47 protein-coding genes and 1 pseudogene (2 of these 48 only partly in view) are annotated in these 57,671 nt (G+C 44.4%); 30 read left to right on the top strand and 18 right to left on the bottom strand.

Going from position 1 to position 57,671, the window contains the following annotated elements; translation table 11 throughout:
* The 4 genes in view from IOD06_RS02270 to gspK are tightly spaced (at most 42 nt apart) and all read left to right on the top strand, a layout consistent with a single transcriptional unit that may run on beyond the window.
* Positions 1 to 585 carry the 3' portion of a prepilin-type N-terminal cleavage/methylation domain-containing protein gene (locus tag IOD06_RS02270; RefSeq protein ID WP_194618891.1) on the top strand. It extends 237 nt beyond the left edge of the window, so the window shows 585 of its 822 coding nt (coding positions 238-822); the start codon falls outside the window, past its left edge; it ends in the stop codon at positions 583 to 585.
* Positions 586 to 588: 3 nt separating this feature from the next.
* Positions 589 to 1,080 carry a type II secretion system minor pseudopilin GspI gene (gspI, locus tag IOD06_RS02265; protein WP_194618889.1) on the top strand — a complete coding sequence of 164 codons (492 nt, stop codon included), beginning with the start codon at positions 589 to 591 and terminating at the stop codon, positions 1,078 to 1,080.
* Positions 1,077 to 1,928, top strand: coding sequence for a type II secretion system minor pseudopilin GspJ (gene gspJ / locus IOD06_RS02260; protein ID WP_194618887.1), 852 nt, complete (start codon positions 1,077 to 1,079; stop codon positions 1,926 to 1,928). Before gspI ends, gspJ begins: the two co-directional genes overlap by 4 nt.
* Positions 1,929 to 1,970: 42 nt before the next feature.
* Positions 1,971 to 3,050 (top strand): type II secretion system minor pseudopilin GspK, encoded by a 1,080-nt coding sequence (gene gspK, locus IOD06_RS02255; RefSeq protein WP_227669846.1) that lies wholly within the window; start codon positions 1,971 to 1,973, stop codon positions 3,048 to 3,050.
* Positions 3,051 to 3,077: 27 nt separating this feature from the next.
* Here gspK and IOD06_RS02250 read toward each other — a convergent pair whose 3' ends face one another.
* The 3 genes from IOD06_RS02250 to ychF all read right to left on the bottom strand — a co-directional run bounded on the left by IOD06_RS02250 (position 3,078) and on the right by ychF (position 6,627).
* Positions 3,078 to 3,761 (bottom strand): TetR family transcriptional regulator, encoded by a 684-nt coding sequence (locus IOD06_RS02250; protein ID WP_026037055.1) that lies wholly within the window; start codon positions 3,759 to 3,761, stop codon positions 3,078 to 3,080.
* A gap of 191 nt (positions 3,762 to 3,952) precedes the next feature.
* Positions 3,953 to 5,374, bottom strand: a complete 1,422-nt coding sequence (locus IOD06_RS02245; protein ID WP_194618885.1) for a deoxyguanosinetriphosphate triphosphohydrolase — start codon at positions 5,372 to 5,374, stop codon at positions 3,953 to 3,955.
* Between the two features lie 161 nt (positions 5,375 to 5,535).
* Positions 5,536 to 6,627: a redox-regulated ATPase YchF gene (ychF, locus tag IOD06_RS02240; protein WP_189581133.1), complete on the bottom strand. Its 1,092-nt coding sequence runs from the start codon at positions 6,625 to 6,627 to the stop codon at positions 5,536 to 5,538.
* A gap of 399 nt (positions 6,628 to 7,026) precedes the next feature.
* Here ychF and IOD06_RS02235 point away from each other — a divergent pair, with 399 nt between their 5' ends.
* Positions 7,027 to 9,207 (top strand): ATP-dependent helicase, encoded by a 2,181-nt coding sequence (locus tag IOD06_RS02235; protein ID WP_194618883.1) that lies wholly within the window; start codon positions 7,027 to 7,029, stop codon positions 9,205 to 9,207.
* A 252-nt stretch (positions 9,208 to 9,459) separates the two neighbouring features.
* On the opposite strand, the gene IOD06_RS02230 is transcribed toward IOD06_RS02235, so the two are convergent.
* A complete protein-coding gene (locus IOD06_RS02230; protein ID WP_194618882.1) occupies positions 9,460 to 10,344 on the bottom strand; it encodes a LysR family transcriptional regulator in 885 nt (294 codons plus the stop codon).
* Between the two features lie 144 nt (positions 10,345 to 10,488).
* Here IOD06_RS02230 and IOD06_RS02225 point away from each other — a divergent pair, with 144 nt between their 5' ends.
* From IOD06_RS02225 to IOD06_RS02210, 4 genes and pseudogenes are all read left to right on the top strand, one after another.
* Positions 10,489 to 11,097: a LysE family translocator gene (locus IOD06_RS02225; protein WP_194618881.1), complete on the top strand. Its 609-nt coding sequence runs from the start codon at positions 10,489 to 10,491 to the stop codon at positions 11,095 to 11,097.
* An 83-nt stretch (positions 11,098 to 11,180) separates the two neighbouring features.
* Positions 11,181 to 11,780 (top strand): annotated as a pseudogene (thrH, locus tag IOD06_RS02220) (bifunctional phosphoserine phosphatase/homoserine phosphotransferase ThrH); the annotation flags it as partial.
* A 522-nt stretch (positions 11,781 to 12,302) separates the two neighbouring features.
* On the top strand, positions 12,303 to 13,553 hold the full coding sequence (locus IOD06_RS02215; protein WP_194618880.1) for an FAD-binding oxidoreductase: 1,251 nt from the start codon (positions 12,303 to 12,305) through the stop codon (positions 13,551 to 13,553).
* Positions 13,554 to 13,609: 56 nt separating this feature from the next.
* On the top strand, positions 13,610 to 13,948 hold the full coding sequence (locus tag IOD06_RS02210; protein WP_040642715.1) for a RidA family protein: 339 nt from the start codon (positions 13,610 to 13,612) through the stop codon (positions 13,946 to 13,948).
* A 424-nt stretch (positions 13,949 to 14,372) separates the two neighbouring features.
* Here IOD06_RS02210 and IOD06_RS02205 read toward each other — a convergent pair whose 3' ends face one another.
* The 8 genes from IOD06_RS02205 to dnaQ all read right to left on the bottom strand — a co-directional run bounded on the left by IOD06_RS02205 (position 14,373) and on the right by dnaQ (position 23,097).
* Positions 14,373 to 14,744, bottom strand: coding sequence for a DUF3144 domain-containing protein (locus IOD06_RS02205; protein ID WP_227669845.1), 372 nt, complete (start codon positions 14,742 to 14,744; stop codon positions 14,373 to 14,375).
* An 84-nt stretch (positions 14,745 to 14,828) separates the two neighbouring features.
* Entirely contained in the window at positions 14,829 to 15,995 is a 1,167-nt protein-coding gene (metK, locus tag IOD06_RS02200) for a methionine adenosyltransferase (RefSeq protein ID WP_010196152.1), read from the bottom strand.
* 167 nt (positions 15,996 to 16,162) lie between these two features.
* Complete coding sequence (locus IOD06_RS02195; protein ID WP_194618879.1) at positions 16,163 to 16,759, bottom strand: DJ-1/PfpI family protein; 597 nt, start codon at positions 16,757 to 16,759, stop codon at positions 16,163 to 16,165.
* 90 nt (positions 16,760 to 16,849) lie between these two features.
* Positions 16,850 to 17,545: an endonuclease III gene (gene nth, locus IOD06_RS02190; protein WP_194618878.1), complete on the bottom strand. Its 696-nt coding sequence runs from the start codon at positions 17,543 to 17,545 to the stop codon at positions 16,850 to 16,852.
* An 84-nt stretch (positions 17,546 to 17,629) separates the two neighbouring features.
* Entirely contained in the window at positions 17,630 to 18,463 is an 834-nt protein-coding gene (locus IOD06_RS02185; RefSeq protein ID WP_194618877.1) for an RnfABCDGE type electron transport complex subunit B, read from the bottom strand.
* Between the two features lie 99 nt (positions 18,464 to 18,562).
* Positions 18,563 to 19,558: an NAD(+) diphosphatase gene (gene nudC / locus IOD06_RS02180; RefSeq protein ID WP_194618876.1), complete on the bottom strand. Its 996-nt coding sequence runs from the start codon at positions 19,556 to 19,558 to the stop codon at positions 18,563 to 18,565.
* Between the two features lie 106 nt (positions 19,559 to 19,664).
* On the bottom strand, positions 19,665 to 21,347 hold the full coding sequence (locus IOD06_RS02175) for a hypothetical protein (protein ID WP_194618875.1): 1,683 nt from the start codon (positions 21,345 to 21,347) through the stop codon (positions 19,665 to 19,667).
* A gap of 148 nt (positions 21,348 to 21,495) precedes the next feature.
* Positions 21,496 to 23,097, bottom strand: coding sequence for a DNA polymerase III subunit epsilon (gene dnaQ / locus IOD06_RS02170; protein ID WP_194618874.1), 1,602 nt, complete (start codon positions 23,095 to 23,097; stop codon positions 21,496 to 21,498).
* 394 nt (positions 23,098 to 23,491) lie between these two features.
* Between dnaQ and IOD06_RS02165 the strand changes: the two genes are divergently transcribed.
* Together IOD06_RS02165 and IOD06_RS02160 are read left to right on the top strand one after the other, a co-directional pair.
* On the top strand, positions 23,492 to 24,046 hold the full coding sequence (locus IOD06_RS02165; protein WP_227669844.1) for a hypothetical protein: 555 nt from the start codon (positions 23,492 to 23,494) through the stop codon (positions 24,044 to 24,046).
* Between the two features lie 81 nt (positions 24,047 to 24,127).
* On the top strand, positions 24,128 to 24,433 hold the full coding sequence (locus IOD06_RS02160) for a hypothetical protein (protein ID WP_194618872.1): 306 nt from the start codon (positions 24,128 to 24,130) through the stop codon (positions 24,431 to 24,433).
* 325 nt (positions 24,434 to 24,758) lie between these two features.
* Here the strand turns inward: IOD06_RS02160 and IOD06_RS02155 are convergent, their stop codons facing one another.
* Positions 24,759 to 25,235, bottom strand: coding sequence for a YkvA family protein (locus IOD06_RS02155; protein ID WP_194618870.1), 477 nt, complete (start codon positions 25,233 to 25,235; stop codon positions 24,759 to 24,761).
* Between the two features lie 273 nt (positions 25,236 to 25,508).
* On the opposite strand from IOD06_RS02155, the gene IOD06_RS02150 reads away from it, so the two are divergent.
* Positions 25,509 to 26,750 (top strand): LD-carboxypeptidase, encoded by a 1,242-nt coding sequence (locus tag IOD06_RS02150; RefSeq protein ID WP_194618868.1) that lies wholly within the window; start codon positions 25,509 to 25,511, stop codon positions 26,748 to 26,750.
* 130 nt (positions 26,751 to 26,880) lie between these two features.
* On the opposite strand, the gene IOD06_RS02145 is transcribed toward IOD06_RS02150, so the two are convergent.
* Entirely contained in the window at positions 26,881 to 27,927 is a 1,047-nt protein-coding gene (locus IOD06_RS02145) for a GlxA family transcriptional regulator (RefSeq protein WP_194618866.1), read from the bottom strand.
* A gap of 203 nt (positions 27,928 to 28,130) precedes the next feature.
* On the opposite strand from IOD06_RS02145, the gene IOD06_RS02140 reads away from it, so the two are divergent.
* From IOD06_RS02140 to IOD06_RS02125, 4 genes are all read left to right on the top strand, one after another.
* Positions 28,131 to 29,951: an acyl-CoA dehydrogenase gene (locus IOD06_RS02140; protein ID WP_194618864.1), complete on the top strand. Its 1,821-nt coding sequence runs from the start codon at positions 28,131 to 28,133 to the stop codon at positions 29,949 to 29,951.
* 221 nt (positions 29,952 to 30,172) lie between these two features.
* Positions 30,173 to 31,180 (top strand): NADP-dependent oxidoreductase, encoded by a 1,008-nt coding sequence (locus IOD06_RS02135; protein ID WP_010198539.1) that lies wholly within the window; start codon positions 30,173 to 30,175, stop codon positions 31,178 to 31,180.
* A gap of 3 nt (positions 31,181 to 31,183) precedes the next feature.
* Positions 31,184 to 31,978, top strand: coding sequence for an SDR family NAD(P)-dependent oxidoreductase (locus IOD06_RS02130; protein WP_010198540.1), 795 nt, complete (start codon positions 31,184 to 31,186; stop codon positions 31,976 to 31,978).
* Between the two features lie 169 nt (positions 31,979 to 32,147).
* Positions 32,148 to 32,912 carry an SDR family oxidoreductase gene (locus IOD06_RS02125; RefSeq protein WP_320157423.1) on the top strand — a complete coding sequence of 255 codons (765 nt, stop codon included), beginning with the start codon at positions 32,148 to 32,150 and terminating at the stop codon, positions 32,910 to 32,912.
* Between the two features lie 104 nt (positions 32,913 to 33,016).
* Here IOD06_RS02125 and IOD06_RS02120 read toward each other — a convergent pair whose 3' ends face one another.
* Positions 33,017 to 34,276 carry an alkane 1-monooxygenase gene (locus IOD06_RS02120; RefSeq protein ID WP_194618862.1) on the bottom strand — a complete coding sequence of 420 codons (1,260 nt, stop codon included), beginning with the start codon at positions 34,274 to 34,276 and terminating at the stop codon, positions 33,017 to 33,019.
* A 522-nt stretch (positions 34,277 to 34,798) separates the two neighbouring features.
* On the opposite strand from IOD06_RS02120, the gene IOD06_RS02115 reads away from it, so the two are divergent.
* The gene (locus tag IOD06_RS02115) at positions 34,799 to 35,965 is read left to right on the top strand and encodes an AraC family transcriptional regulator (protein WP_194618861.1); all 1,167 of its coding nucleotides are present in this window, start codon (positions 34,799 to 34,801) and stop codon (positions 35,963 to 35,965) included.
* Positions 35,966 to 36,338: 373 nt separating this feature from the next.
* Positions 36,339 to 36,548 carry a hypothetical protein gene (locus tag IOD06_RS13545; RefSeq protein WP_227669843.1) on the top strand — a complete coding sequence of 70 codons (210 nt, stop codon included), beginning with the start codon at positions 36,339 to 36,341 and terminating at the stop codon, positions 36,546 to 36,548.
* A gap of 33 nt (positions 36,549 to 36,581) precedes the next feature.
* On the opposite strand, the gene uvrA is transcribed toward IOD06_RS13545, so the two are convergent.
* Positions 36,582 to 39,143 (bottom strand): excinuclease ABC subunit UvrA, encoded by a 2,562-nt coding sequence (gene uvrA, locus IOD06_RS02105; protein ID WP_194618860.1) that lies wholly within the window; start codon positions 39,141 to 39,143, stop codon positions 36,582 to 36,584.
* A 378-nt stretch (positions 39,144 to 39,521) separates the two neighbouring features.
* Here uvrA and arfB point away from each other — a divergent pair, with 378 nt between their 5' ends.
* On the top strand, positions 39,522 to 39,935 hold the full coding sequence (arfB, locus tag IOD06_RS02100) for an alternative ribosome rescue aminoacyl-tRNA hydrolase ArfB (RefSeq protein WP_133105368.1): 414 nt from the start codon (positions 39,522 to 39,524) through the stop codon (positions 39,933 to 39,935).
* Between the two features lie 107 nt (positions 39,936 to 40,042).
* Here arfB and IOD06_RS02095 read toward each other — a convergent pair whose 3' ends face one another.
* Positions 40,043 to 41,242, bottom strand: a complete 1,200-nt coding sequence (locus IOD06_RS02095; protein ID WP_194618859.1) for a sugar transporter — start codon at positions 41,240 to 41,242, stop codon at positions 40,043 to 40,045.
* Between the two features lie 455 nt (positions 41,243 to 41,697).
* On the opposite strand from IOD06_RS02095, the gene IOD06_RS02090 reads away from it, so the two are divergent.
* From IOD06_RS02090 to IOD06_RS02060, 7 genes are all read left to right on the top strand, one after another.
* Positions 41,698 to 42,672, top strand: a complete 975-nt coding sequence (locus IOD06_RS02090) for a LysR substrate-binding domain-containing protein (protein ID WP_194618858.1) — start codon at positions 41,698 to 41,700, stop codon at positions 42,670 to 42,672.
* Positions 42,673 to 42,882: 210 nt separating this feature from the next.
* Positions 42,883 to 44,148, top strand: a complete 1,266-nt coding sequence (locus IOD06_RS02085) for an aspartate aminotransferase family protein (RefSeq protein ID WP_194618856.1) — start codon at positions 42,883 to 42,885, stop codon at positions 44,146 to 44,148.
* Positions 44,149 to 44,433: 285 nt separating this feature from the next.
* Positions 44,434 to 45,846 (top strand): VOC family protein, encoded by a 1,413-nt coding sequence (locus IOD06_RS02080; RefSeq protein ID WP_194618855.1) that lies wholly within the window; start codon positions 44,434 to 44,436, stop codon positions 45,844 to 45,846.
* 142 nt (positions 45,847 to 45,988) lie between these two features.
* Positions 45,989 to 47,479: an aldehyde dehydrogenase family protein gene (locus IOD06_RS02075; protein ID WP_194618854.1), complete on the top strand. Its 1,491-nt coding sequence runs from the start codon at positions 45,989 to 45,991 to the stop codon at positions 47,477 to 47,479.
* Positions 47,480 to 47,681: 202 nt separating this feature from the next.
* The gene (gene nhaC, locus IOD06_RS02070) at positions 47,682 to 49,145 is read left to right on the top strand and encodes a Na+/H+ antiporter NhaC (RefSeq protein ID WP_194618853.1); all 1,464 of its coding nucleotides are present in this window, start codon (positions 47,682 to 47,684) and stop codon (positions 49,143 to 49,145) included.
* Positions 49,146 to 49,161: 16 nt separating this feature from the next.
* Positions 49,162 to 50,448, top strand: a complete 1,287-nt coding sequence (locus tag IOD06_RS02065; protein WP_194618852.1) for an FAD-binding oxidoreductase — start codon at positions 49,162 to 49,164, stop codon at positions 50,446 to 50,448.
* Between the two features lie 320 nt (positions 50,449 to 50,768).
* Positions 50,769 to 51,416 (top strand): hypothetical protein, encoded by a 648-nt coding sequence (locus IOD06_RS02060; protein ID WP_194618851.1) that lies wholly within the window; start codon positions 50,769 to 50,771, stop codon positions 51,414 to 51,416.
* A 111-nt stretch (positions 51,417 to 51,527) separates the two neighbouring features.
* Here the strand turns inward: IOD06_RS02060 and IOD06_RS02055 are convergent, their stop codons facing one another.
* Positions 51,528 to 52,166: a TetR/AcrR family transcriptional regulator gene (locus IOD06_RS02055; RefSeq protein ID WP_010198592.1), complete on the bottom strand. Its 639-nt coding sequence runs from the start codon at positions 52,164 to 52,166 to the stop codon at positions 51,528 to 51,530.
* 282 nt (positions 52,167 to 52,448) lie between these two features.
* On the opposite strand from IOD06_RS02055, the gene IOD06_RS02050 reads away from it, so the two are divergent.
* The 4 genes from IOD06_RS02050 to IOD06_RS02035 all read left to right on the top strand — a co-directional run.
* Positions 52,449 to 53,600, top strand: coding sequence for an acyl-CoA dehydrogenase family protein (locus IOD06_RS02050; RefSeq protein WP_010198593.1), 1,152 nt, complete (start codon positions 52,449 to 52,451; stop codon positions 53,598 to 53,600).
* A gap of 110 nt (positions 53,601 to 53,710) precedes the next feature.
* A complete protein-coding gene (locus tag IOD06_RS02045; protein ID WP_194618850.1) occupies positions 53,711 to 54,919 on the top strand; it encodes an acetyl-CoA C-acetyltransferase in 1,209 nt (402 codons plus the stop codon).
* 109 nt (positions 54,920 to 55,028) lie between these two features.
* Positions 55,029 to 57,200 (top strand): 3-hydroxyacyl-CoA dehydrogenase NAD-binding domain-containing protein, encoded by a 2,172-nt coding sequence (locus IOD06_RS02040; protein ID WP_194618849.1) that lies wholly within the window; start codon positions 55,029 to 55,031, stop codon positions 57,198 to 57,200.
* A protein-coding gene (locus IOD06_RS02035) for a CaiB/BaiF CoA-transferase family protein (protein WP_194618848.1) crosses the window boundary here: on the top strand, positions 57,193 to 57,671 show its 5' end (the start). It continues 595 nt past the right edge of the window; 479 of the gene's 1,074 nt are visible here — the first part of the coding sequence; it begins with the start codon at positions 57,193 to 57,195; its stop codon lies off the right edge, out of view. Before IOD06_RS02040 ends, IOD06_RS02035 begins: the two co-directional genes overlap by 8 nt.

The raw sequence follows: 57,671 nt of genomic DNA, 5'->3' as shown, positions 1-57,671 counted from the left end.
GCTGGCATGATGAGCTTGTCAGTTGGTAGTAGTGAGTCCCGAAAAAACCGTGCCTTTTATGAACACCTTACCGATTCATTGAGTTACGTTCGGCTGTTATCAGCTGAGCGTATGCAGCCGATGGGCTTAAGCTTACAAGCAAATAAACAAAGTCAAGTAAATCCGGTCATCGTCACCTTATCGAATCCCTATATTGCCTATCAAACCGCTGATATCACCTCAGACGGTAAGGACAGCCGTCCCAAAAACGCTATGGAATTGTCTACAGATTTGTCGGGTACGAAAGGCGAAATACCAACACCAAGTTGGGAGATTGAACCAGAAGTCACGTTGCCTGAAATGCCTGATGGGGTTAGTTTGAGTGTGCAAAGCTTAGACGCTGGCAACGCTGGCAACGCTGTAAATGCAGGACAGAATCAGACGCTACAGCCTTGGTTTACCGATCAGACGGTACCTCAAATACTCTGGTTTGGCACGGGGCAAGCAACGCCTGTAACGATCGAAGTACGTCATAATTCGCGTTTGGTGGGTGAGGTAATTACTATCATGCCGGACGGTAGTATGTCGTTAGGACAGGGACTATAGCTGATGGTTAAGTTATCAAAATTGCCTATCAATTCGGCTACTAGGCCTAGCGAAGATACCTTTTTAAAGTCGACACGCGAAAGCGGTTTTACCTTGATTGAGGTGATGGTCGCATTAGCGATTTTAGCTGTAGTCGCTGTCGCTGCTAGCCGTGCCAGCAGTGCGTATCTCAGCTCGGTTGATGTGTTGCGTACCCGTACGCTGGCTCATTTCGTTGCCCAAAATGCGGCGGCTGATCTACAGATCCAAGAGACATGGCTGACCGCTAATAGCAGCCAAACGCTTAATGCGCAAGGTCGGGATTGGCAAGTAGTGATGACAGTCGGTGATACCATTACCCCAGCATTGAAACAAGTTACTATCGCTGTCGCGCCTATTATCGATGGACAGACAGGCAACACAGTGACGGATATTAAGGTACTGTTAAGTAATACCGAACAAGATGTGGGTAGTTTGGATTTAGCAAGCTCAAATTCAAGTGGAGGTAACCCGTGAGACAGCAGCGCGGCTTTACCTTACTTGAGCTGATGGTTGCTATGGCAATATTTGCGATGTTGGCAGTGGCTGGTTGGCAAGTGTTTGATAGTGTGAACCGCGCCCGTGAGCGCGCACAATTTCATGCTGATAATCTGGCTGTCTTGCAATATGCCTATTTGCAGCTACAACAAGATATGGGGCAAATCATTCCTTATCAGTCACCCACGACGCAAGATGCCCGTACTCAAGATACCCGTACTCAAGATATTAGTGTCGCAAATAGTGGCAACGAAAGCAGCCAAGACAATGCGATAGAGCCTGAGCCTTTTATGAGCCTAGATGGCGAGCGTGTCAGCTTCGTACGCTTTGCAGATCCTGACCCACGCTACCAAACTAGTACGAGTATGCAGCACGTCGAATATATTTTTGCCGATGAGCGCTTGATTCGCCGTCAATATACTAGCCTCGCAACGGGGCCTGATAGCGTTAGTTTGGATAGTGTATTGTTGGAAGGGGTGACCGCAGCACGCTGGCAGGCCTATTTACCAGAGATAGCGACGAAGTTCCCTGACGAAAATAATAGCAGTAATAACAACAATACGAATAGCGCCTCTGGGCAAGCGACTAATACAGCGAGTAGCCAAGCTGAGGCTAAGTTATTACCAAAAGGTATTGCCGTCAGCTTCACTTATCAAGATATGCCTATCACTTGGCAATGGGCACTTGCGCCGCAGCCATTCCCTCGTAGTAGTATGCAAAATACACCTAGTAGTAAAAGTGATAACAGCAACAATAATGGCAGTAATGACGATAATACTAATGGTAGCAATACTGCTAACGCTGGTGTGGGAAATGCTAATTTATAAGGTATTGAAAATGTGTCCTTGTACCAATCAGAGAGGTCGCTTATGTCAATGACAGCGCATTCTCAGCGCGGGGTAGCGCTGCTGACTATATTGCTACTGGTGGTTAGTATTACGGTGGTCGCAGGGGCGATGCTTGCCAGTCAAAAAATTGCTATCAGGCGTAGTGGCTTATTGTTTGACCAGAATCAGTTATTACAAGACATTAACGCCGGTCAGCAGTTGGCAGTGACCTTGATTCGTGCGGATGATAAGCTCAATGATACGGATAGCGAGCAAGATATTTGGGCGCAGCCAATACCGCCTTATGCCTTAGATAATCATAGCATCAGCATCGAACTGCGCGACGAGGCCAGTCGTTTTAATATTAATAACTTATATCAGAATGGTGCGGTTAATACGGCAGACTTGGCTGTCTTTCAAAGACTCTTAACACAATTAAATCTAGAGCCCGATATCGCCATTGCGGTACTGGATTATCAAGATGCAGATGGTGAGGTCTATCAAGATGGCGGTGATGAGAGCGTGGTATATTCGCAGCAGCGTAGCGGGGCAGTAGATGGCACATTACCGAACCAGCCATTTCTTAGCATCGATCAGCTACAAGACGTTCGAGGAATAGGCGCTGAAGTACTGGCGGCGCTACGCCCTTACGTTACTGCCGTCCCTTATTATGTGCCTATCAATGTCAATACCGCCAGCCCTGAATTGCTGGCGTCTTTGGTGGACGGTGTGACTAGCGAGCAGATGCGTGGGTTGACCGAGATGAGGCGCAAGCAGGTCTTGCCATCTATTGATGAATTATGGCAATTGCCACAATTGGGAGGCATTAATGCAGAGCAGCGAGCAGCATTAACGCCATTGTTAGCCGTTGACAGTCAGGCTTTTACGGCGCTTATCACGGCAACAGATAGTGCCAATACAGGTCAAACACGGCAACGTTTTGCTACTGTCTTGATTAGCAAAGCTGCCACTGGTGATGGTGAGACCGACAATAGTAGTGCTGCTAATAGCGATGCTAATAGCAATGATGCCAACAGTGCGGGTAATAACGATAAGAGCAAAACAGCGAAGTCAATTAAGGTTATTACGCAGCGTCTGTGGGCATTTCGGCCGAGTTTTTAATCCGCACTCAAAGGTTTTGGAGATTGCTTAGTCGTCGCTCAGGCGAGTCTCTTCAGTAGACTTCCAGTTATATGCGCCATAAAACAACATTTGTGCTTGACGAGTACAGTTATGCAGCATCAGCTGTTTCTTTTTTTCAATTTCAGACAAATCAGCTTCGTCATCATGATCTTCAGTATACGTCAGCTCTAACCAATCGATAATCCAAGAAAAAAACATATTAACCCCTGCTTCAGCCAGTAAGCGTAAATCATAGGCATCAATATGAGTAAAGGCGGGCTGTAAGGCCAAATCTTCTGCTAAGCTTTGCCCATGCTTTTTGATCAATTCATTAATGGCCTTGCGCACGGCCTCTGAACCACCATAGCGTTCGCTGACCAAAAACTGCCAATAACAAGGCTGCTCGCTGACCATATACAAAAACAGCTGAATACTCTTGGCGATTTGGCGATCAAAGCTGCGCCTACGGCCAATTTGTAGACTGTCGCTTAATATGGCGAGTGTCCCGCCCAATTCTTCAACCACCAGCGCCCGCCCAAGCGATTCCATATCATCGAAATGTCGATAAAATGCCGTTGGCACGACACCAACCTCACGTGTCACCTGCCTGAGACTGATGGAGCTAAAAGACTGCCCTGTCATACAGAGATCGAGCACGGCATTAAAAAAGGCGTGTCGGGTTTGAAGTTTCTTTTGTTCGCGACTGCTCATAATATTTCAAAATTATCCGATAGAGGTTTATCATACTCACTTCAGCGCAGAAATACGACTGAAATACGCAACTTGTGTTAATTTATAGTCAAAGCCATTTATAGTGAGTAGCGGGCAATTAAGCGCAAATATTACACTGAGTACATTGGGTGAGATTGGCGCTGTGACCGTTTCTAAAATGAGGACGCGTTTTAGACCATCGTACCCCAATGACCTTGTAGCTCCTGCGCCAATCTATATGCCTCATGATCATTCATCCCAGTAATAAAGTCCAATATATTTAAAATATTGTGATAGATATTATCGGATAGTACCCGTCGATGCTCATCGAGGTGCGGTTGGAGGAGTTTTTGCAGTCGCTGCTGCTCAAATGACATCGGGGCAGTTTTTGCGTTTGTCCAAGCCAATGGTATAAAGGCATCTAAGAGGCGATGCAAGCATTGGTTCGCCATCAATTCCATCCGCACTTTGCTTGGGTGATTGAATATTTGCTCACGCGCTAATTGTTTGGCTTGATTAATACCATTTTGCACATTTGCATCACAATGTGCAAATAGACTGCCTTGCAGTGTACCAGCCAGCAAGGCCTCGCTATTAGCGACAAAAGCGTCGGTGACAGTGTTGACCAAGCGCATCATAGCACGTGCTCGCAGTGATGCTAGGCTTTGCCTGACAGACATATGCGCTGGCAAGCTCAGGCTACTAGGACGCTCACCAATCAACTCATAAAATATCGTGGCGACATCGCTATAGGTTAGCATATTCAGATTGATACCATCCTCCAAATCTATCAGCGCGTAGCAGATATCATCTGCAGCCTCCAATAGATAGGCGAGGGGATGGCGCGCAAAACCATCATGTTGCTGCGAGCGTGGTAGGCTCAGACACGCTGCCAATTCTTCTAACTGAGAGGCTTCACTAAAAAAGCAGCCAAATTTTTGTACATTGGTGAGCGAATTACTTGGAGAAGTGCTTTCAGAAACATGATTGCTATGCGTCGCTAGCCAAGGGTATTTCATAAAGGCACCCAACGTCGCGCAAGTGAGGCGCATACCGCCCTTATCAGGATGATGCTCATTACGGGCGAGTAGCCGAAACCCTTGCGCATTGCCTTCGTATGCCAGTAAATCTAATTGCTCATTATTACTCAGATTTTGCAAAATAGCCTGACGATCAGGATGCATAAACCAATCGCGAATGGCGTATTCTCCTGCATGACCAAAAGGCGGATTACCAATATCATGAGCGAGGCAGGCTGCTTGAACAATCACACCGACATCGGCTGGCGAGACGCCTGCTGGTAGACCGCTGGCTAATTTATCATGCAGTTTTTCTGCCGCCATTATTCCTAATGAGCGTCCAATACAAGAGACCTCAAGCGAATGCGTCAAGCGCGTATGAATGCCCAATTGGTTGGTCAACGGATGGACTTGGGTTTTTTGATTGAGCTGCCGAAAAGAGTGCGAAAATACCAGTCGGTCATAATCTTTATGAAAGGATGAGCGCGCGCTGTCTTGCGCTGGAGCTTTTTTGTGGCTGCCCAAGCGCTGCGCACTAAATAGTTGTGCCCAATGTGCACTGCTGTTAAGCGATTGATAAATATGAGCCGTCATAGTTTATAATCCGTTATTTTAATAATTACTTTCAGCGGATTTGCTGTTTTTGAAGATAACAGACGTTATTATAATAAAAAAAGCCAGCACAAAGGCTGACTTTTGGTTGTTCTCTACTAAGACTGTGTAAACACGCAATTCGCTTTATTAAACTTTGAGCGTTAAACGTTAAAGCGGAAATGCATCACGTCGCCATCTTGCACGATGTATGTTTTGCCTTCCAAACGTGATTTTCCAGCGGCCGCTGCGCCTTTCTCGCCGTTGTGCTCGATGAAGTCATCATAAGCAATGACTTCGGCACGAATGAAACCGCGCTCAAAATCGGTATGAATCACACCAGCAGCTTGCGGTGCGGTTGCGCCAATAGCGACAGTCCAAGCACGAACTTCTTTTACACCAGCGGTAAAGTAAGTTTGCATATCAAGTAAGTCATAACCACCGCGAATGACTTGATCAAGACCGGCTTCTTCCATATTCATCTCAGCTAGGAAGTCTTTTTTGTCGTCTTCATCAAGCTGAGCGATTTCAGATTCGATTTGGTTGCATAGCGCGATGACGATAGAATCTTCACCAGTCGCATAGTTGCGTACCGCATCTAGATAAGGGTTGTTTTCAAAGCCATCTTCAGAGACGTTAGCGATATACATGGTTGGCTTTAGGGTAATCAAACCATAGCTTCTGATGAGTTTTTTCTCATCGCTATCAAGGTTTGCCGCGCGAGCCGCTTGACCGTCTGCTAACAATGGTTCAATTTTTTTGAATACATCAAGCATGGCGCTAGCGTCTTTATCGCCGCCTTTGGCTTTTTTGGTTAAGTTAAACACAGCGCGTTCAACAGCCTCTAAATCTGCCAATGCAAGCTCGGTATTGATAGTTTCGATGTCGTCAATTGGGCTGACGCGACCATCGACGTGGACGACGTTGTCATCATCAAAACAGCGCACGACGTGGGCAATCGCATCAGTCTCACGGATGTTGGCTAGGAACTGGTTGCCCATACCTTCGCCTTTTGACGCGCCTGCGACTAGACCTGCGATATCCACAAACTCCATCGTCGTCGGTAATACACGTTCAGGATTGACGATGTCAGCCAGTTTCTTTAGGCGTAGGTCTGGTACTGGTACGATACCCGTGTTGGGATCTTTAGTACAAAACGGAAAGTTTTCAGCGGCGATACCCGCTTTGGTCAAGGCGTTAAACAAGGTAGATTTACCCACGTTTGGTAGGCCGACGATGCCGCAATTAAAACCCATAACATGCTCTCAATATATGAATAAAATCAGTTGGTACTTAGTCATTATAAAACTTAGTTAAATGGTAAATCAAAATTGGGCATATTGTAGCAAATTTACCGGAATAGGGGTGAGGTTGTTGTGCGGTATACTAAGATTTTGTCCGAGTCTGTCCTAGTCATCGCCAGCAATTTTGCTGTTTTATCAATTATGGTAAGCTGTACTATAAAATAATAATTTGGCTGACAAGCGCATTAAAGGTGAGTAACTATAACTCGCTAAACTTTACTAACAATCTTAATCATTAACAGCAAAAATCATTAACATCAAAATCTATTAGCTAAATCTCTGAACTGCTACGTATTAGGTGCTTTATACTGATAAAGGCAGCTAAAATAAAATGAAAGGCAAATTCCTATAATGACACCCACTATTTTTGACACGCACCGCTACCACTATCCGCAGAACTTTATGGAGATTAAGCCTAAGCTTGCGCGTCTTGAAAAAGCGATTAAAAAGCTAGAGACAAATCTAATCGACGCCGACGATGCTGCAAATGTTGAGCTGCTGAAGCAAAGGTTGAATAGTGATTTAGGCTTAAAAGTAGATTACGCCAGTGAGCTAAATCCTGACCAATTGTTAGCAGCCACTACTATCGATGGCAAGGTATTGGTCATCGCTGGTGCTGGCTCTGGTAAGACCAAAACCTTAACATATCGCACCAGTTATCTATTAGAGAACGGTGTGCCTCCTAAGCAAATATTGCTACTGACCTTTACTCGAAAAGCCGCCAATGAGATTAAGAGTCGCGCGAAAAACTTGCTCACTAACACCCTATCTGACGAGCAGTTATCCGAGGATGTTTTGCCGACCAGCAAAGCGCTAAACGATATCACCAGTGGCACCTTTCACTCGTTTTGCAATAGGCTGCTGCGTCAATATTCAGGGCTACTGGGTATCAATCCGCGCTTCACGATTCTAGATACGGGGGATGCTGAGGACGCGATTGACTTGATTTATAAAGAAAAAAAGTACCCTGCGCAAACTAAGAAACAAGCATTTCCACGCAAGAAAACCTTACAGAATATCTTTTCAACCTCTAGAAATCGGCGCATTCCTATTCGTAATTTGATCGAAGATAATTATCCTGATATTGCTATTCATATTCCTATCATTGAGCAATTGGCTGTCGACTTTCATGAGTATAAACGCGCCAATCATTTGTATGATTTTGACGATATTATCAGCCAAGTGGTGCGTCATCTAAAGTCTAACGACAAATTCCGTCAGCTACTACAAGAAAACTATCGCTATATTATGGTTGATGAATATCAAGATACCAATATTCCGCAAAAGCAGCTGATTGATCTTATCTGTGCACCAGTCTCGGTCTCGCTGATGGTGGTCGGTGATGATAATCAAAGTATTTATGCGTTTCGCGGCGCAAACTACGAGAATATCTTGCTCTTCGGTGAGACCTATCCTGAGGCGAGTCTCATTAAGCTTGAGCAAAACTATCGTAGTACGCCTGCTGTCTTAAATTATATCAATGCTTTGTCCGCGCAAATCACGCTAGGGTATCAAAAGCAGCTGTATTCAAACGCGAGCATAACGGGCAACAAACCAACCTTTAGCCGTTTAAGTGATGAAACGAAAGAGGCCAAATATATAGCCGATAAGATTATCGAGCACAAGACAGACTACGATTACAACGATTTTGCAGTACTGTGCCGCACGTCTTTTCAGTCTAATTATGTACAGTTAGAATTTATGGAGCGCCATATTCCATTTATCGTGGTAGGGGGTATTAAGTTCGTTGAGCGCCGCCATATCAAGGATGTCTTAGCTTTTATAAAAATTCTTTATAATCCTAATGACACCATTGCTTGGCATCGAATTTTGACCTTGTTCCAAGGAGTTGGGACAGTCACCGCGACGCGTTTGACTCAAGCGATTAATGCGGATAACAATTCGTTTGAGCCATTATTACTACCGAAATTTAGCAAAAAAAGTCCGCAGTTAGAATCGCTTCATACGACTTTGACCAAAGCGCAACAAGCGGAGTCTCTTGAGGCTATCATTGAGCTGATTTTAGATTTTTATATTCCTATCCTAAAAACGATTGAAGAGAATTGGCGTGAGCGCAGCGAGGACTTTCGGGTGCTCAAAAATTTGGCAACAGAGCACAGCAGCCTTGATGATTTCTTAGAAAATTTGGCACTTGATCCGCCCAATGATTCGGTAGCGACAACCAGTCAGCCAGATGAAAATGGCAGCGACAAAGTCACTATCTCGACTATTCATAGTGCCAAAGGACTGGAGTGGCCAGTGGTGTTTGTCAATTCATTGGTCGATGGCATCACGCCGCATCATCGCTCGTTGGATGACTTTGAGGAGTTAGAAGAGGAACGAAAATTATTTTATGTCGCCTGTAGTCGAGCCAAGACCAGATTATATCTGACTGCGCCTGATTACTTTGCCAGTTATTCAGGGTATTTTGACAAGCCATCACGCTTTATCGCCGAGCTGTCTGCGGATGAGGTGACCGTCGAAGCTTCTAAACAGGTGAGAGAGGAGAGTGATGATCCAGTGTGGTGGTGATGTTTGAAGTGTATTACCGCTACGACTTTTAGTCATGCTCTTTTGATATTTAGCGTATAGATGAGCTTTTGTCTCAGCCTAAAAGGTGGTTTTAATAAATGACAGCATGAGCTGCTTTTGGGAGCATTTGATGTCCTCAAAGCGATTCATATTACTGGAAATTTTCTCAGCAGTTCATTGGTATAATATTGGTTATCCATTGCCTATTATTGAAGTATAAACAAATACATAGAATTTAAGTAAGCTCCAGATCTACTTCAAATTTTCCATAAACTGTACCTTGCTAATCAGCATCTCTGTTTTCAGCCAGTTTTTGAATATCACCTTTCTTTCATCTTCGTAAAAAGGGTAATAGGATAATAAATTATATGAAGAACTGTCCGCTACAGGAGGATGTACCAATGCTAAAAATTCATGTGAGATTTCTTTTTCCACCATGAATATTGAAACAATAGCTGTTCCTAAACCAGCTAAACATCCCTCAATACACAAATAGAAATGTTCTAACACCATGTGTTCGTACGATAAAATGTCACTACTCACCAACTTAGACTTGTTTATGTGTTGCCATAAATTTGGTCGAGAAGAAGTAAGTAAAAGCGTGTTGGTCTGATCCGTTCTAGTGTTGCGAACAGCAACTATGTATTCTTCAATAATTTTCTCATGAAATATATTCTTGTCCCATTCAAAATCGTTTCTGCGCAAGGCAATATCGATAGATTTCCCTTGAAAGTCTACGATTCCACCGCCCGTCAGTAACACAATTTCAAAGCCATAGTTTAGTGAGTTAAATTCAGCTAAACGCGGTATCAACCATTTCATAGAAATTGTAGGTTCGCAGGATAGTACCAATTGTTTCTTTTTATATTGTTGATTCTTCAAATCGACAAGGCAATCGTCTAATTTTGCAAAAACTTGCTGGCAACAGGCGAAAAGTAAGCTGCCATTTGATGTAAGTATCAGCTTCTTGTTCACTCTATCAAATAAAATAAGACCTAAAGCATTTTCCAGATTTTTAATCTGTTTGCTCACTGCGCTCTGTGTCACAAACAATTTTTGAGATGCTAACGTCACGCTACCATGCTGTGCAACGTAATAAAAAAACTTTAGCGAATTTAGTGATATCTTTTCTATCATGCCAAAAACTCATAAATACTCATGTAAATAAATCAATTTTAGTTTACTAATAAATGTAGGAAGATACAACTAAATTGAATAACTACATGAGGTAAGTGTGAAAAACACAGTAAATATAGCTAATAGAAGCATAGAGATAGACAAATGACAGAATTTTTAGCCGTTATTATGATTACCATTCTTGCTGTCATCAGTCCAGGCGCTGATTTCGCTATTGTGACCAAAAATAGCTATTTATATGGGCGCTCTATTGGTGTATTAACTTCTATTGGTATAGCGTTAGGAGTATTAGTACATGTCGCCTATACCTTATTAGCCGTTGCCATTGTAATGGAGTTTGCGCCCAATTTTTTGACTATCATAAAATATCTTGGTGCGTTTTATCTCATTTATATTGGGTATAAAACATTTAGACAAAAACCTGTAAAGGATGTGGGTTATTCTACCTGCATCAGTTCTGCACAAGCGTTACGATATGGTTTCTTTACGAACGCCCTGAATCCTAAGACTACATTGTTTGTTATTAGCACTTATACACAAATTGTTAGCGCTATCACCCCAAAGTCTATTTTGATCGGTTACGGACTGTTTATGTCGGTAGCTCATTTCATATGGTTTGCTCTAGTGGCTTTATTGTTCTCTCAGCGTACTTTAAGAGAAAAAATGTTAAATAAACAAGTAGCGATCAATCAAGTCATTGGTTTCATATTAGGGTTGTTAGGTGTGTTTTTGCTCTTTACAAACTTAAACTAAGGATATTCAAAATGAATAAAGTAGCCTTTATCGATATGGAAGGTGTCTTAGTCCCAGAAATATAAAAGTTTTTAGCTAATCGCCTAGATATATCTGAGCTTAGCATCACAACAAGGGAAGTAGAGGATTATGAAAAACTGATGATATATCGCATAGCTGTTCTAGAAAAACATCAGATCACGCTACCAAAAATACAAAGTATTATCGGGCAACTGAATCCAATTGAAGGAGCAAAAGAGTTTCTACAAGCATTAAAAATGAAAGGTTTTGAGATGAAGATTGTGTCAGACTGCTTTCATGAATTACTTGAAGGATTCTTGCAGCAGCTCGAAGTTCCAGTGGATACCGTATATTGTCATCGTTTGCAGATTGATAGTGCAGGCTATGTTAATAAAGCACTATACAGTCGCCAACATGGTAAGCATGAGATTATAGAAAAATATTCTTTGTTATTAGAAAATAGTATGGCTATTGGCGATGCATTTAATGATTTTACGATGCTAAGCGCAGTCACTCATGGATACTTATTCTCACCTTCAAAAGGAGTTGTAGAGAAAGCTCTACCTATGTTTAATATCGTAAATAGTTATCAGGAAATTATTGATTCTATTAGGGCGTGTCCTCAATCTGAACGAAAGAGCCTAAAAATGGCTAGATCTTGCCAAACTGCGTCAGATAACTAGTCAAGATCTCGATATCATCTGAGCTACTTTCCTTGTTTGGCTGCAATTTATCTAATTTTAAGCCTTACAGTTTAAATGGTGACACGCCATAATATAAAAACTGTTTATATAGCTTTATAGGTAAAAGATCTTTTAAATTCGTTTACCTTAATTATTTTACTAAAAACATTATAATGTGCTTCCGATAAATTCGGGGCAGATTATAGTGTTTTTGGTACATGGTTTCCTCAGATTTAAATTATTTGCGTTTGCTTATGAAGTTAAGAGAAAGAATGGCCTGACAATTAGTTGACTAATTTCATAGTTTGACAGCCTGATTCCGCACTGAATATTCATTTAATAACCCTGTTATTCCTACTAATTTAATTTCTGTTAGAATCCTATAACCAAAAGTATTAGATAACAAAAAAGTCCGTCAGATAAGGGTTTAAAATTTGTCCTAATGCGTTACTATTACCACCTAATTCTGTTAGACCCTTATATTTGATACTCTGTATTAACACCCTAAAAAAAGGATAGGTTATGCGCTATGAAGTGATCGTTATCGGTGCAGGCATGGTTGGCACCTCAGTTGCGTGGCATCTACAAAAAAATAGTTCACAAGTACTGATGTTAGATAAGAAGTTACCAGGGTCAGAGACCTCATATGGTAATGCTGGGTTGATTCAGCGTGAAGCCATTCATACCCATCCTTTTCCTCGTCAATTGACTGAAATGATCAGAGTATTACCGAACCAAGGCACTGACATTCGCTATCGTATCCCAGCGATTCTGCGTTACCATCAAGCGTTATTGCAGTATTGGAAATACTCTGTGCCTGCGACTGTCAAACAAATCGAATCAGAGTGGCAGACGCTGATCGCGCATTGTACCAGTGAGCATCAGACAATGATTTCAGCATCTGGTGCTGACGAGCTAATCACGCGTGATGGCTGGTTACAGTTGCATCGTTCTGAAGAGACGTTTAAAGAAGCACAAGCGTCAGCCATTGATGCTCGCAATCAAGGCGTTGAACATAACGTCCTAAACCTTGAAGAGCTAAAAGCAATGGAACCTAGCGCCAATTTTGAAGGTTTCGTTGGGGCGATTCATTGGAAAAACTCTTGGCAAGTATCGAACCCAAGCTCGCTAGTCAAAGCGTATGCGAAAAACTTCCAAGAGATGGGCGGTACGATCAAAGAAAGCGATGTCAAAGAAATCGTACAAGACGGCGAAGGTTGGAAAGTTATCACTGATAACGATACGTATTATAGTGATAAATTGGTCATCGCCGCTGGTCCTTGGTCAAACGACTTGATTAAACCACTTGGTTATAATCTGCCATTGTTCCCAATGCGTGGCTATCATCAGCATTTCAAAGTGACGGAAAAAAACACCATCAATCACAGTATGTTTGATATGGACAAAGGCTTTGTGATGGGGCCGATGCAGCAAGGTATCCGTATCACGACGGGCGCTGAGATGACGACGATGGATGCGCCAAAAAACTTTGGACAATTAAAAACCGTATTGAAGCTGGCTCGTAAAATCTTACCATTAGAAGACGCAGTAGAATCTGAAGCTTGGGCAGGATCACGTCCTTGTATGCCTGATATGAAGCCAGTAATTGGTCCTGCGGATAAGCATGACAAACTATGGTTTGCGTTTGGTCACAGTCATCAAGGTTTTACTCTAGGGCCTATGACAGGGCGTCTCGTTGAAGAGATGATTCATGACAAGCCACTATTGGTAGATGTTGCGCCATTTAGCGCCCAGCGTTTTTCGAAAAAATAGTGCATTTGATAGATTTAGCACAGACTTAAATCAATAATTTGAAGGGATATAATATGATAAAGAAGCTACACAGCACTCAGCGCATGAGCAGAATTGTCGTCCACAACCAGACCGTATATTTATGTGGTCAAGTGGGCAACGCAGAAGACGATATCAAAGCACAAACTTTGACGTGTTTAGAAAAAATCCAAACGTTGTTAGAAGAAGTCGGTAGTGATAAATCAAAACTACTATCAGTGACGGTTTGGATCAAAGACATGGCAGACTTTGCTGCTATGAATGAAGTATATGACAAATGGTTTGAAGGCATTCAGCCTCCAGCCCGTGCTTGTGGTGAGTCAGCACTAGCGCGTCCTGAGCTATTGGTTGAGATGATCGCTATCGCTGCTGAGTAGTAGACTGAACGTAGTATTTGTATTAAACGAAAAGGACATGATAGCGATATCATGTCCTTTTTTGTGTTGTGCTCAATATTATGTAGTCAATGAAAAGTAATATTGATACATCACGCACGGCTGATATCAATTTTTCTTGCTTGCTGCGCCTGTACAGACAGAGGCTACAAAAAATTAATATCAGCAGTATCGTAGCGTTTTTGGGGTATTTTTATTATATAAAAGAGTGACAGCATTAGCCTCGCTTGAAGTATTACATCTACACTCGGTCGCCTTGTATTTCTTTTAAATTGAATGGACTGCATGCTTAACTATTCAGGGTTAATAAAAAACCCAAGCGTACAATTAGGCTTGGGTTTAATGTTTAATGATCTTTAAGCCTGCCATAAAGCATAATTGCTATGCTTTAAGTGTTTAAAAAGACTTATTTAGCGACTTTATCATCTTGGTTTAACTGTACATATTTATCAAAGTTTTGTGCATAATCGGTTAAGTTGTCGCTTAGCATTTGGCGATACTGTTTGACATAGAACTCGACAATATCGTCTTTTTCTTTGGCAAAATCATCACCCTTTACAAAGCCAATAGAAGCAACTGACGCGCTATAGCGTGCGGCAGCATACAACAAAGACGCGCCTACTTGACCTGAATGAGCATCAGAACCCAACTGACTGTTGGCGATACCGATGATGGCATCGGCACGTTGATAAAACGCCTGCATTTCAGGGGTGATTTCAACGCTAGCATCAACATTGTTGTCTTGAGGGTTGCTGTCTTGAATATTGTCTTGAGACATAAGCGATTCCTAATAAGTATCGGTAATTTTAGATTTATAGAGACGGTCTGTTTGTAAGAGACTAAGGGACATCAGGTAATATTTTTACAACCCTGCGTCTGCTTTTAAGATTTCAGCTTTGTCTGTTTTTTCCCACGTAAAGGCAGTTTCAGAGCCGGGACGACCAAAATGCCCAAACGTCGCAGTCTGCTGATACATAGGTTGCAATAAGTTCAGCATACGGGTAATGCCATAAGGGCGCAGATCAAAATGGGTACGAATCAGGCGAATGATCTCGTCATGGCTGATGTTGCTGGTACCAAAGGTGTTGACCGAGATAGATGTCGGTTCAGCGACCCCAATGGCATAGCTCACTTGCACTTCACAGCGATCAGCCAGCCCAGCAGCAACGATGTTTTTGGCAACATAACGCACAGCATAAGCAGCGCTGCGATCTACTTTTGAAGGGTCTTTGCCACTAAAGGCACCGCCGCCATGACGTGCCATGCCGCCATAAGTATCAACGATGATTTTACGACCTGTCAATCCAGCATCACCAACCGGCCCACCAATGACAAATTTGCCCGTGGGATTGATGTGGTAGCGTGTGCCAGCATGCAGTAGGTCTGCTGGCAATACTTGCTTGATGATAGATTCCATAATCGCTTCTTGCAAATCTGCTTGCGAGATACTGGGATCATGCTGGGTCGATAGAACGACAGCATCGATAGCAACGGGACGAGTGCCATCGTATTTTAGGGTAACTTGCGCTTTGGCATCGGGACGCAACCATGGCAGATCACCTGCGCGGCGTAGCTCAGACTGACGCTCCATCAAGCGATGAGCATATTCAATAGCGGCTGGCATCAATACTTCAGTCTCGTTGCTGGCGTAGCCAAACATCAAGCCTTGATCGCCTGCACCTTGCTCTTCAGGGTCGCTACGATCGACACCTTGGGCAATTTCTGGAGATTGCTTGCCCAGCATGTTAATAACCGCACACGTCTCGCCATCAAAACCCAAGTCAGAATGGTGATAACCGATACCGTTGACAGTATCACGAACGATACGTTCGACGTCGATGTTTGCCGTTGTGGTCACTTCACCAGCCAATATCACGGCACCTGTTTTAACCAAGGTTTCGCAGGCAACGCGGGCATGGAGATCTTCACGTAAGATGGCATCAAGAATAGCGTCTGAGATTTGGTCAGCCATTTTATCAGGATGGCCTTCGCTCACAGATTCTGAGGTAAATAAGTTGTATTCGCGCATAGTTGGATCGCTTAATGGCAAGGACTGTAATCTATAAACTCAGTCAGGATTAAATGTTAACGGAAAAATAAGGCAAAATTGAATCAAAAAATTATGACATTTTACCGTGAATCGAGTTAAAACTCTAGCGATGGATAGTATTATGAAGTAACTGGGCATGGATTGGATTAACCATGGTAAAAGTCATCAATATCGCTATTTTCTTGCCAGCGATATTCAGTATAGTTAGCAATTTGACGAGCCGTCTCTATGTCATGTCTGTCAGCGATAAAGCCAAGCGCCATATCCATGCCAGCACTAACCCCTGAAGAGGTATAAAACTTGCCGTCTACTACCCAGCGCGCTTGCTCTATCCAATGGACTTTATCAGACTGCGTTATTACCCATTGCCATGAGAGCTTATTAGACGTTGCACGCTTGCCATCTAAGACACCAGCTTTAGCCAACAATGCGCTACCCGTACAAACGCTAAGCGCCCAATCAGCGTGTTCAACCAGTGTGGTAAGCGCCTGCAAAAACGGTCTATGATTGATCTGCTGGCGAGTACCCATTCCGCCAACCATCAATACAATATCAGTCTGATACGCCAATTCTGTGACAGCGACCGTTTGCATCGCAACGCCATGCTTACTCTGAATGATACCACCACTCAGTGAGGCAAATTGCAGACGATAATGCTCAGGCAAGCAACCAAACATCTCGATAGGTCCAAACAGATCCAAGGTCTCAAAATCGTCAAATAGTAGGGCGGTTAGCGTATGCATTGGGCTTCCTCAATTCTAAATAAAGAGTGTTTGTAATTCTGAAAGCTGTAATCCTTAAAACTATAATTCTGAAAGCTATAGTCCTTAAAACTACAGTTCCAAAAACTTGGCTTTGTCCTTAAACATACATTCGTCATAGACAGGGCAAGCACCGCATTTGGGTGTACGTGCTTGACAAGTATAGCGCCCATGTAAGATAAGATAATGATGCGCATCTACGATAAAGTCGTCTGGGATACGTTCGACCAGCTTGTTTTCAACGATTAACACGTTTTTGCCCGTGGCAAGGCCGGTCCGATTGCCCACGCGAAAGATATGCGTATCGACTGCCATAGTTGGTTGCCCAAAAGCGGTATTTAAGACCACATTGGCGGTTTTGCGTCCAACGCCAGCGAGCGATTCTAAGTCTTTACGATTATCAGGGACGGTACTATCAAACTTCTCAATCAAATCTTGGCAGGTTTTAATGACGTTTTTAGCTTTGGCATTATATAAGCCAATATTTTTTATATAGGACTTTAAACCCTCTTCACCCAATGCCAAGATTGCTTCAGGGGTATTCGCCACTGGATATAATTTCTGGGTGGCAATATTGACACTCACATCCGTCGCTTGCGCAGATAAGATGACTGCAATCAGTAGCTCAAAATTACTTTTATAATGTAATTCCGTCACTGGCTCATCAATCGTCGCTGCCAACTTTTCAAAGAATGAACGGACGTCACGATTGGGCATGCGCCGCGATGGTGGGGTATCGGCAGTTTTGTGTTTGACGGTTTTACTCATGGTATTTTTACCATTAATTAGTCTAGGGTCTGTTGAACATTTTTAACGTGAATCCACTATATAACGCACGTATTTATAAAACAGTCATAGCTGCGCAAGCTCGGCTTGCAATGCGTCAAGATCCGTTTGTTTGCTCTCATTTGGACGAGCACTTAATTGTTTTTCTAGCTTTTTTATTTTGCTGCGTAGCTTGGCTGCCGCAATGGTGTTTTTTGCTTGTGCTTCGCTGATATTCAGCGATTGACTGGTGGCATTATTCAGTTTTGCCTCGACCATGCTGACCACAGGTCTACTATTGCTGCTATCAGCAAGCTGATCGGTGACGCGTCTAAGATGAGTATGATAGCGCTGCCTTAAGTCTTCTTGTTCTACCTCGCGCTCAGAGATAGACAGCTCGCGCTCAATCGTGACCAAATCAATGCAATCAACTGGGCAAGGTGCGATACAAAGCTCACAGCCCGTGCACAAGTCCGTAAAGATAGTGTGCATGTGCTTGCCAGTACCAACGATAGCATCGACGGGGCAGGCGGGTATACATTTAGTACAGCCGATACAGTCATCTTCACGGATGACGGCGCGTACCTCGGTCGGCCGCGTCGATGTGGCGTCTATCGGCCACTGAGATGGCGCGGCTTTGAGAGTTGTTTGATCGCTGTCAAGAGTCACGATTTGCGCAATAGCATCAGTAACCGGTTGACCGCCCGGCACACATTTATTGTACGGCTCGTTATCTACTACGATAGCGGTAGCATAAGGCAGGCAACCGTCTGGATGCTCACACAGACCGCACTGCGTCTGCGGCAGACAGGCATCAATAAGGGCAATTTTTGCTTGCATATCAGCAGGCAATGTTTCGATATTCAAGGTATCGAACAGTATGGGCAGATTGATTAGACGAATATTACTACTGCTTTGCATTTAATTAAAAACCTTAACATCGGTCATCAAGACTGGCGTTATTAACATGGATGGAGACATTAAAGTGAGGCGCTTGTATTATAGTAGATAATTAATCTACTATAGTGCGATGCCTTGTTCATGAGCAATCTGGGCGATCAGCTCGTAGGCAATGCTGCCCTTAAACGGTATTTTGGGCAAATTAGAGAGATCAAAAAAATCGGCGTGTGACAGCTCCTCTTCTTGTATTACAATATCGCCAGCCGCATAAGAAGCGCGAAAACCAAGCATTAAATTAGAAGGAAATGGCCATGGCTGACTGCTGACATAGCGAATATCTGATAGGCTGATGTTGACCTCTTCTGCTACTTCTCGCACGACCGCATGCTCTAAACTTTCACCCACTTCTACAAAACCTGCAATCAAGCCGTACATTAGGGGGCGCTTTTGTTCTCCATAACGGTGATGATGAGCGAGCAAAATTTGCATCTCTCCCGTCTGCGGATTGGGTCGAGTGATAGCCGTAATAACACAAGGCTGGACACGAGGGTATTGGCGTAATCGGCATACTGGACAGACCATGGCACGCTCATCTGCTGTGGCATGAACAACTGGGGATGCGCAGCGACTACAAAACTGTGTATCTGTCTGCCAGCGTAACAGCTGTATGGCTTGGCTAATCTGAGCTGATAAGGCGGCAGGTAACTGCGTGATAAGCTGTCGATACGGCACAAAAGCGTTCCCGCTGCCCTCTGCAATCATAGGCAATGCGATATCATGCGCTACTGCATAATCATAGGTAATGGCATTGGCTGCTTGCGCAGTGAAAGTGGCAGCGTCCTCGGTAGTTCCAGAATCAGACTCAGTCGCAACCAAAATTTCTGTACCATCATTGATACTATTATTAGCCTCAGACTGCCAGTGACTTGGAGCTAGGCTTTCGAGTAGTGCTACGTTGCCTATTTGATAGGTAGGCTGTGGCTCTTTGCCACTGTCGCTAATACTGATATTGTCACTGATATTGAACGGTGGTAATGGGATGTACAATGGCCACCAGCCGTTGATCGTTTGATGGCAGAGTACAGTATCATCACTAAATACAAAAGCGCGAGTCATAAGCAGGTTTCCAAACGGTCTAAATCAAGTACGTAGCAAATAAGGTACGAACTTGTTTAAAGTAAAAGTTTTAAATCACTCGTCAGCACAGATGCCGCTAAAATCATTAAGCAGCAAGTAATTGGCTTAAGCTTCGTTGACCAACATTAAGCGCTTGTTTACTCACTGGACGGTTGTGCTCAAAACCATCTAAATGATGATCAACAGCCATAATCACGTCAGCGATATAAGCTAAGGTGCTGTCGTCAATGCGATTGCCACTTTCGATACGTTGCTGTATATAGTTGGCCAATTGACTCAGCATACTGGCCGGTGTTAGCAGTTGTAAAAAGCGTACCGCGCCTGCTACTTGACGTAGCATTTCAGGTATGTTTTGAATGTTGAGCATATCGCGCTCAGGCTCAGATAAGTAATCGTTAATCGCTTGCTCGGCACTGGCAATGGCAGTACGGCTTTCTTGTATTAAAGTATCATAAGCTGTATTGAGCTGATGCAACGAGATATGGGGGTTATTGAGTGGCAAGTAGATCGCCCCTGGGGTATGCATCTCGGCCATGGCGATAGTAGCGTTTTCAGCATGCATCAATGCCAAGAGTAGATAATCAAAATCTTCAGGCGAGGGTATGCGCCATTTGCTTACTGCGTCTGCTGCTGCACTCAGGCTGGTCGCCGCATTTGACAGTCCTAACAAGCGTAATGCTGAGCCCAGTACCGTTAACTGCTCGATAATTTGTGCTGTCTGCATATCAGCAGGATTGAGTGAATCACCGCGCGCGTAGCTATCGACATCTTCTTTAATCGTATTGATTTGCGTCTGAATAATAGCGTTCAATGTATCTGTCAGCGCACGATTAGGACCGAATAAAAAGCGCTTCATTTGCTCGCGCTGTGGGCCTTCTAATTGATTGGCCGCATATTGTTCACGCAGCAGTTTTGCGGCTTCGTTATCGCGCTGACAGGCAAAACTGACCAAATCAGCAAAACGCGTGTCCATGATGGGTAGATAGCTTTGGAACTGCTGCTCTAGATAAATGAGCGTATGCTTTTGGCTGAGGTTAAGTGGCAAAATAGTCGCGAGATCAGTGACCGCAGCAGTAGCGGCTTGCCAGAATAGACTGTTGCTATGAGCGGCTATCAACGCACATGCAGCACTCATGGCATCTAGATTTTGTTGAGCATCTTGGCTCACTACGCCATCTTGATTGAGCAGTGCAACCCCAAGACCACTACGATAGGCATAGGTCAGCAGCTCACTGTCGAGATTAAGCTCTTGTAGCGGCTGAAAGTTCTTTTCAGGGTTGGCAATAATGACACTGCTACTACCAAATGTCGCAAAATAGTCTGCTTCGATAGGCGCGAGCTGTCCATGAGCATTAAGCTTATTAATGATAGGTAATAGCAAAGTTGGCTCTACTGACTCAGTCAATAGCACAAATTCTACATAACGATCCAAAGTCATGATGGCTTCTGACAGATCCATAATCAACGCAGTATCGTTATTATCACCACTGTTATAAAGGCGCTGTAGACCATTGACGATGGCGGTATTCAACACTTCTGCACCAACCAAAGAAATCAACTCAAAAATACAAGACAGCTGCTTTAGCACAGTAATAGAGTCTAATAATAAAGGAGATTGACTATTGTCATCGTTAAATTCGCTCAGATGAATCTCAGTGTCTTTAAGGGTGACGATAATTTCATCATGCAACAGATGTAGCGATGGCAGATTAAAGTCAGTAACACTAAGCGTTGGGGCAGTTAATTTCATTTGTGCAGACTGGTTCATAGTTATTTTTCCATAACGTACTGATGAAAATAGCGATCATTTAGACGATGATTTAACAGGCGTTTATGAGTAACCGATAACGCTCATGATGATAATCAAAACTATACAGTATCCAAATGTCAGTATAAAAGGTTATTTTAATCACATGCTATATGTTGGCTTTTAATTCAGAATATTCTTCGGCTAACTCGCTATACCAACTCTGATTGGCTGTCTCATCAGTGGGTGATGCTAGTAATAAAGAGGCCAAGTTGGCAAAGTGAGCATGGGCTGTCTGTCCACCGTCTGCTTGAGAGTCTTCTTCGATAGCAAGGGTGACCTGTCCACCAGTCATCGCCAGATAGACTTCGGCTAAAATCTCGGAGTCCAATAACGCCCCATGGAATGTACGGTCTTGTTTACCAACATCTAAGCGGCGCACGAGGGCATCTAGGGTGTTTTTTTGCCCCGGATATTGTTGTTTGGCCATGACTAGCGAGTCAGTCACTTTTACCCGTTGTGCAAAGTCATTCATCCCAACTTTAGCAAACTCCATGTTTAAGAAGTTCATATCAAAGGTGGCATTATGAGCGATGATTTCGGCACCGTCCATAAAGTCGTAAAGCGACTGAGCGACTTGATCAAAGGTGGGTTTGTCGGTTAAAAACGCTTCAGAGATACCATGAATGCGAATCACTTCTTCATCCATACCGCGCTGAGGATTGATATAAACGTGTAGCTTTTCGCCAGTGAATTTGCGCCCGATCATCTCGACAATACCGACTTCAATGACACGATCGCCTTTTTGCGGATCCAGCCCCGTGGTCTCGGTATCCATAATCAGCTGACGATCAGATTGGTGACGGTTTATTGGCTTGGGTAGCAATGGCTTAAAATATGGATTGGCACGGCTGGTGTCACCGTCAAATTTTGGCTCATCAGTCGGCGTATCTGGATTGTCATTATTCATTATGGTGTCAGTCGTCATCGTCTGGGCTTCTGGCATGTCTGTGGTACTCATTGGTTTGCTAGCATTGTCATGGCTTTGTTCGTCTAATAGAGGGTTGTCGAATGGTTCGTCATTGAGAACTTCTTCATCAAGCACTTCTTCGTCAAGCTCGTCATCCATATCTAGACCCAACGGATCATATTTCAGCCAGTCATCATTATTAGAGGTGCTTTGATTAGAGGTGCTTTGCGATTTATTAGGCATTATTTGCTCTTTTTTTTTAGCCATTTCTTGCGCATCTCTTGTCGATAAACCTTCACTGCTGGACGTCACGCCTAAGTTTGCCAGCTCGTCCGCTTTTTCATTGCCTGCATGTCCAGCGTGACCCTTCACCCAATGCCAGTCAACGTCGCGCTGTTGGCATAACGCGTCTAATTGTTGCCAAAGATCTTGGTTGGCAACAGGTTTTTTACTGGCTGTTTTCCAGCCTCGTTTTTTCCAGCCTTCAATCCATTCAGTAATGCCTTTTTTGACATAGCTAGAGTCTGTCCAAATCTCAAGATTGTGCTCATGTGGACTATGGGTCAATGCTTGTATCGCACCCATTAACTCCATGCGATTATTGGTAGTTTCTTTCGTGCCGCCATATAAATCCTGCGTGTGCCCATCACTAAATATCAAGTGTGCGCCCCAACCACCAGCACCCGGGTTGCCCTTGCAGGCGCCGTCAGTGTAGGCCACCGTGGTATTTGTTTTGGCGGCCAACGGATCAATCGCGTGGTCTTTATGGCTATGTGGCGTAGAAGAGCGATTGTCTGACATAAAAAATGTATGACCTAATAAGTGATTAACGTAGGATAGAATTAAGCGGTTTTTCGAGCGCCATCAAAACAGTGGTGGCGCATCATTCAAATGCGTTTGAGTATAACAAATCTATCGTTGATATGGGCAATCGTAATGCACAAAATCGCAAAACCACATATCATAATAGTAAGCCTTTCGTTTTCTGTTAAAATAGGCAGAATTGCTGTAAGGAAACGAGCCTCTGACGGCATGAGTATCAGCCTACTAACATCCTAAAGTAGCGTGAATAGTCATTTAAAGGGCAGTTTTAGTGGCTGCTTTTTCCTCATAATTCACGAACGGCACTGATTAACGACAGCTTTCTTTCTATCTTCCTAAAAGTTTTAATGCACGAATGCAGGATAACCCTATTATGTCCTTACGCTCAAACGTTTTTTATAAAAGATTAACGCTGTTGATGGTCAGTGTCACTGCGAGTAGCGCGTTACTGTTGAGTGCTTGCAATGATACTAGCACCCAAGCCGATACCGACGTAGTTGAAGCAGCAGCAGATCTGTCTGTCTTTGAAGGCTGCTATACGGTCAGTCATGATGAGCCTGCGCAAATAAAAGTCAGTCAGCAGGGTGGCACATGGATGATGCAAATGAAAGAGCCGGCAAGTAGCGGGCGCGTCTGGGATGACGCCGAGCCGTTAGAAGTGCTTGAAAATAGCGAGATACCCACGTTTTTCTCTATAGATCCTGATAATGTTGACGCTGTCATTGGCCGTCCCGATAGAGTGCTGGTACTGGCTCATGTGAAGCCTGTCTATGCCAATATCGATCCGCTATTGGACAGTGAGTATTTGTCGTATATTTATCGCGGTGCCAATACTATTTATCGCGTAGAGTGTGATGACGTCAATACTGATATTTTAGCCAATCCGCATGCCAATATTATTATTGACAATGTCGGTACAGGCAGCTAAGCACAGGTCATCGATTATAGACAACCTTTTGTTATAAGCAGTCTTTTCTCATAAGTAGTCAAGTCATTAGAGTCAGGTAATATGAATTTTTTTAGTTATGTGGTGTTGGGTGGGTTTTCTTATGCGGCTGGTTGGGCGATAAGAACCTATGTATTAAACAAAAAACCTGAACCTGAGCAGCCTTACAATCTTAAGCATCCATCTATCTTGGCGTATTTGGGCGGGTTCTTTATTATTATGCTGATTGTCTCATGGCTCATCGGTCGCTACGTGCTTGGACATAACGCTATCGATTTCCCGTTCATCATTATAAACAGCCTCGTTGCGACTTTTGTATATTCATTCGGTCTTAATCCCGAAAAAGCCCGTTATGATGTGCCGGATTGATAAGATTTTGAAAAGGTAAAATAGATAAAGATGTCGTTAATCTAGGGCGTGTCCTCATTTTAAAAATGGTCATAAAAATGAGATAAATTGCAGTAAAACGAGGAAAATAGCGCAAATAATATCGGGATATTGATCAGCTATTTGACGATGTTTGGCAAAATTTAGCCATTTTTAGCTCATTTAGATACAATCGCTTGAATTGAGGGTACGCCCTAATACGAAGAAACGGTCAATGAATAGCTCATTGACCGTTTCTTTATTATTAATGTTAATTTAAAGAAGTACTTTAGAGGTGTGGTTAATATCGATTATCAGAAAGCTATCATTACTTTTTGGACTCTTTATTTGTTACTTTTTTTTCGGTGTCCTTAGTTTTATCTTCTAGCTTTTTATCGGTCGGCTTTGAGGCAGCGTCTTTATTAGATTTTTCATCTTTAGAGGCTGTTTGTTGATCTTTCCAAGTTTTATACTTCCGCAAGTCTTTTTCCATGAGCTTGAGACAAAATTTCAGTACCAACGCATCATCGATTTGACCGATAAAGGGAATAAAATCCGGAATAATATCAATAGGATTTAGCACATAGAGCAGACCGACCACTCCCGCAGAAATGGTTTTGTAGGGAATGTTGCGATAGTTGCCTTGATAATAATCTTTAACTAAACTCATCAGCAGTAGCAAATCCTTGGTATAACGCTCAAGGCCGCGACCGTTTTCGAGCTGGTCATTTATTCTATCTTCTTTACCCAAGATGAGCTTGATGCTGTCTATCAGACTTTTATCATCTTTCTCTTTGTCAGCCATACTTATATTCCTTATTTTTTGTTAAAGACTATTGAACGCTCTTTACTATAACAAGAGTCGTCACTTCATCCAAATAAGGCTGTGAGTGATTCTGTAGCGTTTTGTTGACTATAGAAACGATAGGTTGAGCTTAGCTAAACCATCCTAAAACGCGATATTGTCCAAACCTGCGTTATAATCCAGTTTTATGAGATGTTATAAAAATAAATATTTAACGTGTGCTAAAGACGTCTGTTCAACAGACCTTAACTGCATGGCATAAAAGGTAGAGTAATGACCAAGAAATTTTCTGAGCTGAATCGTCGCCAGTTTTTACGTCAAGTCGGAATCAGCGCAGGGGCAGGGCTGTTAGCGACCCAAAGCATCACTCAAGCGCTGGCTGCTAATACTACTGAGCAAAATAGCAGTACGCAACTGACCAAAGATGATCTGCCAACGGCGTTGATGGATGAGAGTCTGCCATCAGGACAAGCACAACAAGCAGCGCCCGAAACGTTGCAGGCGCAAACGAGTTGTATCACGCCAAATATTGAGACGCGGCTTTTTGCCAGCTCCAACGTCGGTGGTAGTGACGAGCGTAATGAATTGGCGTTAGATCGCATGGCTTGTGCGGGCTTCAAAGTCGACAATCCTACGGTTACCAAACGGCAGTATTTGCGCTTTGCAGGTACGGATTCGCAGCGCGCTAGTGATTTGCAAAATATCGCTACGGGTGCGATTAAAGCACCTAAACTGCTACTTGGTGTACGTGGTGGCTATGGTGCCGTGCGTTTATTGCCGATGGTGGATTGGTCGACGCTTGGTCGTATTATGAAGGAGCGTGGCACGATACTGGCGGGCTTTAGCGATGTGACCGCGATTCAGTGTGCGCTACTGGCAAAGGGTGATATGAGCTCGCTTGCTGCCCCGATGCTTTATAGTGAGTTTGGCAAAACCAAACCTGACCAAATCAGCTGTCGACAATTTGTGGAAGCATTAACCAATCCAAATCTGACTATCAATATACCAGATGCGTCTTTAACCAGTCCAAATTTACCGAGTATTCTGTCAAGTTCTGAGCCAAAAACGATAACGGGCACTATGTGGGGTGGCAATCTGAGCGTGGTGTCAGCGCTGGCAGGCAGTGAGTATGTACCACGGATTGCTGGCGGTATCGTATTTTTAGAAGATGTCGGCGAGCAAGCCTATCGTATTGAGCGCATGCTGTATGATCTGTATTTGGCAGGCGTATTTAAAGGTCAGCAAGCCATTGTATTTGGCGCGTTATCAGGTAGCGGTGAGGACAGCTATGACAAGCGTTATGATGTCGCCACCGTCATTCGTCAATTGCATAAGCTCACAGGATTGCCGATTTATAGTGGTATGCGCTTTGGTCATATTGGACAAAAACACAGCTTTCCACTGGGGGCGACGTGCCAGCTTAGCGCCAATACAGTCGATGGCTATCAGTTAGTATTTAGTGATTATCCAACGATTAAAGCCGATGCCATTCATGTCGAAGGCTTGTGGCAATAAAATTTAGCTCTACAAAAATTTTTGCTGTGATAAATTTTCTTTGCTTGCTGTGTGACTTCGTCACTCCAGAGGCTGCAGAAAGCTTATCACAGCAGCAATGTATTACTTTCAAAAGACATCTACTATGAAGTTAGATTGCTAAGCGTGAAAATTTATCCTGATACTCTTTCGGGGTCAGTTCAGTAGCGCGTTTAAAAAGCCTAGTGAATGAGGAAATATCATCATAGCCAACTTGCTCCGCTAGCGATTTTATCGTCACATCGCCCAATTCCAGTAAGCGCTTGGCCTGCTCAATTCTCACTGCTTGAATATACTCAATCGGGCGCATCGCCACGCAGGATTGAAAGCGTCTATTTAACGTGCGTGGGGTAATATTTACCATGGCTGCCAAGCCGCTAACTTGAATAGATTGCTTGAAGTTTTCCTCGATAAATTCCTGTACTTGCTTAACCAGCTGATCTGAATGTGGTTTATGCAATGTCACATTGGTATAGCTGTTTTGATTGCCTCTTTTACTATCAATAATCTGGGTTTTTGCCACTTGGGTAGAAATCTCACGCCCACAATAACGCTCTATCAATAGCAATCCCAAGTCATAAAAGGCGCTACCACCTGCCGCACAAAATATATTGCCTGATTGGTGTGCTGAATCACTTTTTGGCTGGCTGTTTGATGGATTCTTTGATTGAGTGACAAATTGATTCTCTTGCAAATCAACCAGTGGAAAATCTGCCTTAAACTTACTGGCATAGCCCCAATGGGTGGTCGCTACTTTGCCATCGAGCAAGCCTGCTTTTGCTAAAAAGAAAGCCCCGCTACAATTACTAGCGATATCCGCCTTGGTATTCGCCAGTCGCTTGATGTGTGGAATTAAATCGCTATTTTGGCTCAATACTTTATCAATTGAATCGCCAATGGTTGGAATTAATAGTAAGTCGCACTCTGTGACTTCCTGAATATCGCAATGCGCTCGCATAATCAAACGGTTGCTGCATCTGATATCCGCGCCACCTAAGCTTGCAATCTGCACGTCAAACCTTGGTTCTACTGCCTCATCCAAGAATCGCTGCCAGCTGACGCCAGTAAACGAAAATAAATCTAGCGCCCCAGCAAGCACACTACCGAGCACGCCATCGAAGCCAACGATAATCACTTTAAACGGTTTGAAGTAGGGCAAAATTTGGCTTCCTTTAAGTAAGTGTATGCAAATTTATGGCTGATATTCACCAGCTGCACGATACGTAATTTGAAACTCACTCACTATAGGTTAGAGAGGATGTCTTATTTGACCATAATTATGTCATAAATGACAATACGGCAAGGCGTTAAATTAGATTAATATCAATGAATCACCAAATTTAATGAGTTAACGAGAATACTATGGCAGCAGATACGCTTATCAATGACTTTGAGTTACCGTTCCAACTATATGATGTATTGGGCACTGAACATTTAACCGAGCATCCGAAGTTTGCAGAACACAGCCGCGAAACCTTCGATGCGGTACTCGACACCGCCAATAAAATCGCGACCAATTTATTCTTGCCCCATAACCATGTGGCAGATAAAAACGAGCCACAGTTCGATGGCAAAAAAGTCAGCATGATAAGTGACGTAAAAGTCGCCTTTGATGCGTTCCGCGAGTCGGGCTTCATCGCTGGTCGTTATAGCTTTGACGATGGTGGCATGCAATTACCCGAAACGGTTATGACCGCAGTGGCAGGCTATTTTATGGCGGCCAACCCATCAACGACGGCTTATCCATTTTTGACCACGGCGGCGATTAATGTTATCTCACATTTCGCCAGTGATGAGATTAAAAATGCCTTTATGCCGCGTATGCTAACGGGTGAATTTACCGGCACCATGGCATTAACCGAGCCGCATGCTGGCTCATCGCTTGCCGATATAAAAACTACCGCCGTTAAACAAGATGATGGTTCTTATCGCGTAAAAGGCAGCAAGATTTATATCTCAGCAGGCGATCACGAATTGTCTGACAATATTGTGCATTTGGTACTAGCCAAAGTGCCGGGCGGTCCTGGTGGCGTCAAAGGTATTTCTTTATTTGCCGTGCCGAAGTATCGTCTGAATGATGATTCATCAGTAGGCGAGCGCAATGACGTGCATTTAACGGGTCTCATTCATAAACTGGGTTATAGAGGCGCGACTTCTACCGCATTAAGCTTTGGCGATGCAGGCGAGTGCTATGGCTATCTTATCGGCGAAGAGCATTTTGGTCTGCGCTACATGTTTAAGATGATGAATGAAGCACGTATCGCGGTTGGCTTTGGCGCAGCAATGATTGGCTATCGTGGTTATCAATACTCGCTCGATTACGCCAAAGACAGAACGCAGGGCAGAATTGCACCGAATAACAAACCTGAAGATGCAGCAACAGCGATCATTCAGCATGGCGATGTGAAGCGTATGTTGTTGGCGCAAAAAGCCTATAGCGAGGGTGGTATCTCACTGTGTTTATACGGCTCAAACCTTATCGACCGTATCAACACTTGCAAAGATGCAACACTAAAAGCTGAGCTATCAGAACTGCTGGATTTACTCACGCCAGTGTTAAAAGCATGGCCCTCTGAATATGGTCCCAAAGCCAATGATTTAGGCATTCAAGTATTGGGCGGTGCAGGCTATACGCGCGAGTATCAAGCCGAGCAGTTTTGGCGTGACAATCGTCTTAATCCCATTCATGAAGGCACAAATGGTGTGCAAGCGTTAGATTTGTCATTCCGTAAGTTATGGCAAAACAAGGGTCTTGGTATTCAAATTCTAAAACGTGAAATTACTCAAGACTTAGAAAGTATTAGCACACCAGAAACCGCCAAACTTGCCGGTAAATTGATGCCTTATATGGGTCATTTGCATAAAGTGTTGGTACATCTAAGCAAAATCCTGCAAACGGAAAAAGCCATCACGTTGACTGGTAATGCACAAGCATTGATGAATATCTTTGCCTCTATCGTGGTCAGCTGGATTTGGATTCGCCAAGCCAGCAAAGCTGAGCAATTATTAAGCGAGACAACAGACAGTAATTCACAAGATACGGAAAAACAGAATTTCTATCATGGCAAATTACAAGCAGCAAAATACTTTATCGATTGGGAATTGCCGTTAATCAATCGCGATATCGAGCTGTTAAATAACGACAATGCGGTATGTACCAATATGCAAGCAGAATGGTTTTAAGGGATTATTTAGAAAATTTTCAATACAAGAACATGCCTGAACAATACGACCAATGTGATGCTGGGATAAATTTTTCGAAGCCTCTGGAGTGCAAAGCGCACAGCAAGCGAGAAAAATTTATCCCAGAAGAACGCTTTTTAATATATTTGGCTTATTTTGAATAAACTCTTTTTAAGCAAACGATACCAATGGCTTTTTATAAAAATTTAAAGGAATAAATAATGACAACAATGAATAAGCAGTGGCGCTTAAAAGAAAGACCTGTTGGCGCACCGAGTGCGGAGACTTGGGATTATACTGAGTCAGAACTACCGACTATCACAGACGGTCAGTTACTGATAAAAATTGAATATATCTCGATGGATCCAGCGATGCGTGGCTGGTTAAACGATGCCAAATCTTATATCGAACCAGTACAGATTGGTGATGTCATGCGCGCGGGTACCGTGGGCGAAGTCATTGAAAGTAAGCATGAGAAGTTTGCCGTCGGCGATTATGTCTGTGGTCATAATGGCGTGCAGTCGTATGCGGTCAGTGATGGTACTGGGTTATACAAAGTCGATCCAAACCTTGCACCCTTATCTTATTACTTAGGCGTGCTCGGTATGCCAGGTATGACTGGTTACTTTGGCTTATTGAAAACAGGTGAGCCAAAAGCTGGCGAGACAGTCGTTGTTTCTGGTGCTGCGGGTGCGGTCGGTGGCTTGGTTGGACAGATTGCCAAACTAAAAGGCTGCCGTGTCGTTGGTATCGCAGGCGGTGCTGAGAAATGTAAATTCTTAGTCGATGAGCTAGGCTTCGATGCTGCGGTAGATTATAAAAATGAGGATGTCAAAAAAGGCTTAAAGCAAGCCTGTCCAAACGGTGTCGATGTCTTCTTTGACAACGTAGGCGGCGATATCTTAAATGACGTCCTTACCCAAATTAATCTGCGCGCGCGTATCGTGATTTGCGGTGCGATTAGCCAATATAACAACACCACAGCGGTAAAAGGGCCGTCAAACTATCTATCGTTATTGGTCAATCGTGCCCGTATGGAAGGCATCGTTGTCTTTGATAATATCAAAGAGTATCCAATCGCGATGAAAGAGATTGCTGGCTGGATTCAGTCAGGTGATATGAAAGTAAAAGATCATATCGTTGAAGGTATCGAGACTTTCCCTGATACCTTGATGATGCTCTTTAAAGGTGAAAACTTCGGCAAACTGGTACTTAAGGTAGAGGGATAAATCATGACACTGAATACAAATGGAATTGCATCAGACGTAGCCAGTAACGTTTCTGGTAAACGTATTTTAATCACAGGCGGTGCGTCTGGCATTGGTGCGGCAAGTGCGTTATTGCTAGCCAGTCGCGGCGCAAAAGTCGTGATCGGTGATATGGCCGAAGAGATGGGCGCAGCCGTTGCCAAGCAAGGTCAAGATGCGGGCAATAGTATCGTCTTTAAAAAGGTCGATGTGACGAGTGGCGACGAAGTGCGCGCATTATTTGTCTTTGCCATGGAAACGCTGGGTGGTCTTGATGTCGTGGTAAATAATGCGGGCATCGACCATCAGCCTGCACCGATGCATGAGCTAAGCGATGAGGACTTTGACCGTAATATTGCCGTTAATCTAAAAGGCGTCTGGCATTGTATGCGTGCGGCTGTTACTTGTATGGCAGCCAATGGCGGCGGTCACGTGATTAATGTCGCCTCTATCGCAGGACTTCGTTCTGCACCATTGCTGTCAGCGTATAGCGCCGCGAAGCATGGCGTGATGGGACTGACGAAGTCTGCTGCTCATGAATATGCGCGCGTCAATATTCGCTTTAATGCCGTATGCCCAAGCTTTATTGACACCCCTATGGTGCAAAATACCATGGCGAAGATGGGCGAGCGCGCGCAAAAAGCAACAATTAATGCCAGCCCGCTACGCCGTTTAGGGACAGTTGATGAAGTATCCGGCGCGATTGCATGGCTCGCGAGCGATGAAAGCAGCTTTATGAATGGTCATGCGTTTACCCTCGATGGTGGCATGTTGGCTTAATAGTCAAATAACTGCTAAATCATTACGGTGTTAGCCTCGCTCAATGTACTATTCGTACTATCTACGCTCGGCTGCCTTGTAATGGATTTGCAGTTTTTTGACTATAATTTATTAAATATTCACGATAAAAAATTGAAAGTTGAATAGCTAATTCAAAACATAAGGAATAATAATGAAAGATTTATTTGATTTAACAGGCAAGATTGCTTTGGTCACAGGTGCTAGTCGTGGTATTGGCGAATCTATCGCCCGTCTATTGGCATCAAGAGGCGCACACGTCATTGTCTCTAGCCGTAAGATTGATGCTTGCCAAGCAGTCGCCGATAGCATTGTCGCTGATGGTCATAAAGCCAGCGCTTTTGCCTGTCACGTGGGCGAGATGGCGCAGATTGAGGCGATTTTTGAGCACATCAAAAGTGAGTTCGGTCAAATCGATATCTTGGTCAATAATGCCGCTGCCAACCCTTACTACGGGCATATCTTAGATACGGACTTAGCCGCTTTTGATAAGACTGTCGAAGTCAATATTCGTGGTTATTTCTTTATGTCGACGGCGGCAGGTAAGATGATGCGCGAGCAGGGCGGCGGAGTGATTTTAAATACCGCATCAGTCAATGGCTTGGTCGCGGGTGATAAGCAAGGTATCTACTCAATCACCAAAGCAGCTGTGATTAGCATGACCAAAGCCTTTGCCAAAGAATGCGGGCCATTAAATATTCGCGTTAATGCGCTGCTGCCAGGGTTAACCGATACTAAGTTTGCCTCAGCATTGACTACCAATGATAAAGTCTTAAAAATGGCGCTCCATGCGATTCCATTAGGACGCGTGGCTAATCCTGACGAGATGGCTGGCACGGTATTGTACCTAGTGTCTGACGCCTCAAGTTATACGACGGGCGCAACGATAGTCGTTGATGGCGGGATGTTGGCTTAATCCGTTTATCACTATCGCTATATTTTTATAATAAAAAACACGTTCATTAGTAACGTGTTTTTTTATGTCTCAACGTTCACTACTTTTAGCTCATTACTTTAAATTTATCTACTCGCACGTTTTGATGTGAGGCGATTTAATCGCTGTAAGCCTTTTTCAATGATATTCGTCGTCCGCTGCATTAATGGACTTAATGGTTTGGGGTGCATATTAATTTTACTCATATCATTATCATAATGTGCTCTGACACGCTTATTCATAATAGCAAACCACAATGGCGGGATATAGGCAGGCATAATCATCGTGGCATAGCCTATCGGCAGTTGCGGGGCTTCCTCAAAATGTCTGAGCAATTGATAAGCGCGGCTTGGATGCGCGTGGTGATCAGAATGGCGCTGCAATTGATACAAAAACAAATTGGTCACGGTGTGATTGCTGTTCCAGCTGTGCTCCGGTTGCGTACGCTCAAAGCGGCCGTTGTCGTCTTGCTCTCTGAGCAGACCGTAGTGCTCTAGATAATTCACTACTTCTAACAGACTAAAGCCATATACTGCCTGCAACCCAATAAAGGGTAGGATCTTTTTGCCAAAAGCCTTATAAAGAGTGGCATAAAGTACCGCCGACATCGCCCAACCTTGCAACAACTCGTTGTCTTTGTTCCAAAAGCCTTTATGTCGACGGGCGAGCCGCTCAGTTTCAATGTTTACAGCGGAACGTAGACCACCAAACACTGTGCGCGGCAAAAACTGCCAAAAGCTCTCGTTGTACTTGCTACTGGCTGGATCCTTTGGGGTCGCCACCCAGCGGTGATGACCGAAATTATGCTCGATGGCGAAATGTCCGTAGGCCGCTGGCGCAAGGCTGATACGCGCCAAAGTACGGTTTAGGTGGTCAGACTTATGACCAAGTTCATGCGCGGTATTAATCGCAATACCACTGCCGACTCCTGCCGTCAATGTCACTCCTAAACGATTATACCAAGGCAACTCTCGCTGACTATACTGATAGGCCAACAGCCCAAAAGCCATATATTGTAGCGGTATAAAAGCATGAGCAATCCACTTATAATAGGGGTCTTGGGCAAGTGCTTGCATAGCGCTATCAGGTGGGTTACTATCATCTCGACCGACCAACACGTCCGCCAACGGGATGATGCCGTGGATCAAAATAGTGCCTCCCCAAGCCAGCGCTGTATTTTTAAGCTCAAAGCCCTTTTGATCTCGTAATCCTAACGCGAACAAGCAGCCTAATAGAGGCAGTGATGGACTACACAGCCAAAACCGCCTTTTTGGGTCGCGCCATGGTGAGTTATCCATTGCATCTTGAATGATGGCATGTTCTTTAGCGCCTAATGTCTTAGTCATTATACGGTCCTTGTATAGTCAGTCCTCTGTAAATCAGATATGGTGTCAGACTTACCTAGTCTATTATTTATCGTGATTTTACGCGGTGCTTGATAGCCACATTCCTTGATAGCCACCTTTAACGATTTCGTTTATATATTATCAATCAAGATTCTGATCATTTATTATGATCTTTGATAGCATTTAAAACGGCGTTGATTGACAAAAAAATCTCACTTTGCGTCCAAAAATGCAAATATATTCAGATTTAATCGTCGGACTTCGTTATGTTAGGAATTTATAAATATCCTATATATAGTAATTAACGTTGATAATACTTTCAAAGCGATTAGTTTGGGCGTGTCATCAATTAGCACATTGATACATTTAGTGGTCTTAAAATGGCTAAATTTTGCCAAACATCGTCAGAAATCTTGTCAATATGTTCATATTTACGGCAATTCCTTCCTTGTTTGGCTGCAATTTTTCTCATTTTAAGCCTCACAATCTAAATGATGACACACCCTAGTATTGGTCTAAAATATGGATATTTTAAGTCGATTGTTTGATGAGATGCATTTGCAAAAGGTGCAATATATCACTGTCAAAACGCGCGGCTCTTGGCAACTGGTACAGAGTAGACAAGATTATTTGACCTTTATCGTGGTTATCAGTGGCGAGGTGCATCTGTGCTATGGCAATGACCATAATGACAGGCAAGTGATCACAGCTAACAATATGATGATGTTGACCACACAAGGCAGCTATGCGTGTCAATCAGCGCCAATGGTGTCTAAGCTTACAGCCAAAACAATCATGCCTGCACACACTGAAGGTCAGATTGGCTTAGAGATTGACAATACAGATAGCGGTCATAAAGTTATTGCTCAAACTAACAATGCTCAAACTAACAATGCTCAAAGTAATCATGCTCAAAGTAACCATGTGCAAGATAATGAGGCACAATTCATTGTGGTACGCAGTCAGTTTGATGCTGATATGGCCAGACCTTTATTATCCGCTTTGCCTACCAGTCTGCCGCCCGTGACCCAAAAGCACTCGGCTTATAATGATGTAGTACATATTGGCTTGCAATTTTTCTTATTAGAAGTGAGCTTGCAGCGCCCCGGCAAGACCACGATGCTTGAGCGCTTGGCTGGCATGTTGATGATTGAATGTATACGCGAGTATGTCGAACAGCTAGAAATGGCATCAGGGTCTAAAGACAGCATAAACCACACTACGGATAATACCCTAGACAGGACGCCATCGTGGATTGGTCATCCATGGCAAATAGACGATGATGCCGACCACAGTAGTGAAAATAACACTATTAGTAATGGAGATGAAAACGGTAATTGGCTGGCTGCCCTAAAAGATCCTTATCTATCAAACGCCCTCTATCTGATGCATCGCTACCCAGAAGATGCTTGGACGCTACAGGGTTTAGCGAAGGCATCTGGGCTGTCGCGATCAGGACTCAATGAGCGCTTTAAGCAGTCAGTTGGCATCACGCCGCTGGCATATCTGAGTCATTATCGCTTGCGACTGGCGGCAAGGTTTTTGCGGCAAGAGCAATATTCAATTAGCAAGATTAGCGAGTTGGTAGGCTATGCGTCGGATCATTCGTTTAGTGGTGCATTCAAGCGGCGTTATGGGCAGTCACCGAGTCATTACCGCAAAGCTCATAGCAGGAAATCAAAGCCATAATGTGAATTTCAGTCACAAATAGATTGATGACTACGGGCGATCAATCGTGAGGATAACTATAGGGTCTGTTGAACATTCAAATATTAGGACTGCTGATCGCTAAAATCGCATCAAACGTTTTATCAAATCAGGCGTAAACTGATGATAATGTCGAGACCTTAGCTAGGTTTACAACAACATTTGGGGTGATTTTAGCATCAGCCTTTCAGGGCAGGGCTATTTTTTGCCAATACATGGCGAAATTGTCTAACCTAGAATGACTAGGCGTCAAAAATTTCACTGCGTATTGTCTAAAAAATAGCCACTGCCAGTTCCACATTTGAATGTTCAACAGACTCTAAACGCGACAATAAAAACAACAATAAAAGCAACTATGAAAAATTCTATTAAAGATAAAAGACAGCCTCATCATAATGAAATGGTAAACAATGATATAAACACGAAGACGTGGCTATTTGTCCCAGCGACTCGAATCGATAGAGTGGCAAAAGCCTTTGCGAGCGGTGCAGATGCAGTGTTTAAAATAGTAGGTCAGATGGTCGATGCGCCCGTAATTGAGCGCTGCCGTCAGTTGCTGAGTTGATAAAAGGTTTTTAATAGAATGCACCCTAACAGACTAAAATAGCAAAAAAGGCGCGGTACGGCTGGCTTTTGATTTTGCGACTTCTGCTGGTGTGCCTTCTGCCACAATAAGACCGCCTTTATCACCAGCGCCCGGCCCAATATCGATAATCCAATCACTGTTACTAGCGACTTGCATGTCATGCTCGACCATAATCACAGTGTTACCAGCGTCAACGAGTCCGTTCAATTGCGCCATCAATAGCGACACGTCCGAAGGGTGCAGGCCAGTTGTTGGTTCATCAAGGATATAAAGCGTGTCTCCTCGTTGTGTCCGCTGCAGTTCGGTGGCAAGCTTAATGCGCTGTGCTTCGCCGCCCGAAAGCTCGGTCGCGGGTTGACCAAGGCGTAAGTAGCCAAGTCCGACTTTTAGCAACGCATCTAATGCTCGTAGGATGGGTGCTTCTTCTACAAAGAATTTATAAGCAGATTCGACAGTGAGATCGAGGATTTCAGCGATGTTTTTGTCTCGATAAGTAATCTCAAGGGTTTCATCATTGTAGCGTTGCCCATGACACACTTGGCACGGCGAGTAAACGCTCGGCAGGAATAGCAGCTCAACGCTCACAAATCCAACACCTTCGCAATTTGGGCAGCGGCCTTTCTTAACGTTAAATGAGAATCGACCGGCATCGTAACGTCGTGCTTTGGCTTCTGGGGTTGCTGCAAATAATTTGCGCACATGATCGAACAGGCCGGTATAAGTGGCAAGGTTTGAGCGCGGCGTACGACCGATGGCTTTTTGATCGACGGTCACCAATCGACTCACGTGTTCCATACCACTAGCAATCTTACCGCTGGTCTGAGTTTCTAGCTCTTGCTCTAGTAAATCAGCTTCACCAGTCGGCGCTTCGATGACTGTCTTCTGCCCTAATTCGCTATAAATGAGATCGACCAGCGCTTGACTGACTAGACTTGATTTGCCTGAACCTGATACGCCCGTCACCGTTGTCATCACCCCTAGAGGAAACGCTACATCTAGCCCTTGTAAGTTGTTGCGTTCGATATTGACCAGCTGTAGCGAGGCTTTCGCTTTTCTTGGGGTATGCTCAACCGCCTCGTCAGTCTCAAAAAGATACTGTCCTGTGCGTGATTGCGCAACGTCCCGCAAGCCTGCTACAGGACCACTGTAAATAACTTCGCCGCCATGGGTTCCAGCCTTTGGCCCCACATCGACAATCCAATCGGCGTGCCGAATCACGCTGACGTCATGCTCAACAATAAATAACGAGTTACCAGCCGCTGTCAGCTCATCCAATGCGCCCAATAGCGCTTGAGTATCGGCAGGATGTAATCCAGCAGACGGCTCGTCAAGCACATAGACCACACCAAACAGTTTAGAGCGAATTTGGGTAGCGAGTCTTAGGCGTTGTAATTCACCCGGAGACAAAGTAGGTGTAGTGCGTTCAAGCGACAGATACCCTAAGCCTAGCGTGGTCAAAGCCTCAACTCGAGACAGAATGTCACTGGCAATACGTTGAGCAACAATGGCCTTTTCTCGGTTTGGCATATTATCAGTCGGTTTGGTCTTGGCAGCATCCTGAAGTTTAAGCGCCATTTCAGTCAAGGTTAATTGCGATAATTCACCAATATCAAGACCCGCGAACTTCACCGATAGCGATTCTTTTTTGAGTTTTTTGCCATGGCATTCTGGACATTCAGAGATTTGCATAAACTGGGAAACGCGCTTTTTGGTACGCGGGCTTTGCGTACTGGCAAAAGAGTGCAAGACGAAATTCTTTGCACTGGTAAACGTCCCTTTATAATTGGGCTTTTCACCTTTTTTAATAGCGTCGCGTACTTGTTCAATGTTGTACTCTGGATAAACTGGGACTTCTGGCGTGTCATCGGTAAAGAGAATCCAATCGCGGGTTTTTTGGGGCAGGGTATTCCACGGCTTATCGATATCGTAGCCAAGTGTGGTCAGGATGCGGCTTAGGTTTTGCCCTTGCCATGCAGGTGGCCAAGCGGCAATCGCGCGTTCGCGAATGGTTTTGGTATTGTCAGGGACTAGTAGTTCTTCTGTTACCTCAAACACGCGGCCAATACCGGAGCAAGTAGGGCAAGCGCCATCTGGCGTATTTGGAGAGAACGCATCAGCGTAGAGTATGCCTTGACCAGCAGGGTATTCGCCCGCTCGTGAGTAGAGCATGCGTAAACCATTTGAAATCGTCGTCACGCTACCGACCGATGAGCGCACAGAAGGCGTACCTCGTTGTTGTTGCAGGGCAACAGCGGGCGGCAAGCCTTCTATTGAATCGACATCAGGCTGATCCACTTGATCGATCAAGCGTCTGGCATAAGGCGATACCGAGTCAAGATAGCGATGTTGCGACTCAGCAAAAAGAGTACCGAATGCCAGTGAAGATTTGCCTGAGCCTGATATACCCGTGAATACCACAAGGGCATTACGCGGCAAATCAACATCGACGTTTTTTAGATTATGAACCCTTGCGCCTCTGACTTGGATGCTGTGAGCTGGGTCGCAAGCGATATTTTTAGTGGCCTTGTCATCAACTTTTGCAGTGGATTTTACTTTTTTATTTTTAGTGGTCATAAAACAGTTATTCCTATCAAATCGTATTTTTGGCTTTATTGTGAAAAAGACGGGTAAAGTTTTGGCTAAGAAACTGCTTGCTAAATAGTTAGCTAATTAAACAATGTCTTGGCTTAAGCAATATCTTGGCAATTTGAAACCATCCTAGCATGTCAACATCGAATCCTTAGGTAGGCTTACGCTTTACAGACAGATGACAGACATAGCAATGCCAAACAATAACATTTATGAGGTTTCATCTCTGAATTTCAGCTTGTAAGTTTTGAAAAACTGCTTTTAAAACATGCGGATTTTTGAAGTGGTGAGCTGGCAAGTGGCGAGGTAGCTGATAATGGTTTATCATTAATCATAACTATCAATTATTTATAAAAGCATCCTATGATTTTTATCAGCAATACCATTAGTCTAAATGACAGTGACGTAGAGATTAGTGCGATACGTGCGCAAGGCGCAGGCGGGCAAAACGTCAATAAAGTCTCTTCTGCGATTCATCTGCGTTTTGATATCCATGCCTCAAGCTTGAGTGATGTCATTAAGCAGCGTTTGCTTGATAGTAAAGACAGCCGAATTACCAAAGAAGGCGTGCTCATTATTAAGGCGCAGCAATTTCGTACCCAAGAACGTAATAAAATTGATGCGTTTGAGCGCTTACAAAGCTTTATCACCAAAGCCACTTACGTCAATAAAACACGCAGGCCGACCAAACCGAGCAGAAATGCTAAGCGTAAACGTGTCGATCAAAAAACCCAGCGCGGTAAAACAAAAGTATTACGCGGTAAGGTGGATTTTTAGATAGACTGATTTTAAGGTGGATTTTCACAATTAACCAAAATGCCAGCCCATTTAAGTGGCTGGCATTTTTTTGTGCGTTGAATGAACTTTGGTTAATCTGCCCTTAGCTAACCAAGTTTTCTGCTTAACTCAGGAAAGCGCTTTATCATAAATAGCATCAGTAGCAATGCCATAACCGCGATAGTCGCCCCAACATAGCCCACGCTCGATAGTGAAATATGCGTCACTGCATAGCCTCCGAACAGTGCACCCGTCCCAATGCCTAAATTGATAATGCCTGAGAACATCGACATCAGCATGTCTTGTGCATTGACATCGACCATGATGACCTTGGCTTGCATGGAGATAATCAGCAGCATGAGCGCCGCGCCCCAGAGTAGGGCAATCAAGCTGAGCGCCCATATTGAGGTTACCGCAAATAACAGCATGAGCATAGACAATAGTATCAGTATCGTCGATATCAGCATTAATCTGGTATTGAATTTATCACCCCAACGACTGAAAATTACACTACCCGCAATCCCTGCGACACCGAACAATAGCAGCACAATAGTCGCAGCGTTTTCGCTGATTGAGCCGACTTGACGCATAAAAGGCTCGATATACGAGTAAGCCGTATAATGCGCGGTAAAGACCAGTAAAATCAGCAGATATAGGCAGACCAATAAGGGGTTTTTGAGTAATTCTGGAATCTTTCTAAAAGAGCCTTCAAACATACTAGGCAGCGTGGGCAACAGCCTCATTTGCAGAATGAATACGATAAGGGCAAGCCCACCAATACCACCAAAAGTCGCGCGCCAGCCAAACCATTGACCGACCACGCGTCCTAAAGGTACACCCAACACCATCGCCAATGACGTGCCAGTCGCAAGCACGCTAAGCGCCAGTGCTTTTTTGCCTTCCGGTGCCACACGTATCGCAATCGCTGCGGTGATGGACCAAAATATCGCATGCGTGAGCGCAATGCCAACTCGGCTGATGAGCAGCACTTCAAAGCTCCACGCAAATACTGACAACACATGACTGGCAATAAACACCGCAAACAAGGCCAACAGCAAACGCTTGCGTTCAAAGCGACTGGTCAGCAGCATCAATGGTAATGACATGGCCGCGACAATCCACGCATACAGCGTCAACATCCAGCCCGTCTCTGCCGTGGTGATAGAGAAATCTTGGGCGATGTCGCTTAATAGGGCAACAGGAACGAATTCGGTGGTATTCATAATAAAGGCGCTGACGCCCATTAGGAATACTTGAAAATACTGAGTCCGGCGAGCATTTGCGCTCACCTCAATGTTAGGTTTCATAAGATCCAATACAAGTAAAAAAGGCGCTAACGGTGAAAGTTAGCTTAAAGTGATTTATTCGCTTAAAAATAAGGGTAGAAATACATCGCAATGATGAAAAGAAGGCAGGCAAGATAGCAAGTCAGTCGCCGTAGTTAAAGTAATTATTTGATAATGAGCATCGGTATTCACAAAATGAATAGGATATGACATTAGTTTTTGACATTAGCCTCTAGGAAGCCGACACTGACTGCCGACAACATACTGGCAGTGAAATAATGCTTTTATCAATAGAAGCATGCTCAAGTAGACTGATACAATAATCAAGGCGAATCAGCGCTTAAATAATGATGGCTACCTATTCTCTCATGCTATTTGAGCGTGCACGAATAGGTAGTCATCTCTGTATGAATTATCCCTGTTTTTACATTTTAATAGGGCGTGTCCTCATACCAAAAATAAAAGAAAAACAAACTATGAAAACCGAAACCAATAAGCCGCTTGCTTTTAGAAAGTATCCATCGACGACTGCTCTACAGTGTTTCGAAACGGCTGCACGGCATCTGAGCTTTACCAATGCCGCGCAAGAGATGCATATGACACAAAGCGCCATCAGTAAGCAGGTCGCTCAGCTAGAGGAGATGTTAAAAATCTCACTCTTCTATCGTACACCGCACCGCATTTCATTGACACCAGCTGGCAAGACTTATTACCTTGAGGTGTTGGAAATCCTCAAACATATCGAGGTGGCAACCACCAGTTTGATGTCGCATAGTGACAATGTAGAAGTGCTTAAGATTGCCTCACACCCAACCTTTTGTTCTCGCTGGTTGTTACCTGCGCTCAGTGGCTTTAGCCAAGCCCATCCATTGATTAATTTAGATATAAAAGAGCAAGTTGGGCCATTTTTTACTGAAGACCAAAACGTCGATATTGCCTTTTTATATGGCGATGGCATTTGGGGCGGGATGGAGGCGATTAAGCTGTTTGACGAGTATTGTGTGGCGGTATGCCAACCTGAATACTTGCATGATAAAAATCCTTGTACGAGCAATGTAGATAACTGTACGTTGCTACAGTTGAGCTCGCGCCCAAGTGCTTGGTATGAGTATTTCAAGCAGCAAGGCGTTAGTATCGATGGAACGTTTATCGGCCCACGGTTTGATACTTTTCATGCGTGTATTGCCGCCGCTTTGCTCGGCTATGGTATCGCACTTGTACCACTGCGTTTGGTCGCCCCTGAACTACAATCAGGAACGCTGGTGACGGCATGGCGCTATGCGGCAAAAGGACGGGGGTCTTATTATATAACTTATCCTTTGTCTTTGGGCAGATCGCATAAGGTGAAAGTTATTTTAGAATGGGTATCAGCGTATCTTGAAACCTCAAATCAACACGAGCTGATGCTAGGGCATGTCCTCAATTCAATCGATATAGTGGATTCACTTTAAAACAGATACAGGGCGACTGGGATAAATTTTTCGTAGCCTTTGTGATAGCAGTTAACAATGTTTAAATAATTGTAATTTTTAACGCGCCTTAAGATTGTCTTTTGGTTGGCAATGACGAAAAGGAATGCCAGCACAACTATTATTCGTTTGCTGAATCGGTACGGTTTTGCTGAAATGAGCATCACACTCAAGGAAGATGAGAGATGCTTAATGGAAACGCACTATAACGTTACAGACGCTTTTACGATGGTGCATCCTGTGACCCTCACCAAAGGCAAAAATGCCAAAGTTTGGGACAGTTATGACCGCAGCTACATCGACTTTGTCGGCGGTATCGGGGTTTTAAATTTTGGTCATTGTCATCCTCATATCGTCTCCGCGATTATCAATCAAGCCCAATCACTTATTCATTACGCCTACAATGCGGCCGCCCATCAGCCGTATCAAACCTTTATGCCACGGCTTTGTGAGCTGATTCCAATCAGTGGTGAGCTATCAGGTATGTTGACTAACTGCGGCGCAGAAGCCACCGAAAATGCCATAAAAATTGCCCGCCTAAAGACAGGTCGTGTGGGTGTCATTGCTTTTGATGGTGGCTTTCATGGGCGCACGCTGGCTGCGGTCAATCTAAATGGTAAAGTCGCGCCTTATAAGCGGGGGCTTGGACCATTGGCAGGTGGCGTTTACCACATTCCTTTTCCCAGTCCAGATAATGAAGTGAGCGATCAGCAGGCTATCGATGCGCTTGAACGTCTATTTGCTGTAGAGACGGATGTCGATAATATCGGTGCCATCATCGTAGAGCCAGTACAAGGCGAAGGTGGCTTTCACTTAATGTCGCCCACGTTTGCTCAGTATCTGCGCCAGTTTTGTGATGAGCACGGCATTTTGCTCATCATGGATGAGATTCAATCGGGCTACGGTCGTACGGGCACACCCTTTGCCTTTACACATTTAGGGATTGAGCCTGACATGATATTGCTAGGCAAAAGTATCGCAGGTGGGTTGCCGTTAGGCGCAGTGATCGGCAAAGCCAGCATAATGAATGGCTTGCCTAAAGGTAGTCTAGGCGGCACTTATTCGGGTAATCCGGTCGCGTGTGCTGCCGCCAATGCGACGTTAGATATTATGCAAGACGATGCGGTGTGGGAGTCTGCCAGACACTATGCTCACACCATTGAGCAGACGGTGAACCAATGGCAGCAAGAAGGTGTATCGCCTTGGCTGTTTGGCCTTACGGGTATCGGTGCGATGCGCGGTATCGAGCTGCGACATCCTGAACATGATGTCGATCCAAACGTGATGACGTATGTGTTAACGCAAGCGCGCGAGCGTGGTCTGCTGTTGATGCCTAGCGGTAAATATCGCCATATTATTCGCCTGCTACCGCCACTAACAATCGAGCCTGAAACCCTGCAAGCCGGTCTTAATGTTTTAAAAGAAGTGTTAAGTACGATTCCTGATAATAGGCTCTGATGAAATGGCAACGATATAATTTAATGGCAACGACATAGTTTTTTGTCGGAGACGCTTAGGGCGTGTCATCAATTAGCACATGAATACATTTAGTGGTCTTAAAATGGCTAAATTTAGCCAAACATCGTCAGAAATCTTGTCAATATGTTCATATTTACGGCAATTTCTTCCTTGTTTGGCTGCAATTTTCCTCATTTTAAGTCTCACAATCTAAATGATGACACGCCCTAGTTAATAAGTTAAGAGTAATAAAAATTTATAAGATTTTAACAAGGATATCTATTTGTGAATTATACATTTATCAGCAGCGACGCTATTCGTCACGAGTTCTCTATGGCGATGTCAGCCATGTACCAAACCGAGGTTCCACTATATGGTGACTTGCTAGATTTAGTCGCTGAGGTGAATACTGAGGTGCTAACCAAACATCCTGATATTAAGGAGCAGTTGGAGCATACCGGAGAGATTGATAGACTCAGTATGGAGCGCCACGGGGCAATTAGATTGGGCACAGCGCACGAGCTTAGTATGATGCGCAGGCTCTTTGCCGTCATGGGTATGCACCCTGTCGGCTATTATGATTTAGCGCCTGCTGGCGTGCCCGTGCATTCTACGGCTTTTCGAGCCATTGACGCGCAAGCCTTAAATCAAAGTCCATTTCGAGTCTTCACTTCTTTATTGCGTCTAGACTTAATTGCTGATGACGCACTAAAACAAGAAGCATCAAAGGCATTAGCCAACCGCAATATCTTTACCGATACGGTCGTCAGCCTGATTGAGCGCTTTGAAGAGCAGGGTGGTTTGACCTCAGAGGAAGGTAAGCAGTTCATCAAAGAAGCTTTAGAAACGTTTCGCTGGCATGATAAAACGCCAGTCTCAAAAGAGCTATATCAGCGCTTATTAGCACAGCATGGTCTCATTGCTGATGTCGTCGGCTTTAAAGGCCCACATATCAATCATTTAACGCCTAGAACACTAGATATAGATACTGTACAGCAAGGTATGCAGGCAAAAGGCATGCCGCCAAAAGCGATTATCGAAGGACCACCAAAACGGGAATGTCCGATTTTATTAAGACAAACGAGCTTTAAGGCATTAGAGGAAGCGGTTAGTTTTAAAAACTCAGAGGGCGAGTACGAGCAAGGATGCCATACTGCACGGTTTGGTGAGATTGAGCAGCGCGGTGTGGCATTAACGCCCACGGGCAGAGCACTGTATGACAAGCTACTTAGTCAAGCACGCCATCAATTAGGAGCTACTCCAAATGAGGGTAATGCAGCTCAATACAATCGAATTTTAGCCGAGGTATTTACCGCTTTCCCTGATGATTACCAGACGATGCATGACAAGGAGCTTGCTTATTTCTATTATCAACCAGTCGATAGTGCTGCGGATATCAACAGTGATATGTCTAATCTAGAAATGGTTAATTCAAAACAAGCAGTAAATGCTCTGATTAACCGAGGCGTTATCCGTATTGAGCCTATCGTCTATGAAGATTTTTTGCCAGTCAGTGCGGCTGGTATTTTTCAGTCCAATCTCCAGCAGGATAAGCAAAGCAACTATGATGGCAATTCAAACCAACAGGAGTTCGAGCAAGCCCTTGGTACCAATGTCCATGATGAGCTTGTTTTGTATGAAGATATACAAAATAGAAGCTTGGGAAAATGCCTAATTTCTTTAGGAAACGGTAGGTAAAAGACAAGAGCAGTCATCTTATTTATTCGCCATTCCAAAATGGAATGAGGGTAAGAAAATTATTATTTTGCAAGTTAAAGTATTGCAAGGTAGCTTAAAGGTCGACCAAAGATATTATAAATTACTATACAAAGGATTGAATATGATTAAGCAATACATGTCAGCCATGGGTGTCAAAGAAGAACAATATCAACATGGCGATTTTGAAGTCAATACGCCTATCGATGGGACGGTTATCGGCAAGATAACCTTAGATAGCGTTGATGAGGTCAATAAGAAAATCCAAAACGCCCAAGCAGCATTTAAGGAATGGCGTGTCGTTCCTGCCCCCAAGCGCGGCGAATTGATTCGTCTGCTGGGCGAAGTGCTGCGTGAGCATAAAGAAGATTTGGGCATGCTTGTATCATTTGAAGCTGGGAAAATCAAACAAGAAGGCCTAGGTGAAGTGCAAGAAATGATCGATATTTGCGACTTCGCTGTCGGCGTTTCACGTCAGCTATATGGCTTGACGATTGCGTCAGAGCGCCCAGGTCATCACATGCGTGAGACGTGGCATCCGCTTGGTGTCATCGGTGTCATCTCCGCTTTTAACTTCCCTGTAGCGGTATGGTCTTGGAATACAGCGCTTGCCATTGTTTGTGGTAACCCTGTCATCTGGAAACCATCAGAAAAAGCCCCTTTGGTTGCTTTGGCGTGTCAAGCCATGTTCGAAAAAGCCTTGGCAAAGTTCGGTGATGCACCAGATCATTTGTCTCAAGTGATATTGGGTAAGACGGATATCGGTAATGCCTTGGTCGAAAACAAAGACATTGCCTTGGTCAGTGCGACTGGCAGTACACGCATGGGCAGAACTGTCGGGCCTAAAGTCGCTGAGCGTTTTGGTAAATGCTTGCTTGAGCTTGGTGGCAACAACGCGATGATTTTGGCACCGACTGCCGATTTAGACCTTGCGCTACGCGGCATTATATTCTCAGCGGTTGGTACAGCGGGTCAGCGTTGCACCACATTACGCCGCCTCTTCGTCCATGAGTCTGTCAAAAACGATATCTTGCCACGCATCAAATCAGCTTATGAAACCGTCAGCATTGGTCATCCTCTCGAAGGCAATTTGGTCGGCCCACTGATTGATGAAGACAGCTTTAATAACATGCAATCGACCTTGAATAAGGCTCGTGAAGCGGGTGGGATAGTGACAGGCGGGGAACGCGTACTAGCAGATAAATACCCTGATGCCTATTATGTCACGCCTGCCATTGTCGAGTTTGATGAGCAAAATGACGTTGCTAGAAGTGAGACGTTTGCGCCTATTTTATATGTCATGACCTATAAAGACTTTGATGAGGCAATCGAGATGCAAAACGATGTGCCACAAGGATTATCGTCATGTATCTTTACCAATGACTTGCGTGAAGCGGAAACTTTCCTCAGTGATCGCGGTAGTGATTGCGGCATCGCTAACGTCAATATCGGCACTAGTGGTGCTGAAATCGGCGGTGCATTTGGTGGCGAAAAAGAAACCGGCGGTGGACGTGAGTCAGGGTCAGACGCATGGAAAGCTTATATGCGTCGCCAAACCAACACCATCAACTATTCAACAGAGCTACCACTTGCCCAAGGCATTAGTTTTGGTTGATATGAAGATGTTTGAACACTCAGGATTGATTGTTCATATATAAATGGTTAAGCACAAATGACTCATCATAAGTGGTCAAAAATAAGGTGTTCAGCGTGAATTGCCAAGCATATTTTATATATGTTTGGCACACCAAAAACTATAAGCAATCAAGGATTGGTTGTAATGACCATTGACGACTACTAAGGAAGGTAGAATTATCATGATCGATGACAAACCGCATGACCCCGCTAATGATGGCTACGGTCCGTCTTCTAGCTTCTTACTTGATATTGCCCCTCTCGTATTGACTGCCATGATTCTTATGGTGCAGTTTTTCATATTCAAAGACTTTACCCCGCACATTCCATTAGCCTGTGGCATTTTAATCACTGGCTTATTTATGAAGATGCGTGGTCGTGACTGGCAGGGTATGGAGGAGCGGTTTTTAAAAGTTATTAAAATCGGCTTACCGGCGATGATTATTCTGATGGGCGTCGGTATGCTCATTGGTTCATGGATTATTGCAGGGACGGTGCCGACCATTCTTTACTATGGATTCAGTATTTTTTCTCCTTCCTCCTTTTTATTTTCAGTTTGTATTATTTGCGCCATTATTTCTGTTGCCACTGGTACCTCATGGGGTACAGTCGGTACGGTAGGGCTGGCGATGATGGGTATCGGTATGGGGCTTGGCATTCCAGCGCATTTTACAGGCGGTGCTATTGTCTCGGGTGCTTTTTTCGGGGACAAAATGTCACCATTGTCAGATACCACTAACCTGACACCTGCGGCAGCCGGCGTGGAGCTTTGGGACCATATTAGAGGCATGCTACCAACGACTGTCCCAGCCATGGTTACTGCCTTAGCGCTTTATGCGTGGATTGGCATGGGTTATGGCGATGACAGTATTGATTTATCTTCTATCCAAGCCTTACAAGCCAATTTGGCTGACAATTACAATTTAAGCATTATTACTTTATTACCTGCACTCGTTGTTGTGATTGCCGCTGTGATGAAAATGCCAGCGATACCGACCGTTTTGGGCGGTGTTGTCGTGGCATCAGTTATTGCATTTTTTATGCAAGGCGTTGGGGTCAGTGATATTTTTAACGTTTTACAAAACGGCTTTGTCAGTGAAACGGGCTTTGAGGTGGTTGATAAATTGCTATCAAAAGGCGGCGTCATGTCAATGACATGGGTCATTACCTTGACCATCTTTGCACTCGCTTTTGTCGGCTCGCTTGAACATTACGGCACCTTAAAAGCCATTATGGCGAAAATAGATAAGGCAGTAAAATCGCGTATCGGCTTGATTTTGACGACTTATGCCAGCGTCCTTGGTGTCGGTACTTTAATCGGTGACGTTTATACAACGTTGGTGCTGCCAGGGCGTTTATTAAAAGACAAATATAAAGAAATGGGCTATAAGCGCACGACACTCACACGCTCTATTGAAGACAGTGGCACGCTATTATCACCGCTGATTCCTTGGAACATGGGCGGTAGCTTTGTTGCTGCGACCCTTGGTATAGCGACACTGACTTATGCACCTTTTGCTTTTGCTTGCTGGTTGTCGCCTTTGTTTGGCTTGTTATGGGCGTTCCTTGATAAGTTTATACCGCGTGAAGAGCCTTCGGTAGAAAAGCTCGACACGGCTACCTCAACGTCAATTAGTGACGTGTGACACAAGGGAGTGTGAGATGTTACAAGAGCAATGTTTATGGAACATGACTGCCCCCAATATTGAGTCCTATAGTCAGATGAGTAGCGACACTCAAGCGACCATTTGTATCATTGGTGGCGGTTATACAGGGCTATCGGCTGCGATTCATTTGGCCGAAAAAGGCGTCAAGGTTATCTTACTTGAGAGCCAAACGATTGGTAGTGGCGGTTCAGGGAAAAGCGTTGGGCTGGTCAATGCAGGGACATGGGCACGCCCCGATGACTTAAATATTGCGCTAGGTGAAGCGGCTGGAGAGCGTCTCACAGAAGCGCTCGGACAAGCACCAAGCTTAGTATTTGACCTAATCAAACGTTATAATATCGACGCGCAAGCCACCCAAGCCGGCAATATCCATATGGCACATAATGCCAAAGGCGAAGTCGATGTCGATGTCAGATACGAGCAGTTGAGCCGTCGCGGTGCGAATGTTGAGGTGTTAACTGGCAGCAAATGCCATGAATATTGCGGCACCAAAAGTATCAATAAAGCACTACTAGATCATCGTGCGGGTACTATCAACCCGCTGGCTTATGTCAGAGGACTCGCAAAAGTCGCGACCAGTCTTGGCGTAATCATCTACGAGCATTCCGCTGTCGAGGCACTGGAGAAAGTAGACGGTCATTGGTACACAAGAACTTCCAAAGCTCGGGTCAAGTCTGAGCGCGTCATCATTGCGACCAATGCTTACACTGAAGGCGAATGGACAGAAATTACTAAGACTTTTTATCTCGTCGCTTATTATCAGATCGCTTCTGAGCCGCTCAGTGGAGCAGTAGCAGATCGTATTTTACCTTACAAAACAGGGGCATGGGATACGCGTTTGGCATTATCGAGCTTTCGCCGTGACAAAGATGATCGTTTGTTATTGGGAACGGTGGGTGGCAAGCAACTTAAACCAAAATCCTTCTATCAGTCATGGGCGAACGCTGTGCAAAAAAGCTATTATCCTGATTTACCAGCATTTAACTGGCAATATGAATGGTGCGGTAACTTTGGCTTTACGCAAGACCATATCTTCCGTGTTTTGGAACCTGACGAAGGGTTATTGACAGCGACTGCCTACAATGGACGTGGCATTACCACTGGTACGCTCATGGGCAAGTGCTTTGCGGATTATATCTTGACTGGAGACAGAGCCAGTATTCCATTGCCATTTAAAACCTTGGAAGAGTCAAAGATAGCATTGGGTGCGATGAAATCTGGATTTACTGAAGTAGGGCTGACGCTCTATCATGCAGGACAATGTCTAAAAATCATTAGATAGTTTTTTGACTACAGTAGGAAGATATAGGGTGAGTATTGACAACAGTAAAGGTGTTAAAAAAGAGGAACAATATCTGTATTTATCTTTCAGCAGCTGATGTGCTATCATCGCTAGCTGATCTATCGTGGGTTTAACAGCTTTGTATCGTCGTCCGTTATTATAATTAATGGTGGCATACGAACCTTGCAACTTCCAGCACGATATAAAACAATTCTGGTAAAGCGCATGAGCCTGTACTCCGACATCCTCATTTGTGCCTAATTTTATTTGCCTATATGGGCTCGTTTTATACTTTTTCGTCGGAGTTACAGGAGTCTAAGGTGTCCAATTTTACAAGCCACGCTACCAATCAATCTAAATATACCCGTCGTTATCACCCGCGCCACCCTCTCGCGCAATATGCAGTCAATCAAATAGACACGCTTGAGCTGCGTTCGCAAGCTATCATCAAAGCCATGGGTTATCCTCTCAAACACACGATACCTGCCTGTGATCGCTTGCGTCATGTATTGTCGAATAAGTATCTGGGGCTTGATGGTAGTTATATGGATAAATACTTTACTGCCGATGAATTCTTAGCAAAGTTGTTTAATATACTTGAGATACCGTACCAGCCATTTGTAGAAGATATTGCTCAGATTAAGCATGACTTAGCGCATTATTCCAATTCTTTACCCGAATATAGCTTACGAGCCGATGTGAATTTTACGTTTACTGCGGGCGCAAACTGGATGTCTCGTGATGGTGCTTCTCGGTTGGCTCAAGTGCAGTTGCCAGAAGGATTTGCCAAACTGAGCGAGAGCGAGCGTGCGTCTATAGTGAAAAAAGGTATCCGTGAGCATTATCAATATTATGAAGGCAATCTACCTTATGACGGCATCATTCAAGGCTACCGTTTGACGGTTGAGCACAATAATGAAGTGGTTAACAGAATAGCGTATGGATTGCTAAAATCGAGTAGTGTTTAAGAGTCTCGATGACACCATAGGTCTAAAAATCGGCGCAAATAAGCTCTTAAACAGAGCAAAGCCTCACTTGATAGTGAGGCTTTTTCGTTTTCGTAAATTATCTAAGCCCATTTATGCTTCAGGCTTAGATATGGCTCGCCATAAAATGACGAACAGTGCATCAAATTCTTTATTTATCGGGGCATTTGTCTGCCGCATGATGTGCATCAAACCCAAACGGCTGATAAAACCCATAAACACATCGAACAGAATATATAGCGGCACGGTGTCGTTCAATACACCACGTTTCTGACCGTCTTCTAATACCTCCAAAAATGCCCCAATCAGCTCCTTATTCTCATAAATAGCAATGTGACGAATGCGTGATACCGATACCGATGACAGCACCATAACCGCATCAGGATGCGAGTCTACGAAGTCAAAACATACCCATAGCGTCTTACGTAGGCGATCTTGCACGCTGTCAATGCCTTGCAAATGATCCATGATGCGTGCCGCCAGTCTGCCGAGTACGATATCCATCACCGTGTTGAATAGCGTTTGTTTGTCCCCGAAGTATTTATAGAGGGTTTGCAATGAGACGTTGGCAGACTTCGCAATTTGCACCATCGTCACTTCGTTAGCATCAAAACCTGCAAACACTTTACGAACCGCTTTTTCAATTTTTTCTAAAGTCGCAGGGCGCATATCTGATAAAGGTGCCAGTGCTCGGCTCTCAGTCATGTTAGGCATCTGATTCGTGGATTGCATGCTTTATCATTCCTTTAAGATAGGGGGTTTTAGACAGTTCGATAGCCACTTATTTGGTCGTTTGATACGCTAAAATTTTATTAGGTAACATGAATTACCATTATTTGTTGATAGGTTGCGTATTGTCTTTCACTATCTTAGTATGAGTCTTGAATCTCAATAAATACAAAGAATTTTTAGATTATACCAAACGGTAATTTACATTACCATAAGTGATATATTTATGCTCAATAGCATTTTATATTAACCGATAGCAACTTCCCATCGTCAAGGATAGACAACATGAGTATTGAAAAATTTACCCCAAACTGGATGACCGAAGAGCACGAAATGGTCTATGACAGCGCGCTTAAAATGTTCAAAGGTTGGGAGCCAAAGGATGAACAGTGGCGCAAAAATGGCATGATAGACCGTGCCGCGTGGGAAGAGGCAGGTGAAAACGGTTTCTTATGTGTCTCTATACCTGAAGAGTATGGCGGCGGCGGCGGTGATTTCGGTCATGAAGCGGCGCTGTTATACGCACAAGCGGAAGCCAACCAATCAGGGTTCGGTGGCATGGTACATTCAGGGATTGTCGCCCCCTATATCTTGAGTCATGGTACAGAAGCGCAAAAACAAGAATGGCTGCCTAAGATGGCGACGGGCGAGTATGTGGCTGCGATTGCCATGACCGAACCTGGTACTGGCTCAGATCTACAAAACATCAAAACCTATGCGGTAAAAGATGGCGATGATTATATTATCAATGGCTCAAAAACCTTTATCACCAACGGTCAGCATGCCAATCTGATTTTGCTCGCGTGCAAAACCGATCGGGAAAAAGGCGCGCAAGGCGTCTCGCTTATCGTCGTAGAAACGGACAAGGTAGAAGGGTTTGAACGTGGTCGTAACCTCGACAAGATTGGTCTGACCTCACAAGATACGTCGGAATTATTCTTTAGTAATGTGCGTGTGCCGCAAAAAAATCTGTTGGGCACTGCCGAAGGCATGGGTTTTATTCAAATGATGCAAGAACTGCCACGCGAGCGTTTAATCATTGCTTTAACGGGCGTTGGTGCGATGAAGCTGGCGATTAATTTGACGCTAGATTATGTCAAAGGTCGGGAAGCGTTTGGCAAACCGATTTGGAAGTTTCAAAACACGCGCTTTAAAATGGCAGAATGCTACGCCGATTATCTCGCTGCCAGCACTATGTGCGATGCCGCTGTTGATGCCATGTTAGAAGGCAAATTGACAGTACCGCAGGCATCATTGATTAAATACTGGGTGACCGAAAAGCAGTGTGACGTGATCGACGAATGCGTCCAGTTGTTTGGCGGTTATGGTTACATGACAGAGTACCCAATCGCTCGCCTATATGCCGATGCCCGCGTACAGAAAATCTACGGCGGCACCAATGAAATCATGAAAGAGCTGGCGTCACGCTTTATGTAAGTGGCTGATATACTTATTTATTCTAATTATTGACTCTACTTATTGGTTTTAACATGGCGATTAGATTGCCATCATTGCTATTTATTTAAAAAAGAAAAAAAGGGATTTTTATGACTGAGACTGCTTACATTTATGATGCTATCCGTACTCCGCGCGGCAAAGGTAAAAAGGATGGCTCCTTATATCAGGCGTCACCAATTTGGCTGACCCGTACTCTATTAAAAGAGATGCAACAGCGGCATCATTTGGACACCAGTTTGGTTGATGATGTGGTGCTTGGTTGTGTGACACCCGTTGGTGAGCAGGGTTCTGATATTGCCCGTATTGCCGTCATCGATGCTGGCTGGGCGCAAAGTGTGGCGGGCGTTACTTTGTCTCGGTTTTGTGCGTCAGGTCTGGAGTCTATCAATCTCGCTGCCGCCAAGGTCATGTCAGGCATGGAGGATATGGTGGTCGCAGGCGGCGTAGAGTCGATGAGCCGCGTACCGATGGGCTCTGACGGCGGTGCATGGTATATGGATCCACGCGTTAACGAAGCGACGCATTTTGTGCCGCAAGGTGTTGGTGCAGATACCATAGCGACGCTGAAAGGCTTTAGTCGTACCGATGTCGATGCCTTTGCCAGCGAATCGCATCGCCGCGCTGCGAATGCGTGGGAGCAGGGCTATTATGATAAATCGGTCGTTCCTGTCACTGATATCAATGGCATGACGCTATTGGATAAAGACGAAACCATCCGTCCCAATACCAATGTCGAGACCTTAGCAGGTCTCAATCCTTCCTTCATTATGCCGGGCAAGATGGGCTTTGATAGCGTGATCTTGGACAGGTATACCATTATTGAAAAAGTGAATCACGTGCATCATGCGGGTAACTCGTCAGGCATCGTCGATGGCGCGGCGATTTGCTTAGTCGGTAGCGCTGCTGCTGGTAAAAAAGCTGGCCTCAAACCCCGTGCCAAAATCACGATGGCTTCAGTTGTTGGTTCAGAACCTGCCATTATGCTGACAGGGCCAACGCCTGCCTGCCAAAAAGTGCTCAAAAAAGCGGGGATGCAAGCTTCAGATATAGACCTATGGGAAATCAACGAAGCTTTTGCTGCCGTGCCACTCAATACTGCTGATGACTTTGGCATCTCGCTTGATATCGTCAACGTCAATGGTGGCGCTATTGCTATGGGTCATCCTCTTGGTGCCACGGGCGCGATGCTCATGACTACTGTCCTTGACGAATTAGAACGTCGCGACCTAAAAACGGCCATGATCACACTCTGTGTCGGTGGTGGTATGGGCATTGCGACTATTATTGAGCGCGTATAGCACTAATAGATGATGCTAATAAATAGCGTTAATGGATAGTGTTAATAGACAGGGCTAAGAGATTTTTAGTGATTTATATCGACATAAAATAATATAAGAAGGACTTAACATGAGCATAAACAGCGTAGATGCCATCAATGCATTGAATAACTTTTCTGCCGAATCTGATAATGGCATTATCACCGTCACGATTGACCAAAGCAGTCGCAAAATGAATGTCATCGGCGATGGTTTTACCGATACTTTTGCGGTGATGACAGACAGCTTTATTAACGATGCGTCCGCCAAAGGTTTGATTCTGACCTCTGGTAAAGAAACCTTTGTCGTCGGTGCTGATATTGACCAATTGGCCAGTATTAAAACCGCTGAACAAGCCTTTGAGCTGGCCGAAGACCTGAAAGCTAGCTTACGCAAACTAGAGAAATCAGGTAAACCTGTCGTCGCTGCCATGACTGGAACGGCACTTGGCGGTGGTTTAGAGCTAGCATTGGCATGTCATTATCGTATCGCGATTGATTCGCCTAAAACCAAGCTGGGTCTACCTGAAGTCAAATTGGGCTTGCTGCCGGGTGGCGGTGGTACTCAGCGTTTACCGCGATTGGTCGGTATTCAATCAGCTTTAGAGCTGATGACCCAAGGTAAAGATCTGCGTCCAGCTGCTGCTAAAGACATGGGTTTAATCGATGCCACTGCCACTGACAAAGCAGATATGCTCAAGCAGGCGACAGATTGGATAAAAGCCAATCCTACAGCGCAGCAACCGTGGGATAAGAAAGGCTTCAAAATCCCCGGCGGTGACAGTAAACATCCCAAAGTCGTACCCATATTTTCTATCGCGCCTGCCATGGCCAATCAAAAATCACACGGAAACTATCCTGCGATTACCCATATCATGTCTTGCGTGTTCGAAGGCTGCTTAGTGGATATCGATACGGGACTTGAGCTTGAGTCACGTTACTTCGCTGCTTGTGTGCTGTCTGCTGAATCTAGAAACATGATTAACACGCTATGGACGCAGCTAAACAGCATCAAAAAAGGTCAGTCGCGTCCTGATGGCTTTGAGCGTTATAAAACTAAAAAAGTCGGCATTCTAGGTGCTGGCATGATGGGTGCAGGTATCGCTTATGTCTCAGCCAAAGCAGGCATAGAAGTGGTACTTTTAGATACCGAAATGGCAGGCGCTGAAAAAGGCAAAGCCTATTCTGCCACCATTTTGGATAAAGCCATTAGCCGTAAACGCTCAACGGAAGAGAGGAAGCAAGCGTTACTCAATCGCATCAAGCCGACAGTGTCTTATGATGATTTGGCAGACTGCGATCTGATTATCGAAGCCGTCTTTGAAAATCGTGAGATTAAAGCCAAGTGTACTGAGCAGTCTGAGGCGGTGATTCCTAACACTGCTGTCTATGCGTCTAATACGTCAACATTGCCTATCACTGGATTGGCAAAAGCCAGCACGCGTCCCAATCAATTTATCGGTCTGCATTTCTTCTCGCCAGTCGACAAGATGCCGTTGGTTGAGATTATCATGGGCGAGCAAACTGACGACGCCACTTTAGCAAAAGCGTTTGATTATGTCGTTCAAATTGGTAAGACACCCATCGTTGTTAATGACAGTCGCGGTTTTTATACGTCGCGCGTATTTGGTACCTATGTGTCAGAAGGTATTGCAATGCTAGGAGAGGGCGTCCATCCGCGCAGTATCGAGGTCGCTGGCATGAAAACAGGTATGCCCATGCCGCCACTGGCATTGCAAGATGAGGTGTCATTAAGTCTGGCTTTGCACGTGAGTGAACAGCAGCAGCTGGATATGCAAGCCGAAGGCAAAACTATCACTGTGCGTCCCTCGTACGAGATACTCAAAACGCTGGTCAATGAGCATGACCGAGAAGGAAAAAAGAACGGCAAAGGTTTTTATGACTATAAAGAAAACGGTGACAAAAAACTATGGCCTGAGTTGACCAATCTTTTTCCCACCAAGGATGAGCAGCCAACTCAGCAGGATATGATTGATCGTTTGATGTTTATCCAAGCCAACGAATCTGCTAAATGCTATCAAGAAAACGTCGTGCGCTCTGTCGCTGATACCAATATCGGCTCAATCTTTGGTTGGGGGTTTGCACCACATCAAGGCGGCACTCTACAATTTATTAATTCGATGGGTCTAGAGACATTCATTGCACGCAGCCATGAGCTTGCCAGCAAATACGGTGAGCGTTTTGAACCTGCGCAGATTCTTGTGGATATGGCCAAAAAAGGCGAGGAGTTTGTAGATGGCTAATACAATAGCGCATTCTATGGCAGATTGTTTACAGGGGTTGCGAGTGGTCGATTTGACTCGTAACTTGCCGGGGCCTTTTGCTACGCGATTGCTTGCCGATTTGGGCGCAGAAATTATTAAAATTGAGCCCAAAAATGGCGATCCTGCCAGAGCCTTTGGCGAATTGTTTAAAGCATTAAACCATGGTAAAACCACCGAGAAACACGACTTTCGTGATCCCAAAGGTATTGACGCTATCAAAGCGCATCTCAAAGATGCCGATGTGATGTTAGACAGCTTTCGCCCTGACGTGTTAGAGGGCATGGGATTAGATGCCAAAACATTGCATGCGATTAATCCTCAGCTGGTAATGGTATCAATCACTGGTTATGGCGTGGCGGGTGGCAGTACAGCAGATAAAGCGATCACTCATGACTGGGCTAATAAAGCCGGTCACGATATTAATTTTATGGCGATGAGCGGTGTGCTTGA

It is taken from the genome of Psychrobacter sp. N25K4-3-2, from assembly GCF_015351755.1.
Classification (GTDB): Bacteria; Pseudomonadota; Gammaproteobacteria; order Pseudomonadales; family Moraxellaceae; genus Psychrobacter; species Psychrobacter glaciei.
This window is presented reverse-complemented; position numbering and strand designations above follow the sequence as displayed.

Bases quoted from the DNA above. Each gene is read 5' to 3' on its own strand.
- gspI (WP_194618889.1), top strand. From the start codon at position 589: ATGGTTAAGTTATCAAAATTGCCTATCAATTCGGCTACTAGGCCTAGC.
- gspK (WP_227669846.1), top strand. From the start codon at position 1,971: ATGTCAATGACAGCGCATTCTCAGCGCGGGGTAGCGCTGCTGACTATA.
- IOD06_RS02250 (WP_026037055.1), bottom strand. From the start codon at position 3,761: ATGAGCAGTCGCGAACAAAAGAAACTTCAAACCCGACACGCCTTTTTT.
- IOD06_RS02245 (WP_194618885.1), bottom strand. From the start codon at position 5,374: ATGACGGCTCATATTTATCAATCGCTTAACAGCAGTGCACATTGGGCA.
- ychF (WP_189581133.1), bottom strand. From the start codon at position 6,627: ATGGGTTTTAATTGCGGCATCGTCGGCCTACCAAACGTGGGTAAATCT.
- IOD06_RS02235 (WP_194618883.1), top strand. From the start codon at position 7,027: ATGACACCCACTATTTTTGACACGCACCGCTACCACTATCCGCAGAAC.
- IOD06_RS02230 (WP_194618882.1), bottom strand. From the start codon at position 10,344: ATGATAGAAAAGATATCACTAAATTCGCTAAAGTTTTTTTATTACGTT.
- IOD06_RS02225 (WP_194618881.1), top strand. From the start codon at position 10,489: ATGACAGAATTTTTAGCCGTTATTATGATTACCATTCTTGCTGTCATC.
- IOD06_RS02215 (WP_194618880.1), top strand. From the start codon at position 12,303: ATGCGCTATGAAGTGATCGTTATCGGTGCAGGCATGGTTGGCACCTCA.
- IOD06_RS02205 (WP_227669845.1), bottom strand. From the start codon at position 14,744: ATGTCTCAAGACAATATTCAAGACAGCAACCCTCAAGACAACAATGTT.
- metK (WP_010196152.1), bottom strand. From the start codon at position 15,995: ATGCGCGAATACAACTTATTTACCTCAGAATCTGTGAGCGAAGGCCAT.
- IOD06_RS02195 (WP_194618879.1), bottom strand. From the start codon at position 16,759: ATGCATACGCTAACCGCCCTACTATTTGACGATTTTGAGACCTTGGAT.
- nth (WP_194618878.1), bottom strand. From the start codon at position 17,545: ATGAGTAAAACCGTCAAACACAAAACTGCCGATACCCCACCATCGCGG.
- IOD06_RS02185 (WP_194618877.1), bottom strand. From the start codon at position 18,463: ATGCAAAGCAGTAGTAATATTCGTCTAATCAATCTGCCCATACTGTTC.
- nudC (WP_194618876.1), bottom strand. From the start codon at position 19,558: ATGACTCGCGCTTTTGTATTTAGTGATGATACTGTACTCTGCCATCAA.
- IOD06_RS02175 (WP_194618875.1), bottom strand. From the start codon at position 21,347: ATGAACCAGTCTGCACAAATGAAATTAACTGCCCCAACGCTTAGTGTT.
- dnaQ (WP_194618874.1), bottom strand. From the start codon at position 23,097: ATGTCAGACAATCGCTCTTCTACGCCACATAGCCATAAAGACCACGCG.
- IOD06_RS02165 (WP_227669844.1), top strand. From the start codon at position 23,492: ATGTCCTTACGCTCAAACGTTTTTTATAAAAGATTAACGCTGTTGATG.
- IOD06_RS02160 (WP_194618872.1), top strand. From the start codon at position 24,128: ATGAATTTTTTTAGTTATGTGGTGTTGGGTGGGTTTTCTTATGCGGCT.
- IOD06_RS02155 (WP_194618870.1), bottom strand. From the start codon at position 25,235: ATGGCTGACAAAGAGAAAGATGATAAAAGTCTGATAGACAGCATCAAG.
- IOD06_RS02150 (WP_194618868.1), top strand. From the start codon at position 25,509: ATGACCAAGAAATTTTCTGAGCTGAATCGTCGCCAGTTTTTACGTCAA.
- IOD06_RS02140 (WP_194618864.1), top strand. From the start codon at position 28,131: ATGGCAGCAGATACGCTTATCAATGACTTTGAGTTACCGTTCCAACTA.
- IOD06_RS02135 (WP_010198539.1), top strand. From the start codon at position 30,173: ATGACAACAATGAATAAGCAGTGGCGCTTAAAAGAAAGACCTGTTGGC.
- IOD06_RS02130 (WP_010198540.1), top strand. From the start codon at position 31,184: ATGACACTGAATACAAATGGAATTGCATCAGACGTAGCCAGTAACGTT.
- IOD06_RS02120 (WP_194618862.1), bottom strand. From the start codon at position 34,276: ATGACTAAGACATTAGGCGCTAAAGAACATGCCATCATTCAAGATGCA.
- IOD06_RS02115 (WP_194618861.1), top strand. From the start codon at position 34,799: ATGGATATTTTAAGTCGATTGTTTGATGAGATGCATTTGCAAAAGGTG.
- IOD06_RS13545 (WP_227669843.1), top strand. From the start codon at position 36,339: ATGAAAAATTCTATTAAAGATAAAAGACAGCCTCATCATAATGAAATG.
- uvrA (WP_194618860.1), bottom strand. From the start codon at position 39,143: ATGACCACTAAAAATAAAAAAGTAAAATCCACTGCAAAAGTTGATGAC.
- arfB (WP_133105368.1), top strand. From the start codon at position 39,522: ATGATTTTTATCAGCAATACCATTAGTCTAAATGACAGTGACGTAGAG.
- IOD06_RS02095 (WP_194618859.1), bottom strand. From the start codon at position 41,242: ATGAAACCTAACATTGAGGTGAGCGCAAATGCTCGCCGGACTCAGTAT.
- IOD06_RS02090 (WP_194618858.1), top strand. From the start codon at position 41,698: ATGAAAACCGAAACCAATAAGCCGCTTGCTTTTAGAAAGTATCCATCG.
- IOD06_RS02085 (WP_194618856.1), top strand. From the start codon at position 42,883: ATGGAAACGCACTATAACGTTACAGACGCTTTTACGATGGTGCATCCT.
- IOD06_RS02075 (WP_194618854.1), top strand. From the start codon at position 45,989: ATGATTAAGCAATACATGTCAGCCATGGGTGTCAAAGAAGAACAATAT.
- nhaC (WP_194618853.1), top strand. From the start codon at position 47,682: ATGATCGATGACAAACCGCATGACCCCGCTAATGATGGCTACGGTCCG.
- IOD06_RS02065 (WP_194618852.1), top strand. From the start codon at position 49,162: ATGTTACAAGAGCAATGTTTATGGAACATGACTGCCCCCAATATTGAG.
- IOD06_RS02055 (WP_010198592.1), bottom strand. From the start codon at position 52,166: ATGCAATCCACGAATCAGATGCCTAACATGACTGAGAGCCGAGCACTG.
- IOD06_RS02050 (WP_010198593.1), top strand. From the start codon at position 52,449: ATGAGTATTGAAAAATTTACCCCAAACTGGATGACCGAAGAGCACGAA.
- IOD06_RS02045 (WP_194618850.1), top strand. From the start codon at position 53,711: ATGACTGAGACTGCTTACATTTATGATGCTATCCGTACTCCGCGCGGC.
- IOD06_RS02040 (WP_194618849.1), top strand. From the start codon at position 55,029: ATGAGCATAAACAGCGTAGATGCCATCAATGCATTGAATAACTTTTCT.